At 61.3% G+C, this 47,378-nt stretch carries 38 protein-coding genes; 1 reads left to right on the plus strand and 37 read right to left on the minus strand.

Annotated elements, in window-relative coordinates; genetic code table 11:
- Positions 1-519 precede the first annotated feature (519 nt).
- The 32 genes from fliJ to QMX88_RS17815 form a co-directional block, all read right to left on the minus strand.
- Positions 520-969, minus strand: a complete 450-nt coding sequence (gene fliJ, locus QMX88_RS17660; protein WP_192174142.1) for a flagellar export protein FliJ — start codon at positions 967-969, stop codon at positions 520-522.
- 6 nt (positions 970-975) lie between these two features.
- Positions 976-2,334 carry a flagellar protein export ATPase FliI gene (fliI, locus tag QMX88_RS17665; RefSeq protein WP_192174141.1) on the minus strand — a complete coding sequence of 453 codons (1,359 nt, stop codon included), beginning with the start codon at positions 2,332-2,334 and terminating at the stop codon, positions 976-978.
- A complete protein-coding gene (gene fliH / locus QMX88_RS17670) occupies positions 2,324-3,139 on the minus strand; it encodes a flagellar assembly protein FliH (protein WP_192174140.1) in 816 nt (271 codons plus the stop codon). Before fliH ends, fliI begins: the two co-directional genes overlap by 11 nt.
- Positions 3,140-3,154: 15 nt before the next feature.
- A complete protein-coding gene (fliG, locus tag QMX88_RS17675; RefSeq protein ID WP_065987292.1) occupies positions 3,155-4,171 on the minus strand; it encodes a flagellar motor switch protein FliG in 1,017 nt (338 codons plus the stop codon).
- The gene (gene fliF / locus QMX88_RS17680) at positions 4,164-5,942 is read right to left on the minus strand and encodes a flagellar basal-body MS-ring/collar protein FliF (protein ID WP_192174139.1); all 1,779 of its coding nucleotides are present in this window, start codon (positions 5,940-5,942) and stop codon (positions 4,164-4,166) included. The genes fliG and fliF overlap by 8 nt, the downstream gene beginning before the upstream one ends.
- A gap of 14 nt (positions 5,943-5,956) precedes the next feature.
- The gene (fliE, locus tag QMX88_RS17685; protein ID WP_065987290.1) at positions 5,957-6,286 is read right to left on the minus strand and encodes a flagellar hook-basal body complex protein FliE; all 330 of its coding nucleotides are present in this window, start codon (positions 6,284-6,286) and stop codon (positions 5,957-5,959) included.
- A 317-nt stretch (positions 6,287-6,603) separates the two neighbouring features.
- On the minus strand, positions 6,604-8,010 hold the full coding sequence (locus QMX88_RS17690) for a sigma-54-dependent transcriptional regulator (RefSeq protein WP_282371586.1): 1,407 nt from the start codon (positions 8,008-8,010) through the stop codon (positions 6,604-6,606).
- On the minus strand, positions 8,007-9,248 hold the full coding sequence (locus QMX88_RS17695) for a sensor histidine kinase (RefSeq protein ID WP_282371587.1): 1,242 nt from the start codon (positions 9,246-9,248) through the stop codon (positions 8,007-8,009). The genes QMX88_RS17690 and QMX88_RS17695 overlap by 4 nt, the downstream gene beginning before the upstream one ends.
- A gap of 139 nt (positions 9,249-9,387) precedes the next feature.
- Positions 9,388-10,863 (minus strand): transcriptional regulator FleQ, encoded by a 1,476-nt coding sequence (fleQ, locus tag QMX88_RS17700; protein ID WP_192174136.1) that lies wholly within the window; start codon positions 10,861-10,863, stop codon positions 9,388-9,390.
- Between the two features lie 169 nt (positions 10,864-11,032).
- Positions 11,033-11,329 carry a flagellar protein FliT gene (gene fliT, locus QMX88_RS17705; protein ID WP_133775902.1) on the minus strand — a complete coding sequence of 99 codons (297 nt, stop codon included), beginning with the start codon at positions 11,327-11,329 and terminating at the stop codon, positions 11,033-11,035.
- 11 nt (positions 11,330-11,340) lie between these two features.
- Positions 11,341-11,736, minus strand: coding sequence for a flagellar export chaperone FliS (gene fliS / locus QMX88_RS17710; protein WP_282371591.1), 396 nt, complete (start codon positions 11,734-11,736; stop codon positions 11,341-11,343).
- Between the two features lie 122 nt (positions 11,737-11,858).
- Positions 11,859-13,289: a flagellar filament capping protein FliD gene (fliD, locus tag QMX88_RS17715; RefSeq protein WP_282371593.1), complete on the minus strand. Its 1,431-nt coding sequence runs from the start codon at positions 13,287-13,289 to the stop codon at positions 11,859-11,861.
- Between the two features lie 77 nt (positions 13,290-13,366).
- Complete coding sequence (locus QMX88_RS17720; protein ID WP_282371595.1) at positions 13,367-13,756, minus strand: flagellar protein FlaG; 390 nt, start codon at positions 13,754-13,756, stop codon at positions 13,367-13,369.
- A gap of 73 nt (positions 13,757-13,829) precedes the next feature.
- Positions 13,830-14,681, minus strand: a complete 852-nt coding sequence (locus QMX88_RS17725) for a flagellin domain-containing protein (protein ID WP_282371597.1) — start codon at positions 14,679-14,681, stop codon at positions 13,830-13,832.
- A 299-nt stretch (positions 14,682-14,980) separates the two neighbouring features.
- Positions 14,981-16,228 (minus strand): flagellin N-terminal helical domain-containing protein, encoded by a 1,248-nt coding sequence (locus QMX88_RS17730; protein ID WP_282371599.1) that lies wholly within the window; start codon positions 16,226-16,228, stop codon positions 14,981-14,983.
- A gap of 170 nt (positions 16,229-16,398) precedes the next feature.
- On the minus strand, positions 16,399-16,647 hold the full coding sequence (locus tag QMX88_RS17735; RefSeq protein ID WP_282371601.1) for a hypothetical protein: 249 nt from the start codon (positions 16,645-16,647) through the stop codon (positions 16,399-16,401).
- Positions 16,644-17,939 (minus strand): motility associated factor glycosyltransferase family protein, encoded by a 1,296-nt coding sequence (locus QMX88_RS17740; RefSeq protein ID WP_282371603.1) that lies wholly within the window; start codon positions 17,937-17,939, stop codon positions 16,644-16,646. The genes QMX88_RS17735 and QMX88_RS17740 overlap by 4 nt, the downstream gene beginning before the upstream one ends.
- 101 nt (positions 17,940-18,040) lie before the next feature.
- Complete coding sequence (locus QMX88_RS17745) at positions 18,041-18,973, minus strand: ketoacyl-ACP synthase III (protein WP_282371604.1); 933 nt, start codon at positions 18,971-18,973, stop codon at positions 18,041-18,043.
- Between the two features lie 641 nt (positions 18,974-19,614).
- A complete protein-coding gene (pseI, locus tag QMX88_RS17750; protein WP_282371606.1) occupies positions 19,615-20,667 on the minus strand; it encodes a pseudaminic acid synthase in 1,053 nt (350 codons plus the stop codon).
- Positions 20,668-20,737: 70 nt separating this feature from the next.
- Positions 20,738-21,829, minus strand: a complete 1,092-nt coding sequence (pseG, locus tag QMX88_RS17755) for a UDP-2,4-diacetamido-2,4,6-trideoxy-beta-L-altropyranose hydrolase (protein WP_282371609.1) — start codon at positions 21,827-21,829, stop codon at positions 20,738-20,740.
- Entirely contained in the window at positions 21,826-22,524 is a 699-nt protein-coding gene (gene pseF / locus QMX88_RS17760) for a pseudaminic acid cytidylyltransferase (RefSeq protein WP_282371611.1), read from the minus strand. The genes pseG and pseF overlap by 4 nt, the downstream gene beginning before the upstream one ends.
- Positions 22,525-22,554: 30 nt before the next feature.
- Positions 22,555-23,733, minus strand: coding sequence for a UDP-4-amino-4,6-dideoxy-N-acetyl-beta-L-altrosamine transaminase (gene pseC, locus QMX88_RS17765; protein ID WP_282371613.1), 1,179 nt, complete (start codon positions 23,731-23,733; stop codon positions 22,555-22,557).
- Positions 23,730-24,731, minus strand: a complete 1,002-nt coding sequence (gene pseB, locus QMX88_RS17770; RefSeq protein WP_192174127.1) for a UDP-N-acetylglucosamine 4,6-dehydratase (inverting) — start codon at positions 24,729-24,731, stop codon at positions 23,730-23,732. Before pseB ends, pseC begins: the two co-directional genes overlap by 4 nt.
- A gap of 25 nt (positions 24,732-24,756) precedes the next feature.
- Complete coding sequence (locus QMX88_RS17775) at positions 24,757-27,651, minus strand: glycosyltransferase family 2 protein (protein ID WP_282371619.1); 2,895 nt, start codon at positions 27,649-27,651, stop codon at positions 24,757-24,759.
- A 766-nt stretch (positions 27,652-28,417) separates the two neighbouring features.
- Positions 28,418-31,993, minus strand: a complete 3,576-nt coding sequence (locus QMX88_RS17780) for a glycosyltransferase (protein ID WP_282371621.1) — start codon at positions 31,991-31,993, stop codon at positions 28,418-28,420.
- A 120-nt stretch (positions 31,994-32,113) separates the two neighbouring features.
- Complete coding sequence (locus tag QMX88_RS17785) at positions 32,114-33,703, minus strand: flagellar hook-associated protein 3 (RefSeq protein WP_282371623.1); 1,590 nt, start codon at positions 33,701-33,703, stop codon at positions 32,114-32,116.
- 13 nt (positions 33,704-33,716) lie between these two features.
- Positions 33,717-35,759: a flagellar hook-associated protein FlgK gene (gene flgK, locus QMX88_RS17790; protein ID WP_282371625.1), complete on the minus strand. Its 2,043-nt coding sequence runs from the start codon at positions 35,757-35,759 to the stop codon at positions 33,717-33,719.
- 10 nt (positions 35,760-35,769) lie between these two features.
- Positions 35,770-37,062: a flagellar assembly peptidoglycan hydrolase FlgJ gene (flgJ, locus tag QMX88_RS17795; RefSeq protein ID WP_282371627.1), complete on the minus strand. Its 1,293-nt coding sequence runs from the start codon at positions 37,060-37,062 to the stop codon at positions 35,770-35,772.
- Positions 37,063-37,074: 12 nt separating this feature from the next.
- Complete coding sequence (locus QMX88_RS17800; RefSeq protein WP_074893047.1) at positions 37,075-38,184, minus strand: flagellar basal body P-ring protein FlgI; 1,110 nt, start codon at positions 38,182-38,184, stop codon at positions 37,075-37,077.
- A gap of 13 nt (positions 38,185-38,197) precedes the next feature.
- Positions 38,198-38,911: a flagellar basal body L-ring protein FlgH gene (gene flgH / locus QMX88_RS17805; protein ID WP_282371631.1), complete on the minus strand. Its 714-nt coding sequence runs from the start codon at positions 38,909-38,911 to the stop codon at positions 38,198-38,200.
- A gap of 97 nt (positions 38,912-39,008) precedes the next feature.
- Positions 39,009-39,797: a flagellar basal-body rod protein FlgG gene (gene flgG, locus QMX88_RS17810; RefSeq protein ID WP_065987266.1), complete on the minus strand. Its 789-nt coding sequence runs from the start codon at positions 39,795-39,797 to the stop codon at positions 39,009-39,011.
- Between the two features lie 47 nt (positions 39,798-39,844).
- On the minus strand, positions 39,845-40,585 hold the full coding sequence (locus QMX88_RS17815; protein WP_192172647.1) for a flagellar basal body rod protein FlgF: 741 nt from the start codon (positions 40,583-40,585) through the stop codon (positions 39,845-39,847).
- Between the two features lie 271 nt (positions 40,586-40,856).
- Between QMX88_RS17815 and QMX88_RS17820 the strand changes: the two genes are divergently transcribed.
- A complete protein-coding gene (locus QMX88_RS17820; RefSeq protein WP_192172648.1) occupies positions 40,857-41,036 on the plus strand; it encodes a hypothetical protein in 180 nt (59 codons plus the stop codon).
- A gap of 874 nt (positions 41,037-41,910) precedes the next feature.
- Here QMX88_RS17820 and QMX88_RS17825 read toward each other — a convergent pair.
- The 5 genes from QMX88_RS17825 to flgB form a co-directional block, all read right to left on the minus strand.
- Entirely contained in the window at positions 41,911-43,647 is a 1,737-nt protein-coding gene (locus tag QMX88_RS17825; protein WP_282371637.1) for a flagellar hook protein FlgE, read from the minus strand.
- 256 nt (positions 43,648-43,903) lie between these two features.
- Complete coding sequence (gene flgE / locus QMX88_RS17830) at positions 43,904-45,238, minus strand: flagellar hook protein FlgE (protein ID WP_192172650.1); 1,335 nt, start codon at positions 45,236-45,238, stop codon at positions 43,904-43,906.
- 28 nt (positions 45,239-45,266) lie between these two features.
- Positions 45,267-45,992 carry a flagellar hook assembly protein FlgD gene (locus QMX88_RS17835; protein ID WP_282371640.1) on the minus strand — a complete coding sequence of 242 codons (726 nt, stop codon included), beginning with the start codon at positions 45,990-45,992 and terminating at the stop codon, positions 45,267-45,269.
- Between the two features lie 15 nt (positions 45,993-46,007).
- On the minus strand, positions 46,008-46,451 hold the full coding sequence (gene flgC / locus QMX88_RS17840) for a flagellar basal body rod protein FlgC (RefSeq protein WP_133775926.1): 444 nt from the start codon (positions 46,449-46,451) through the stop codon (positions 46,008-46,010).
- Between the two features lie 3 nt (positions 46,452-46,454).
- Positions 46,455-46,862, minus strand: a complete 408-nt coding sequence (gene flgB, locus QMX88_RS17845) for a flagellar basal body rod protein FlgB (RefSeq protein WP_192172652.1) — start codon at positions 46,860-46,862, stop codon at positions 46,455-46,457.
- Positions 46,863-47,378: the final 516 nt, after the last annotated feature.

Genomic DNA, 47,378 nt, shown 5'->3' on the forward strand with positions numbered 1-47,378 from the left:
CGCCGAACGGACATCCATGTCCTAGCGGCGCTCTCGCGGCATCCATGCCGCTCGGCCCACTCCGCGTCGTCTGCGTTCAGCCTGCACCCAAGTCGCGATTGCGGTGTTTGGGCTTTCTATGTACGAAAATCAAAAACAGATCAAAAACAGATCAAGAGCTTCCCGGCTAAAGCCAGTCCTACAGTGCAACTGCCTTTGATCTTCTCCCACGCCAGTTCAAACACCGCAAAACGCGACTCGGGTGCAGGCCGAGCGCAGGTTTTGCGCAGTGGGCCGAGCCGCATGGATGCGGCGAGAGCGCCGTCAGGACATGGATGTCCGTTCGGCGCGGGCCCACGGAGCAAGACCGGAGCGAGGGAACCCGACGCAGGAGGGCCAAACCAGGAGCAGGCACTTTTGGTTACTTTTAGTGCTTTTTAAAAGTAACTCGCCGAAGGCGAAACAGTCTGCCCCCAGGCAGACGCTCGTGATCTTAAGGGTCTTGATCTTGATCTTGATCTTGATCTTGATCTCAAGCTCCTAAAACTGCTCGGTCCGAGGCAACCTCTGTACCAACTCATCCAGCAGCTTTTGCTCGCGTTTATCTTCCAGCGCACGCGCCTCATCGATATACCGCTGCACCAGCTTGCGCAGCCCCTCCACCCGCGCATACGCTTTTTGCCACTCGCCGCGCGCCTTGTTCAGATTATTCTCATGCCACGCCAGACTCTGACGCTGCTGCGCCACCGCCGTCTCCAACTGATTGAGGAAGCGCTGATAATTCATCAGCCACTGACCCGACACCCCATGGGCGCCCTTGTCGATCCACTGCTGCTGATAATCAGAGCGAAACTTATCCAGCTCACCCAGCTTGGCCTCAGCCAGCCGCACCTGACCCTGAAAATGCCCCAGGCGCTGCACGGCGGCCTTCTCGACCTTCTCGGCCATCTCCACCACCGGCGCCAGACGGGCTGCGCGACTGACTGCCATGACCGGTTAACCCCCAGCCTGAGGATTGAAAATCTTCGCCAACTGCTCCTCACTGCTCTGCATGCTCTCGTTCTCCTGCAAGCCCTGGCGCAAATACTTCACCAACTGAGGCTGCAGCGAAATCGCCAGGTCAGTCTCGCGATCGCCGCCGGCCACGTACGCACCGACGCTGATCAGATCGCGGCTCTGCTGATAACGCGACCACAACTGCTTGAAATACTGCGCCTGAACCATGTGCTGCGGATCGACCACGGACGGCATCACCCGGCTGATCGACGCTTCGATATCGATGGCCGGGTAATGGCCTTCTTCGGCCAGTCGCCGCGACAGCACGATGTGGCCGTCGAGCACGCCTCGGGCCGAGTCGGCGATCGGGTCCTGCTGGTCGTCGCCTTCGGACAAAACGGTATAGAACGCGGTGATCGAACCCCCGCCCGCCTCGGCGTTACCGGCCCGTTCCACCAGCTTGGGCAGCTTGGCAAACACCGACGGCGGATAGCCTTTGGTCGCGGGTGGCTCGCCGATGGCCAGGGCGATCTCCCGCTGGGCCTGGGCGAAACGGGTCAGCGAATCCATCAGCAACAGGACATTCTTGCCCTTGTCGCGAAAATATTCGGCGATGCGCGTGCAATACATTGCCGCGCGCAGACGCATCAACGGCGCGTCATCCGCTGGGGAGGCCACGACGACAGAGCGCTTGAGGCCCTCCTCGCCCAGGCTGTGCTCGATGAATTCCTTCACCTCGCGGCCCCGTTCGCCAATCAGCCCGACGACGATGATGTCGGCCTCGGTGAAGCGGGTCATCATCCCCAGCAGCACGCTCTTGCCCACCCCGGTACCGGCGAACAGACCCAGACGCTGACCGCGGCCGACCGTCAACAAACCGTTGATGCAGCGAATGCCCACGTCCAGCGGCTGGCTGATCGGGTTGCGGTTGAGCGGGTTGATGGTCGGGCCGTCCATCGGCACCCAGTCTTCGGCTTTCATCCCGCCCTTGCCGTCGAGGGGGCGACCGGCGCCGTCGAGGACGCGGCCCAGCATGGTCATGCCCATCGGCAGACGGCCGGTGTCCGGCAGTGGCACGACGCGGGCGCCCGGTGCAATGCCGGAGACGCTGCCGACCGGCATCAGGAACACCTTGCCACCGGAGAAGCCCATGACCTCGGCTTCCACTTCGACCGGGTGATGACTGCCGTCGTTGATTACCATGCAGCGGCTGCCCATGGCCGCGCGCAGGCCCTCGGCTTCGAGGGTCAGGCCGACCATGCGCAGCAGTCGTCCTTCGACGATCGGCTGCGTAGGCAGGGAGATGGCGTCGGGATACGTGCTCAGACGCTTGGCGAAACTGGTGCGTTCAAGGCGCATCGACAGCACCCAGCGGGTAAGTGGTTTTCTCGGCGCTCTGGATCGCCTCTTCCAGTTCGATGGTCACATCGGGCGGCGCCGGATGAAGGGCCTGCTCGTGCAACTGATCGAACATTTTGCCGAGGGCCTGACTGATCCGCGCCTCGACCGTGGCGTCGATGCGGCTGTGCTCGCTCTCGACACGGCAACCGCCGGGCTGGATCGTATCGTCCTCGAGAATGCGCCAGGTTTCTTCGTGACGCTCACGCATGGCTTTGACCAGCGCGAAGTCCTGCGGGTTGACCAGAATGCGCACGTTGGCCGCCCCCATCGGCAACAGTCGCAACGCTTCGCGCAGCACCGTGCCGATCTGGCTGGAGTCAGTTTTCAGTTCGCGCTGGATGACCTGCCGGACCACGTGTTCGACCAGTGACACCATGGCTTTCTCGATCTGTGCGTCCTGGTCGGCGATGGGCTCGAACAGATGCCCCATCAGGGTTTCCATGCTCTCGAGCTTGGCCGCCAGGGCCACTTCTGCTTCCTGACGAACCTTGAGCTGGGTGCTGTGGAAACCCTCTTTTTCGCCGATGGCAAACCCTTCGTTGTAGGCGTCCTGGCGGATGCTTTCCAACTCTTCCAGGGTCATCGGCTGGACTTCCTCCAGCGGCACTTCTTCGCTTTCGGCGAGCTCGGCTTCTTCGATGACCGGTTCCGGCTCGGGCGTTTCCACCTGCGGGTCGAAGCTGGGCAAGGCCCAGACGTCGAGGCCGCGCAAATCCTGGGCGCGGATGAGCTCACTGGGTGCTGCTTTATCGGAGCTGGACATCAACGGCACCTACGCTTAAATCATTTCCTCGCCACCTTTGCCGCCAAGAACGATCTCCCCGGCCTCCGCCATACGACGGGCAATGGTGAGAATTTCTTTCTGGGCGCCTTCCACGTCGCTGACGCGAACCGGGCCTTTGGCTTCCAGGTCGTCGCGCAGCAGTTCGGCGGCACGTTTGGACATGTTCTTGAAAATCTTTTCCTTGATGGCGTCGTCGGAGCCCTTCAGTGCCAGGACCAGCACATCGGAGGAGACTTCGCGCAGCAAGGCCTGAATCCCGCGGTCGTCGACGTCGGACAGGTTGTTGAAGACAAACATGAGGTCTTCGATCTGCGTCGACAGGTCTTCGTCCACTTCGCGGATCGAATCCATGAGCTGGCCTTCGATCGAGCTGTCGAGGAAGTTCATGATATCCGCCGCACGCTTGATACCACCCAAGGTAGTACGGGACGTGTTGGCGTTGCCCGAGAACTGCTTCTCAAGGATCTGGTTCAATTCTTTCAGCGCCGCCGGCTGCACGGTGTTCAACGACGACACGCGCAGAATAATGTCCAGACGCACCTTGTGGTCGAAGTGGCTCAGCACTTCACCGGCCTGATCGGCGTCCAGGTAGGCCACGACGATGGCTTGAATCTGCGGGTGCTCGAAACGGATGACGTCGGCCACCGCGCGCGGTTCCATCCACTTCAGGCTGTCGAGACCGCTGGTGTTGCCGCCCAGCAGAATCCGGTCGATCAGGCCGTTGGCCTTGTCCTCGCCCAGTGCCTGGGTGAGCATCTTGCGGATGTAGCCGTCCGAGCCGATGCCGACACCGGTCTGATCGCCGACCACGTCGACGAACTCGCTCATCACCTGCTCGACCTGCTCGCGGTGCACATTGCGCATCTGCGCCATGGCCACGCCCACACGTTGAACCTCTTTCGGCCCCATGTGGCGCAAGACCTGCGCGGCATCGGTCTCACCCAGGGTAAGGAGCAGAATCGCGGCCTTGTCCACGCGGGTCAATTTAAGCGCAGCAGCTCTATCACTCATCAGCGTTGATCCACTCTTTGACGACCTGCGCTACACGCGCCGGGTCCTCGGCCACAAGGCTCTTGATTGCGTTGAGCTGTGCGTCATAGCCCTCGGTAGGGCTCGGCAACAGAATACTTTGCGGACCGCCCAGACTGACGCGGTCGTTTGCCAGTTCACCGTCCATCCCGATCATGCCGCCCAGCTCGGAGTCACCGTCAAGGCGCTTGCCTTGAGGATTGGTGATGCCCTTGAGCACCGGACGCAGTACACCGAACACCAGCACCAGGATGAACAGCACGCCCATGGCCTGTTTGACGATGTCCCAAAACCACGATTGCGAATAGAACGGAATGTCCGGGATCACTTCGCCGCGATCAGTGGAGAACGGCACGTTGATCACGCTGACGCTGTCACCACGGCTGGCGTCGAAGCCGACGGCGTCCTGCACCAGACGGGTGAAGCGCGCCAATTGATCGGCGGTCCACGGCACCATCGTTGTTTCGCCGTTGGCCGGGTTGACCTTGACCTGATCATCCACCACCACCGCAACCGACAGGCGATTGACCCGGCCCTGCTGCTGCTTGGTGTGGCTGATGGAACGGTCGAGCTCGAAGTTCTTGGTCGACTGGTTACGCTTGTCGGCCGGGTATGGCGCCAGCATCGGCTGACCGGTGGCCGGGTCCATGATCTGTTGACCGTTGGCGTCCAGCAGCGGTTGGCCCGGGGCGATGGCGCCCGCGGCACCTGCAGCACCGGCGGTGGCGTTCTGTGGCGCAGTCGCCGGGCCTGGCGGCTGGTTGCTCAAAGCACCCGGTACGCCACCTGAACCGCTGCCGCTGGAGCGTTGTTCGTTGACGGTCTGCTCGCTGCGCAGAGCAGGCTGGTCCGGGTTGAAGCTTTCGGCGGTGGATTCGACAGCGCTGAAATCAACGTCTGCCGAGACTTCTGCCTTGTAGCGGTCATTGCCCAGCACCGGCTGCAGGATGTTCTGTACACGCTGGGTCAGCATGCTTTCCATGCGACGGGTGTAATCAAATTGCTTGCCGGCCATGGACAGCTCGGAGTTCTCGGCCTGATCGGACAGCAGGTTGCCCTTCTGATCAACGACAGAAATCTGCGACTTGCTCAGTTCCGGCACGCTGGTGGCGACCAGGTTCATGATCGCCAGCACCTGACCCGGCTCCAGCGAACGACCGGCATACAGCTCAACCAGAATGGAAGCACTGGGCTTGCGATCGTCACGCACGAACACCGAGCTCTTCGGAATCGCCAGGTGAACGCGGGCGCCCTTGACGTTATTCAGGCTGGAGATGGTCCGCGCCAGTTCGCCTTCCAGGCCACGACGGTAACGAGTGGCCTCCATGAACTGGCTGGTGCCCAGGCCTTGATCCTTGTCGAGGATTTCGAAACCGACGTTGCCGTCGCTCTGGGCAATGCCGGCGCCGGCCAGCTTGATGCGGGCACGGGACAGGTCATCGGACTTCACCAGCAGCGCGCCGGAATTAGGCTCGACGGTGTAGGGAATGTCGGCCTGGGCCAACGTGTCCATCACCTGCTTGGTGTCGACACCCGACAGGCTGCCATAGAGCGGCTTGTAATCAGGCTGTTGCGACCAAAGCACGACGGCGAAACCAATCGCCACGCTGGCAGCCAGACCGACCATGAGGCCGACCTGACGCAGCATGGTCATCTCGGAGAGATTTTGCAGGAACGCCAGCCCGAACATCGGCGGCTTGCTTCCTGGCGCACCCGTTTTGGCGGGTACGTTATCGACGGCGGCTTCGGCCATGACTTAAATCGTCCTCAAACCGGCATTTGCATGATGTCTTGGTACGCCTGAACCAGCTTGTTGCGTACCTGGGTCAGCGCTTGAAACGACACGCTGGCTTTTTGCGAGGAGATCATCACGTCGGTGAGGTCCACGCCGCTCTTGCCCATCTCGAAAGCGGTCGACAACTGATTCGACGCCTGCTGGGTGTCGTTGACCTTGTTCACCGCCATGCCGAGCATGTCAGCAAAACTGCTCGCACCGGCCTGTTCTGGCGCTGCGATGGCCTTGGGCTGAGCCATGGCGTCCATTTGCATGGAGCGCATGTCCAACATCAAGCGATTAAATTCAACACCTTGGGTCATGACGTTTCTCTCAAAAGGGCCGCAGATTTTTGACACGGATTCAGCGGTTACCTAAGTATTAGCAACAAGGGTGCCAGACCAATAGCGGCGATGTGCCACGTTTGATGAAAGTGTTCGGATGGGTATTTGAACGGACACATAAACGCAGAGGCGCTTCACGCATTGACACCGCGCGATGCCCTATCAGACGCAGTCCCTGTGGGAATGAGCTTGCTCACGAAGACGGCATCACACCCACTGAAAAATCAGCGGGTTGTCGGATATCGGTCGTCAGCTCAAATCAGGCAGGCATCCATTTCACCGACACGCGCGCCTGCTCAGGAGGCAAACAAAAACCCTTCGACATCCATCCCCGCATCACGCATCTGCGCCAGCTTGTAGCGCAACGTACGCGGGCTGATACCGAGGCGTTCGGCGGCCTCTTTGCGACGGCCGCGCTCGGCGCGAAGGGTGTCGATGATCATCTGGAACTCCCGGCGACGCAGGTCTTCACCCAGTGCGCCGGCCCCTTCCCCGCTGCCGATATCGGGCGACACTTCCATGGCGCCGGTCGCGACCGCCGACACCTGAGGGGTTGGCGCGGCGGCGAACGTGACCGGCCCGGCAAGACAGAAGTCCTCTGCCTGAATCACCCCGCCCTGCTGCAGAATCAGCGCCCGCTGTACCGCGTTGTCCAGCTCGCGGACATTGCCCGGCCAGGCGTAGCCGACCAGACACTTCTGCGCCTCGGCCGACAGCCGCACCGGCCCGTGCTTCATTTTATTGACGTGCTTGGCCAGCAGACGCTCGGCCAGCGGCAGAATGTCGGCGGGACGCTGGCGCAAGGATTGCCACGCGAGCGGGAACACCGACAGTCGATAAAACAGGTCTTCGCGGAAACGCCCGGCCGCCACTTCGCCCGCCAGATCGCGGTTAGTCGTCGCCAGCACGCGGATGTCCAGTTCGATAGGCTTGCGCGCACCGACCCGCTCCACTTCCCGCTCCTGCAGCACACGCAACAGCTTGGCCTGCAGGCCCATGGGCATTTCGGAAATCTCGTCGAGCAGCAGAGTGCCGCCCTCGGCCTGCTCGAACTTGCCGGCCTGGGAAGCAATGGCACCGGTGAACGAACCCTTTTCGTGGCCGAACAGGGTAGCTTCGAGCATGTTGTCCGGGATGGCCGCACAGTTGATCGCAATGAACGGCTTGCCGGCGCGCGGCGACTGCTGATGAATGAAACGCGCCAGCACTTCTTTACCCGTGCCCGACTCGCCGGAAATCAACACCGTCGAATCGCTCTTCGCGACACGACTGGCGAGGCTGAGCAACTGCACGCTGGCAGGCTCGACCGCGATCGGACCCTCGCCATCGGCCGGCCCGAGGCGACCCAACGCATGGCGGGCAACCAACGCCACCAACGCCTTGGGCTCGAACGGTTTGACCAGATAATCGGCCGCGCCCTGACGCATCGCCTCCACCGCGCGGTCGACCGTGCCATGGGCGGTCATCAACAGCACCGGCAACTGCGGGTAGCGGCTGCGCAACTGGCCGAGCAATTGGTGCCCGTCCATGCCGGGCATATTGACGTCGCTGACCACCAGGCTGAACGACGAATCGGCAGCGGCGATCAGCGCCTCTTCCGCCGAGCCAACCGCGTGATAATCATGGCCGGCCAGCGCCAGGGTTTCGCCCAGTGCTTCGCGCAGAGACGGGTCATCCTCGACCAGCAGCACCTTGATGGTCATGAGCGCTCACCTGCCGTTATTGCCAACGCGCCAGGGCCTGTCTCCGGAACCAGTGGCAACGACACGATGGCGCAGGTGCCACGGCCCGGACGCGAGCGGAATTCGACACGCCCCTGATGCGCCCGCGCCACGGCGGTGACAACGGCCAGACCGAGACCGGTGCCGGTGGTTTTGGTGGTGAAGAAGGGCTCGCCGATGCGGGCCAGGGCCGCAGGCTCGATGCCGCTGCCACTGTCGCTGACACACAGGCGCAACGTGTTGCCGCGGTTGTACGCATGAATCTTGAGGCGGCGCCGCCCGTCACTCTGGCCGGCACTGGCCTGGACCGCGTTTTCAATGAGGTTGAGCAGCGCGCCGACCAGCGTGTCGCGGTTGCACAGCAACTCACCCGACGGGCTGTCGCACTGCCAGCGCACGGCCACATCACGCACATGGGTCTGGGCGGCGGATTCGAGGGCGGCCACCAGCGCGGCCGGCGTCACTCGGTCAGTCAGCGGCAATTCGCCACGGGCAAACACCAGCATGTCGCGGACCTGATGCTCGAGCTCGTGCAACCGCTCTTTAAGACGTCCGGCAAAGCGCTGTTGGGTTTCGACGTTCAAGGCCTGTTCGGCCAGGTGGCTGGCGTAGATCATGGCGGCGGACAGCGGCGTACGGATCTGATGGGCCAGCGACGCGACCATGCGGCCCAGGGACGACAAACGCTCATGGCGCGCCAGCTGGCTTTGCAGATGACGGGTTTCGGTCAGGTCGTTGAGCAGCACCAATTGGCCCGGCTCGGCGTCCAGCGAACGGGTGGCAATAGACAGCCGACGCCCGTCCTTCAGGGAGATTTCGTGGCCATCGTCCTCGCGCGGCGCAAAGCAGCGGGCGATGACGTGGCGCCAGAGCATGCCGATCAACGGCTCGCCCAGCAGATCCAGTGCGGCAGGATTGGCCTCGCGGACCATGCCAGTGCCGTCGATAACAATGACGCCACCGGGCAGCAGATCGAGCAGATGCTGCAAGCGGTTCGCCAGACGCTCTTTCTCCGCCAATTCCTCCATGCGCTGGGCGCTGACCACGGCCAGCTCGCCCTTGAGCTCGGTGACACGCGCTTCGAGCAGGCCGTAGGAATCGGTCAGTTGAGTCGACATCTGGCTGAACAGCGCGAAGGCCTGTTCAAGGCCTTGCCTGCTGGCCACTTCCGGGGACTGCTGCACTAACGAACCAATGGCTGAACCGGGTTCGGAAGACATCTGAGCGGCCTGGGGCATAGTTGATCTCTCGGGTAGCGAACCGTCAGTAAACGGTATGTTCTCAGAGACTTAGCAATCCCCGTGCCGAAAAAAAACCGCTGAAAAATCAGCGGTTTATTTTTGACGCGTCAAACGACAGTCAGTCTTCGACCTGTTCGTCGCCTTCGCGACGGCTCATGCCGTACTTGCGCATTTTCTCTACCAGCGTGGTGCGGCGGATACGCAAACGCTCGGCGGCGCGTGCCACGATCCCGTTGGCATCGTCCAGCGCCTGCTGAATCAGGCCCTGCTCCAGACCACCGAGGTAGTCCTTCAGGTCCAGGCCTTCAGGCGGCAGCAATGCGCTGCTGGCGAAGTTTGGCGTATGGCCGTTGATGGCCACGCGCTCTTCGAGATCGCTGCGCAGGCTGTCGACGAGTTGCTCGTCTTCGTCGTCGACGTAGCGGAATTTCTTCGGCAGCTCGGAGACGCCAATGACACCATACGGATGCATGATCGCCATGCGCTCGACGAGGTTGGCGAGTTCACGCACGTTGCCCGGCCAACCGTGACGGCACAGGGACATGATGGCAGCGGAATTGAAGCGGATCGACCCGCGCTTCTCATGCTCCATGCGCGAAATCAGCTCGTTCATCAGCAGCGGAATGTCTTCCACACGCTCACGCAACGGGGCCATTTCGATCGGGAACACGTTCAGACGGTAGTACAGATCCTCGCGGAAACTGCCGATGACGATCATGTCTTCAAGATTTTTATGCGTCGCAGCAATGATCCGCACGTCGACGCTCTGGGTCTTGTTGCTGCCCACGCGCTCGAAGGTGCGTTCCTGCAAGACGCGCAGCAGCTTGACCTGCATCGGCAGCGGCATGTCGCCGATCTCATCGAGAAACAGCGTCCCGCCGTTGGCCAGTTCGAAGCGCCCTGCCCGGCTGGTGATGGCGCCGGTGAAGGCGCCCTTCTCGTGGCCGAACAATTCGCTTTCGAGCAGCTCGGCCGGAATCGCGCCGCAGTTGACCGGCACAAACGGCGCATCGCGGCGCTTGGAATGATAATGCAGGTTACGCGCGACGACTTCCTTGCCGGTCCCGGATTCACCGAGGATGAGCACGCTGGCGTCGGTGTCGGCGACCTGCTGCATCATCTGGCGAACGTGCTGAATCGCACGGCTGGTGCCGACGAGGCTGCGGAAAAGATTGGGTTCGCGCTGACGCCCGCGTTCACGGGCCTGGTCGTACATCTCGCGATAGACCTGGGCGCGGTGCAGGGAGTCCAGCAGTTTGCTGTAGCTGGGCGGCATCTCGACGGTGGAGAGGACCCGGCGGCGCAGATCGTCCGCCAGTTCGGCCGAGGAATTCTCGCCCATCAGCAGGACCGGAAGAAACTCGTCCCACGCGGCCACGGTTTTGAGCAGGCCTTGAAGGCTGCCCGGGGCGTTCACGCTGCCGACCAGCACGCAAAGCACTTCTCGGGTGGATGTCAACGAACCCACGACTTGCTGCCAGTCTGTGCTGGAGCAAGACAGGTTCTCATCACCCAGAAAATTCAGGATCACCGCCATGTCACGGCGGCGCTGGCTATCGTCATCGATCAGCAGGATTTTGATTTCACGCCACATGCAATAGCAACTTCCCTAGTCAACTCGATGCCCGATCACGGGCAAGCTTGGCTTTCGTATCGTCCGTTGAGACGTGTCAATCACCGAAATTAGTGAACTTCACTAGTTAAGTCAAAAAACCGTACACAGTCAAATTTATGGCGTACTTATTTTGGCTATGGACCAAGTGTCAACCGAACAGATGGTAAACCTTTGCCGCGCTTTTCGCTCGCTGGATCTGCGACATTTCGTCGACGATCGCTTGACGTTCGCCCACAGCAACGTCAATAAGCTTGCGATAGACGCCTAGCAGCTCTTCCAGATTATTTCGCAGCTCAGGCTCATCGTTGCTTGCCTGGCTGATGACCTCATCGACACAGGCCCGGCAGGCCATATCGAGCTGGCCGATCGCCTCCCAGTCACGCTGCTCGAGGGCATCGACCAAGGCTTCACGGGTTTCTTCGATTCGCTTGAGTGCAGCGCTCATGGGGTTCTCCTTCAGAGCACGGGTTGCTGATCGCCGATCGCATCCCAGCCTTCCTTGACCGTGATCAGCAGGCCGCTGACTTCATCGAGGATCTTCGGATCGGATTTGATGTTCGCTTCCGCCAGACGCTTCATCAGGTAAACGTACAGGTTGTCGACGTGGGCCAGGGCTTGCGCCTGCTTTTCCATGTCCAGACCTTCGCGCAGGCCGCCGATGATTTCAATCGCCTTGCCGATCAACAAGCCTTTGGCGGGGGTGTCTTTGCGCTCGATGGCGCCCTTGGCCTGGGCAATACGGTCCAGGCCGGCTTCCATCAGCATCTGCACCAGACGGTGTGGCGTGGCCACTGCGGTCTGGGCATGTGAGTTGACCTTCTGATACTGCCGAAGGGCTGCCATACGGTTCATTGTCTTACCTCGCACAACTCGAAGTTTCTATATTGAGGGTATCGACACGGGCCGGAAAAACTTTAAGGCCAGATGCCAAAAACCCGGCACTGGCGGCCGGGTCTTGATCAACTCGTCAACGGTCAGCCACTTTTCTGGGCATTGAGCGAGTCGAAGAACGAGGTGATGCTGGTGGAAGAGGCTTTCAGCTGCCCCACCAGCAAGTCCATCGCGTTGTATTTGGCGGTCAGGGTAGCGGTCAGCGTGGTCACCCGCAGGTCGAGGGCGGCCTGTTGGTTTGTCAGATCGGTCTGCTGCTTGTTGAGGCTGGTGGTGCGCGTGTCGAAAATACCGCCGGTCTGGGTGTAAGGCGTGATGGCAGCCTGCATCCGCGAGAGCAAGCCGTTGGTGCTGTCCGTGCCACTGAACAGTTGCTGCACGTCGCCCGCCAGGCCCTGGTCCATCGCCTTGCTAAACTTGGTGGCATCGAGGCTCAGCGTACCGTCGGATTGACCGGTGGTGATGCCCAGCTGCGAAAGCACGGAAAGGCCACCTGGGGCACCGGTCGTCACCAGCTGGTCGCGGATGGCCGAGAGGATCGAGCGCGGCATCGCATCGCCGGTCAACGCCGCAGCCGTCACGGTTGCGCCGGTGGTTTTGTCCGGGGTGTCGCTTACCGTCGCCTTGGTGACACTGGACACGGCTTTGACGACGGTGTTGTAAGCATCGACGAAGGTTTGCAGCGAGGCTTTCAGGCCATCGTTGTTCCCCGACACCGTCACAGTCGAAGTACCCGTTCCCCCCACCAGTGTCATGGAAACGCCACCAAGGCTCTTGTCGATGGTGTTGCTGGCACTGGTGATACTCAGGCCGTTGACGGTCAGACTGGCGTCTACCGCTTGCTTGTCGATGTAGCCCGCGCTGGTGGTACTGGCCGGATCAAGCTTCGCGTTGGCAGCAATGTTGAACTCGGGCGACGTGGTGCTCGACGCCGTGATGTCCGTGCCTTTACCCGTCACCGTCGAGCTGAACACCAGGCGTGAACCATTGTCATCGGTGATGATGTTGGCGCTGATCTTCGAGGTCGCGCTTTGTGCGTTGATCTGCTTGGCGACCGACGCCAGCGTGGCACCGGTCGGGATGGTGATCTTGGTGTCAATGCCATTTTGAGTGAGGGTCAAATCGCCACTCGGAATAGCACTGGCGGACCCGCCGGAGAAAGAAGCGCTCGCGACACTGGAACTGGTGGCAAGGCCTATGACGTTGATGTTGTAAGTACCGGGCACGGCCGAGTTATCGGACGTTACGGTCAGCTTGGTCGCGTCCGAGGCTTTTGCCGCATAGCCGGCGAATGCAGGCGTGTCGGTTTTCCCGAGGTTGGTCAGGGCGGTCTGAAAGGCAGTCATCGCGCTTTGCAGCGTGCCGATGCCGGAAATCTTGGTGGTGACCAGTTTGGTCTGAGTGGTGATCTGGGTCTGCTTGGCCGACTTGTCGGAGTTGACCAGCGCGGTGACGATGTCACCGATTGCCAGGCCCGAGCCGAGGCCGGTTGCAGGTGTAATAGGACTAGCCATGTGAGTCTCCTTTCAGTTGTAGTCGGCATTTTGACGAGCACGCCACACCTAAGTGCCGCGTTCACGTTTCATGCCATTTAAACTTTCGCGTCGAACAACAGGCTGTTGGCGTTCTTCAGACTGTCGGCGAGCTTCAACGCCTCAGCAGACGGCAATTGCCGCACCACTTCACCTGTATCGGCGGCGATCACTTTCACCACCACTTTCCCCGACTTGTCGTCGATGGAAAACTCCAAGTTACGATGAACCGGCTGAAAGAACTTTTCCATTAGCTTGACGGCCGCTTCCAGTTCTTCTGGCTTCCTGTCTGGATCTGAGTCTTTACTTGTCGATGAGTCTGACGACGATGAAGCCGCCGGAGCAGGAACGACTTGAGGCGCCACGGCTGGCTTGTCAGCAACCACAGGCACCGCGGGCAACGACTGGATCATTGGATAAGACACATTCATCCTGTTACTTATGTCCATGTACACTCACCTCTCGAAAGTAAAAAGCGGGAGAGCACGCAAGCATACTCCCCCGCCAAAACTCTAGCCGTTATTACTGAAGCAGTTTCAGAACAGCGGATGGCAGCTGGTTAGCCTGGGCCAGAACAGAGGTGGAAGCTGATTGCAGAGTCTGTTGTTTGGTCAGGTTAGCGGTTTCAGCGGCGAAGTCGGTGTCTTGAATACGACCCAGTGCAGCAGTGGCGTTTTCGTTAACGTTTTGCAGGTTGGAAATGGTGCTGGTCAGACGGTTTTGCGAAGCACCCAGGCTCGAACGGGTGCTGTTGATCGTTGCCAGAGCCGCGTCGATTGCCGAAATAGCGGCGTCAACGTTGGTGTGGGCAGAGGTGTTGTCGCTGCCGCTGATCGAGCTGCTACCGCTCGAAACGCCCAGAGCCGAAGCAGTGAAGCTGCCGGTCAGGACCAGGTCGATGTGGTTCGAAGTACCGGTGTTGGAACCGACTTGCAGAGTCACGGTGCTAGCGGAACCGTCCAGCAGGTTCTTGCCGTTCAGGTTGGTGGACTGAGCGATACGGGTCAGTTCGTCAGACATCTGGCCGTATTCGGCGTTCAGCGAGTTACGGTCAGCAGTGCCGTTGGTGTCGTTTCGGGACTGAACAGCCAGTTCACGCATACGCTGCAGAATGTTGGTCGATTCTTGCAGAGCGCCTTCAGCGGTCTGAGCGATCGAGATACCGTCGTTGGCGTTCTTGATGGCAACAGTCTGGCCGCGGATTTGCGAAGTTTCGCGGGTTGCGATCTGCAGGCCGGCTGCGTCGTCTTTAGCGCTGTTGATTTTCAGACCGGAAGACAGACGAGTCATCGAAGTCGACAGTGCATCGGAAGCTTTGGACAGGTTCTTCTGAACAGCCAGGGAAGCTACGTTGGTGTTTACGCCTAAAGCCATGATGAATTCCTCGTGAGTTGTTTGCTGCGGCTATCCGGCCCTGGCAAGCGCCGGGTGTGGCCTAGAGAACCTACGTAATGTTTATCGTCGCGGTTGCCAGGAGCTTGAGGGCTTTTTCAAATTTATTTGCCACCAGAGCGCCACCCCCGCAGTTTGTTGTCCGGGGATACACAGCGTTTCGGCGCAACCCCCGTAAGCTTTAACCTGACCCGGCGATTTGTTAACCAGTTCTCAAAAAGACGGGCGCCCCCTGCGGCGCGCCCGGGCTTTGGTTGGCCTTATCTATAGAGGCATGGGGGTTATTGCAGCAGCTTGAGGACGGCTGCCGGTAATTGGTTGGCTTGGGCCAGGACTGCCGTTGAGGCTTGCTGGAGGGTTTGTTGTTTCGTCATCTCCGCGGTTTCTGCAGCGAAGTCGACGTCTTCGATCTGGCCTCGGGACGCGGTGGCGTTCTTGGTCATGTTCTGAAGATTTTCCATGGCGCTCATCATGCGATTCTGATTGGCGCCCAGATCGGCTCGGGCAGAGTTGATCTTGCCGATCGCGGCATCAATGGCCTTTATGGTGTATTCGATGTTCTCGGTGCGGGCAGGTTTGTTGAGAGCCTCATCTGCAGACTTGGCATCGCCAAGGATTTTCTCGGCGTCAGTCACCGCCTTTTTGGCGGCGTTAAGGGTGTCGACATCGGCTTGCACAGGCGTCTGGATCCCTGCAAATGTCGCCTCGGCGGCAATGAGCCCGGTCTTCGCCGTCTCAATGTCATTCACCATCTGCGGCGTGACAGTGTTGACGATGTTGCGCGCACCTCTGCCGTCGATTGAGAGCGGCGTGTAATCACCTTTGACGATGGCCGCCGAGCCCGAATGTGTTGCAGTTGCAGCAACAGCCGCCCGATCTTCAGTCGCCACAAAGATTGACTCGGATGAGAAGTCGTCACTCAACGTAAGGCTGATCTTCTCGGTAGCGCCAACATTCGCCCCAATCTGGAAACTCAGTTCCCCCGCACTTCCGTCCAGCAAATTTAACTCAGCGCCGAACGTTGTACCTTTGGCAGTTCTGGACACTTCGGCCGTCAGCTTCAGAAACTCAGCATTCAAAGCGTCCCTTTCTTTCGGACCTTTATCACCGTTGGCAGCCTGCACAGCGAGATCGCGCATCCGCTGCAAGTTATTCAAAGACTGATCCAGCGCGCCTTCGGCCGTTTGAATAATGGATATAGCCGCCCCCGCATTACGCGTCGCGACAGTCATGCCACGTATTTGAGTTGTCAGCCGAGTAGCGAGCTGCAATCCAGCAGCATCATCCTTGGCGGTATTGATCCGCAGCCCTGAAGACAGGCGGGTCATTGCGGTGCTCAATAGATCAGAAGAGCGGTTTAGATTCCGCTGAACAGACAGTGATGCAATATTGGTATTTACGGTTAAAGCCATTTTGAATTCCTCGTTGATAGAAACGGAGGGTTCTCTAATATCGGGGAATTCCATTTCTCCCGGAGAACCTACAGTCCCGGTATCGACGATTTGCATAGTGGCTTTAACAACAAACATGGCGCGCGGGATGCGCCATCACGACACATGAAGGGGAATAAATCAGCTAAGTATTTAAATGGCCTGAAGATTAAAAAAATTCAAAAAAAAGACCCATACGGGCCGCTTAATTCAGATCAAACTGAGACTAATGTAGGAGTTTTCTCTAACTTCCCGACAATGGGAAAGTGTCAGACTTCAAGAAATTCGACTTCAAGCCAATCAGCCACCCCCAACCAGTCCTGCCGCTCCTGGCACGCCAGAATCGCACTCAACACCCTCCCCCATTCAGCCTGTCTCTCAGCAGAAACCCCATCCATCAACGGCAGCGATCGATCAATCAACTCGACCATTTTCAAGGCCCCTTCGATATCCCGGCCAAGACGAAACAGCTTCGCGCAGTCGCGGGCTTCTTCTACAACGTGTTCAGGCAGGGTCATGGCAAAGTCCAGTCCGGGTCGAAGTCGGCGCCGGCGATCAAAGCACCGTCGCGGCTGGTGTTGAGGAACGTGACCTCGGGGTGGCGGGCGATGAAGCGTTCGAGTTCGATGAGGTAGCTGCGGAAATTGAGCTGCGTCTTGACCTTGTTGCCTCGGCCGTCGCGCACCCAGTGTTTGGCGATACTCAGGGCAGGCCCCAGGTCGCCGTCCTGCCAGCCGGTGTGGGTCTTGCCGCCGGGAAAGGCGAAGTCGGCGCCGAAGAGGGTGATCCGCGCGGCGCCCATTTTGACCGCGAGATCGACGGCCGGATGAATGACGCTGCCCCCCACATACAAGGTGGCCTTGGGAATCTGCTCGCGCAGGTGGGCATACAGCGGGCTGGTGGAATAGCCGACGTAGCGCGGGCCTTGCCATGCCTCCAGCATTGCGGCTTCCTGGCCCGGCACATAGACCAGCGCGATGTGCGCCGAATCCTCGGCGGGGAGATGTCGCGGGGTGATGCGGTGGTCGATGCTCACCACAACATCCGGGGTGATGCCCTGGTTGCGCAGCGGCACGTAGGCGGTATCCACACAAATGATCAGGGGCCGGTTGGCGCTGTTCGACGTGCTCAAGAGGCGCGGCAAATGCTGTTGCAGACTGGGTCCCGTGGCGATCACGAACACGTCGCACCCGGATTGAGTGTCAAACAACTCGGCGACATCGGTGTCCTGTTGCAGCAGCGCCCTGCCCTGCTCCAGCAGGCGCGCGTTATCGGGGGTATCGGCGGCGAACGCGTGATTGTTGAAGTCGACATGCACCTCGCTGACCAGCCGATCGCGGATCCGCGCGCTGCTGTCGTCGGCCAGCACCAGTTCGGCCGGCAGCGCGAAGAATGGCAGGAGGATTTCGCTCTGGGCATCAGCGTACGCGAGGTTCACGCGGGGGTCGGACAGCCAGTCATCCTGTTCCAGCAGTTGCAGCACCAGGGCGAACAGCGCGCCATTGAGGATGTGGACGTGCAGCGTTTGCAGGGAAGCGTCGGCCAACAATACCCGCTGCAGATCGCCGAGGGCGGTGCCGTAAAGGTGAACGACGGGGCTGTTGCCGGGGAGGCTTTGTGCCTGGGTGTGCGCTTCGGCGAGGCGATCATGGCGGCTGGTGAGCTGGATCCCGCCAATGCTGAGGGTCGATTGCCGGCCTTCGATCAACTGCGCAGGAATGGAGTCGATGTGTTCGGCGCTCAACCGCTGCGCCACGTCAGGCCAGCGCTGTTGGATCACGGCGAGATTGTGCTGGAAAAACTCGCTCATGACGGCAATCCTTTTCCTATTGGAAGTGCAGAACGCAAAACGGCGACCTGAGAAATCAGCGTCGCCGTTGTGCAGGCTGGGATCAGCCTGGTGACGCGATCTCAGGGACGATAAAGGATCGCCGAGCCCCACGACAAGCCCACGCCGAAACCACTGACCGCGATGCGTTTCCAGGTGGCGTTCATGACGTGTTTTTCCAGCAGCAGCGGAATGCTGGACGACACCGTGTTGCCGGTCTCGAGCATGTCCTTGACGAATTTCTCCGGCGACTTGCCGTCTTCGAACCGACGGGCGACCGCATCGACGATGGCCGCGCTGCCCTGGTGGATGCAGAACGCATCGACGTCGGAGGATTGCAGGCCGGAGTCTTCGAGCAATTCGTTGAGGTGCGCCGGCACTTTGACCAGCGCGAAGTTGAACACCTGACGCCCGTTCATGTAGAACGCGCCGTCGGTGGTCTTGAGGAACTCCGCGCCCGAGCCGTCGGTGCCGAACTTGGATTTGCCCAGCTGCCACGGGGCGTCGTCGCTCATCCAGGTCGCGGTGGCGGCGTCGCCGAAGAGCATGGTGGTGTTGCGGTCTTCCGGGTCGACGATCTTCGAATACGGGTCGGCGGTGACCAGCAGGCCGTTTTTCAACCCGGTCGCTTCCATGAAGCCTTTCAGCGCATAGATACCGTAGACATAACCCGAGCAACCCAGGGAAATGTCGAACGCGGCGACGTGGGTCGGCAGGCCGAGTTTGTGTTGAACGATGGCGGCCGTGTGAGGCAGACCTTCTTCGTCGCCGTTCTGGGTGACGACGATCAATGCGTCGATGGCGTCCCGCGACAGACCGGGGTTGTTGGCGAACAGCTGGTTGACCGCTTCGACGCACAGGTCCGAGGTTTCCTGGGTGTCGTCTTTGCGCGGCAGAAAAGCAGAACCGATCTTGCCAAGGATGAAGTCTTCATCCTTTCCGAATTTGGCACCCTGGGCGTAATTGTCGACGCCGGCTGTGGGCACATAACTCGCTATGCTCTTGATGCCAATCATCATGGCTTCCCAATAAAAAACTGCTGAACATCACCCGGCGCGGTTAGGCGGGGCGTTGAAAATCCGGGGCTTGCGGCCTGAAAAAAGGGCAACGTACAGGTCAGGGCAGTACCAGAATCGCTCTGGAATCAGCCCGACGACGTCACGGCCCGCCAACACGATACAGTGAAGATGCCCGTTATGACCCACAGGTCACCAAAAGTTTTACAAGCTTTTAGCTGACCGACAGGTACGGCGCAACATCAGATCGCCGGTCAGACAGGCAATTGACATGAAGATGTCACGGGATTGTGGCGGGTGGTTCAGTGTCATCGGCATTGCGTCAGACGCTAATTCATCGGACGACACGTGACATCGTGGGAGTGAGCTTGCTCACGAAGGCGGCATTCCAAACCCTGAAAATGCGGCGAATGTTCAGCCCCCTTCGCGAGCAAGCTCGCTCCCACAGGTTTTGCGTACGCTGAAGATTATGGGCATTGCGCAGAACCACTGTGGGAGTGAGCTTGCTCACGAAGGCGGCATTCCAAACGCTGAAAATGCGGCGAATGTACCGGCCCCTTCGCGAGCAAGCTCGCTCCCACAGATTTTGCGTGCGCTGAAGATAATGGTCCCTCTCACAAGCTTAGTCGGTCGCGCGAGTGCTAACCCATCCCATCCCAGCTCAACGCAGTCCCGCGTTTCAGCGCGTGTCGGGCCTTGCGCCCGAGGACGGCGTCGATGTGTTTGGGCGCCAGGCCAAGGCCGGGGCGGATGGCGCGGATGTTGTCCGGGGTGAAAGCCTCGCCCTCGGCGATGTCCCGCACCACATACAACGAGCGGCGGTATTGCAGCGATTTCTGTTCGGCTTCAGTGGCGCCGTATTGCACGTGGCCCATGCCTTGCCAGGCGCGCTCGGTTTCAATGACCAGGCTGGCCATTTCTGCTGGCTCCAGCGAGAAACTGGCGTCGACCCCGCCGTCGGCGCGTTCGAGGGTGAAGTGCTTTTCGATGACCGTCGCGCCCATGGCCACCGCCGCCACCGACACGCCAACGCCCATGGTGTGATCGGACAAGCCGACCTGGCAGCCAAACAGCCCGGCCATATGCGGAATTGTGCGCACGTGGCTGTTGGCCGGTGTCGCCGGGTAAGTGCTGGTGCATTTCAGCAGCACCAGATCCTTGCAGCCCGCCGCCCGCGCAGCGCGCACGCTTTCGTCCAGCTCGGCGATGCTGGCCATGCCGGTGGAGATGATTATCGGCTTGCCAGTGGCCGCCACTTTGCGAATCAGCGGGATGTCAGTGTTCTCAAAGCTGGCGATCTTGTAGGCCGGCACGTCGAGGCTTTCGAGAAAATCCACGGCGGTCTCGTCGAATGGCGTGGAAAACGCCAGCAGCCCCAGTTCTTTCGCACGGGCGAAGATCGGCGCGTGCCAGTCCCACGGCGTGTGCGCCTGCTCGTAGAGCGCATACAGCGAGGTCCCGGCCCACAAGCTGTTGGGGTCTTTGATGAAGAACTCGCCCTCGGCGATGTCCAGGGTCATGGTGTCGGCAGTGTAGGTTTGCAGCTTGAGGGCGTGGGCGCCCGCCTTGGCCGCCGCCTCGACGATGCGCAACGCCTGATCCAGCGACTGATTATGGTTGCCGCTCATCTCGGCAATGATGAACGGTGGCGCGTCGGGGCCGATGGTTCGGGAACCGATCTTGAAAGAATTCATCGTTGCTCACTCGCTGCACTGACATCGGCCGGCACCGGGCCGGACGCTAGAAATAGGAACGGGCAGCGGCTCATGCGCCCTGCCCCTTTGCCGCGTCATCGGCGACCGTCGCCAATGCATCAGCGATGCGCCGGGCACCCCGGCCATCCACCAGCAACCTCGATTGTTCGGCGAACGACCGGCGTAGAACCGCATCACCGCAAAGCCGCTCGATGGCGTCGTGCAAACGCCCGGGCTCAAGCTGTACATGGGGCCCGAGATACTCATGCACACCGGCTTCGGCCAGCAATTGCGCATTGAGCTGCTGATTGTTCGCCACCGAAATACAGATCGTCGGCAAGCCCAGCGCTGCACGCTCCCAAGTGGTGCCGCCGCCGGCGCCGATAAACAGATCGGCCGCCTGCATCAGCGCGAAAAAATTACCGGTCAGCGTGTGCAGACGCCACTCAGGTCGAGAGACCGCCAGCTCGCTCATCGCCTGCCAGTGCGGGTTGTGCAAACCGGCGACGAAATCCACCTGCAGATCGTCGAACCCCTGAAGCGCCTGCATCGTGGCGTACACCTGCCCGGCCGCATCGAAGCCGCCAAAATTGACCAGCACCCGCTCTACCCGAGGCTTGATCGCGATGGGCTCGCAGTGAAACTCCTCGCGCAGCAAAGCAAATCTCGGCCCCAGAAAGGTCTGGCTCTCAGGACCAACCCAAGCGGCATAGGGCTGATCCAGCGCCTGAGCGCTGTAATTCTGATCCAGCAACACCTCGACCGCATGGGGCCGATTGGCCAGATCATCGATCGCCATGACCCGATCGGCGAGACCGCGCGCCGCCGTTTCCCAACGTGCATCCAGCCCGTAATGGTCGACGATCAGCCAGTCAAAGGGCGGCTCATCTTCAATCTCTTCGGCCAAGGCAGACAGGTCCGCCTGCCACGGCAATGCTGCTTCGATGTCCGAGTCTTCTCCAGCACCATAGCGGGCGGGCAGCGCATGGGTGAGATAGCCCTGATCCGCCAGCCGCTGGAGTAAATGGCCCGGCAATTCGCGGCAGGCAAAATGCACATCGGCGCCATCTGCACGTAGCGTGTTCGCCAGCGTCAGGCAGCGGGCAATGTGGCCGCTGCCGATGGTCACCGAGGCGTCGGCGCGGATCAGCACGCGCATCATTGCAGTTCCCCGCCGGCCTTGAGCGCGGCGTACAGGTATTCGGCGCGCAGCCAGTCTTCCGGGCTGTCGATGTCCTGCACCAGATGCCGGGGCAGGATCACCGGCAGGCTCAGTTCGGAAAACACCGTGTCGCCGCGCCGCCAGGCATCGCCGCGGCCCCAGTAGAACTGGGCGGCGTCCTGATAGGCGACGGGCAGATCCTGGGAACGCACGCTGCGAAATTCCGGGTGCATCGCGCCCAGGCAGCCGTCGCTGTCGATCAACAGCGCACGCTGCACCGGGAAGCCGAAGCTGCACACCGAGAACGCATAGGATTTTTCGGCTGCTGCTTCGAGCGCTTCCAGGCCCTGACGCAGATAACGCGCCTGCAACAGCGGCGCGGTGGCGTAGATGCAGCAGGCGTAATCAAAGGAACAACTGAGGGCGCCGAGGGCATGCTGGATTACCGCCGCCGTGCCGGTGAAGGCATCGGCCAGATCCGCTGGGCGCATGAACGGCACCTCGGCACCGTAATGGCGGGCGACGTCGGCGATCTCTTCATCGTCGGTGCTGACCACGACCTGATCGAACACCCCGCTCGCCAGCGCGGCGCGAATGGAATGGGCGATCATCGGCTCGCCGTTGAACAGCTTGATGTTCTTGCGCGGGATGCGCTGGCTGCCGCCCCGTGCGGGAATGATGGCGACGGCGTTCATGCTCGTGGGCCTGTCATGGGTTCGCTCGCATCAGTCGCTGGCCCGCGCCGTTTCGCCAAGCAGCCGGCCAAGCTGCTCAACCACGTAATCCTGTTGCGCGTCGGTCATCGCCGGGTACAGCGGCAGGCTGATGGCCTGGGCGTAATAAGCCTCGGCTTCAGGGAAATCACCCGGTTTGAAGCCCAGGTCGCGGTAATAGGGCTGAAGATGAACCGGGATGTAGTGCACGTTCACGCCAATGCCCGCCGCGCGCAGCCCTTCAAACACCTGACGATGGCTCACCGAAAGCATGTCGGTCTGCACGCGGACGACATACAGGTGCCACGCCGACTCGGCCTCGGCCTGAAGGGCCGGCAAGGTCAGCGGCAGGTCGGCGAGCAGCGTCTGATAGCGCGCCACCAGCTCTCGCCGACGGGCCAGAAAACCGTCCAGTTTGTTCAGCTGCGAAAGCCCGAGCGCGGCCTGCATGTCGGTCATGCGGTAATTGAAACCGAGTTCGACTTGCTGGTAATACCAGTGGCCGTGACTCGGCTCGTCCATCTGCGCCGGGTCACGGGTCATGCCGTGGCTGCGCAGGCGGCGCAGATGTTCAGCCAGTTCAGGGCGATTGGTCAGCACCATGCCACCTTCGCCAGTGGTCACGATCTTCACCGGATGAAAGCTGAACACCGTCATGTCAGCGAACTCGCCGCAACCCACCGGACGCCCGGCATAGTGCGCGCCGACCGCGTGGGAGGCGTCTTCGATCACCACAAACCCATAACGCCGAGCCAGTTCGCCGATGGCGCGCATGTGGCAGCTCTGGCCGGAAAACGCCACCGCCACCAACACTTTGGGCAGCGTGCCGGTTGATTCGGCGGCTTCAAGTTTTCGCGCCAGAGCATCGGTGTCGAGGTTCCAGGTCAGCGGGTCGATGTCGACAAAATCCACGTTGGCGCCGCAATAGCGCCCGCAGTTGGCCGAGGCCAGAAAGGTATTCGGGCTGGTCCACAGCCAGTCGCCCTGCCCCAGTCCGGCCGCCAGACAGGCAATGTGCAGCGCCGCCGTGGCGTTGCACACCGCCACCGCGAAACCCGCTTCACAGCGCTCGGCCATCGCGGCTTCGAAGCGCTCAAGGGTCGGGCCCTGGGTCAGCCAGTCCGACTTGAGCACCTCGACGACGGCATCGATATCAGCCTGATCGACGCTCTGCCTGCCGTACGGAATCATGGCTTTACGTCAGCGTGCAGCTCGCCGATCTGGCGGATCGACAGAAAGTCCGGGTTGGTGTCGGAGCGGTATTCGAACTCGTCGTGGACCGCTTTGCCCTGTGCGCCGGTGGCGTCAACGGCAAAATCGGTGTCGACATTGTTGAAGCGGATCGACGGCACGATGGTGTAGTGATCGTCGAATTCCAGGGTCATGCGCGCGTCGTCCTGGGGCACCATCAGCTCGTGCAGTTTCTCGCCGGGACGAATGCCGACGATCTTGTGCGGCAGGTCGGGGGCCATGGCCTGGGCCAGATCGACGATGCGCACCGACGGAATCTTCGGCACGAACACTTCGCCGCCGTGCATGCGCTCGAAGCTCTGCATGACGAAATCCACACCGTGGTCGAGGGTGATCCAGAACCGCGTCATGCGCGGGTCGGTGATCGGCAATTCAGCCGCGCCGCCGGCCAGCAGCTTGTTGAAGAACGGCACGATGGAGCCGCGGGAGCCGGCGACGTTGCCGTAGCGCACCACGGAAAACCGCGTCTGCTCTTCGCCACCGATGTTGTTGGCGGCGACGAACAGTTTGTCCGACAGCAACTTGGTGGCGCCGTACAGGTTGATCGGGCTGGCGGCCTTGTCGGTCGACAGCGCGACGACCTTTTTCACGCCGTTGGCGATGGCCGCCGAAATGATGTTTTCCGCGCCATTGACGTTGGTGCGGATGAATTCGGTCGGGTTGTATTCCGCCGCCGGCACGTGTTTGAGCGCCGCTGCGTGGACCACGTAATCGATGCCGCGCATGCCCTGCTGCAAGCGGTCGGCATCGCGCACGTCACCGAGGAAATAGCGCATGCACGGGGCGTTGAATTCCTGCTGCATTTCGTATTGCTTGAGTTCATCGCGGGAGAACACCACCACGCGCCGAGGCTGATAACGCGCCAGCAGCGAGCGGATGAACATGCGACCGAACGAGCCGGTCGCGCCTGAGATGAACACTGATTTGCCGTTGAACATGACGTAGTCCTTTAACCCGGAGGCCTTAAGCGAGCAGCTCGGCCCAACTGGAACCGTCGGCCTGAGCGAGGGTGAAGCCCTTGCCGGTCAGTTGCAGATTCTTGTTGTACGCCAGGTCGTGGGCGAACGCACCGGACCATTTGTCCTGCAGCGCCGCGAGTGTCTGTGGCGCGTCGGGCAACGAGCCCGAATGGACGAACTGCACGTGAGGCGTCCACACCGTCAGGTAGCCGGCCTGGGCCACTTTCAGGCAAAGATCCACGTCGGCAAAGGCGTCGGCAAAATGACCTTGATCCAGGCCGCCGACGTCGTCGAACAGCGCCTTGCGCACCATCAGGCAAGCGTCGGACACCGCCGAGTAATTCTGGTCCAGCAGCAAACGGCTCATGTAACCGGCAGCGTCTTTTGCTTCGCCGACGAACGCTGAACCGACGCCGCCGTTCATGCCGAGGATCAACCCTGCCTGACTGACCGTGCCGTTGCGTTCAATCAGCTTGGCGCCGACCACACCGACTTCCGGACGCATCGCCTGATTGAGCAAGGCGTCGATCCAGTTCGGGCTGATGACTTCACCGTGGGCCGAGAGCAGCGCCAGGTATTCGCCCGTGGCCTGTTCGCCCAAGGCGTTGATCAGCGCGGCGTGGTTCAGCGGTTGATCGAAACGAATCACCCGCACGCGGCCTTTTTCCTGGCGACCCAGCCATTCGCTCAGCTCCGCCGACACGCTGTGATCGTCCGCAATCAGCACTTCGTAATTCGCGTAGCGCGTGCGCAGCAGCACACTGGCCAGGCAGCGCTGCAGCACTGGCAGGTCGTCGATGTCATGCAGGATGATCGACACCAGCGGGCGCTGGATGTGGCGGTAATCGATGCGCCAGGCGCCGGTCGCCGCCGGACTGATCTGGGCCTTGAAGCCGCGATTGTTCAGGTGCCGGGTCAGGGCCAGACGCTGCTGGGGGTTTTCTTCCAGCGGTTGCGCGTCGGTGACCAGCAGCGGCTCGTCCAGATGGGCCAGCCAGCCCATGCCGCCCTGCTCGATGATGCGCAGCAGCAGTTCGAATTCGGCAGCCTGGGCGAAGTCGGCGGAGTAACCGCCGGCCTCGACCAGCACGTCGCGGCGGACCAGCCAGTGGCGGGACATCAGCGTCGGGTTGCTCAGCAGCAGGTCGAGGTTGAAGCCCGGGCGCATGACATGGGTCAGCGCACCGCTGGCCTCACGTTGAACTTCATCGGCGAACACCGCGCGGCACTCAGGGGCGGCCTGCAGCTCCAGCGAGGCGCGCAACAGGCCGCCGGCGGTGAAGGCATCACCGACTTCCGCCAGCATCAGCCAGTGGCAGGTGGATTGGCGGGCGATCTGGTTGACCTTGTCGACCCAGTTGCTCTTGCTGACCTTGACGAAATGCAGGGTGTTTTGCGCACTGGTCGCTGCCGGCGGCTCGCCGCTGGTGAACACCACGACCTTGAAGGTCTTGCAGTGGCCTTCGACCAGGCTGTCCAGGGTGACCTGGAGTTTGGTCATGTCATCTTCAAGGTCCAGCAACAGAATGCCGAACTGCGGCCCGCCGCCGAGGCTTTCGATGCGGCTGAGGATGGCCTGCGCTTCGCCCGGGCTCGGCTGGCGTGCGTCCAGCCACTGCAACAACTGGCCCGACGGCATGTCGGCCAAGCGTTCACGATGGTCCTCGCGATGGACCGAGTTCAGGCGCTCGAGCCAGCGCGACATTTGCGCGGCTTCTTCGGGGTCGCCCTGCCGCGCCATCAGACCGGCCAGCGGCTCGACGATGTGCGGGTTGAAGATGTTCAGGGCCATCGCTTCCCACATCCGGTTGGCGATGGTTTCGGGGTTGTCGTTGGCGTGGGTGCGCAGCAGCACTTCCTGCTGAACCCAAGTGCCTTCGAGCTGTTCCATTTGCAGCTTGCCAGCGGGCAGCGCGTGGATCAGGAATTCGATCTCGGTCAGCACATCGAAAAAGGCCTGGTTGTAAAACGGCATCTCAACGAACTGCCGGGGCCCGAACTGACGGTCCACGGGTCTGAAGACATCGTTCCAGCGGGACAACACGATGCTGGTCAGGCCCAGGGAATGTTGATCTTCGAGACAAACCTGCAGGGCGGTGTAGGCCTTTTTGACCTGCTCGATACCGTCGGCTGCATTCAGGTCGCGGTCGGCCGTGGTCAGGGCTGCCAGAAAACCGGCGAATTCGTGGCGTTCGAGGACAGCTGACGGATCGCTGTCACTCAGCTTTTTCAGCATGTGGGTCGGGCGGTCGGAGAGCCGGTGGTGGAGTTCGCGGACCACGTAGGGGATCGGCAGGATTCGCGCCTTGGCGGCCCAGAGCAGGAAGTAGGCGTGGCCGAACTCTTGCAGTTCGCCGCTGATGCTCTGGGGCAACGCGGCAAACCACTGCTGCAGCAGCGCCGTGCGGGTGACAGCGTAGAACGGCGGAATGTAGTGATCCATGAAGCTCAGAACGCGCTCGCCGCTGGTGTCGGCGGCGAAGTCTTCCTGGCCCTTCTTGTCGCGGCGGAAGTATTCGACCTTGTCGCCGTGGGCCTGGTACATCAGGCAATAGCCGTGGCACAGGCCGTAGGCCGGGTTGGCGGCGAGGAATTCCACCGACTGGGCCAGGGCGTCATGCATCAGAAAATCTTCGTCGCCCACGAACGCCATGAACGGCGTAGACACCTGGGTCACGCCGTGGGCGATCCTGCTCTGGACCCCGGTCTCGGCGAACTGAGGCACGTGGCGGTAATCCACCTGCGGGAACAGCGCGGCGATGTCTGCGGCTGACTGCTGCGAAGCATCGAGCACCAACACCCGAGCCGACGAAGAACTGTAGTACTGCAATGTCCGGAGCAGGAGTGCGGGCCGGTCATGGGTGAGGACCACAAGCGTCAGTTGGGCATCGAGCGGCATGGTGTTTCCCGGAGATGAATGAGGGTGCATTACGTTTTCCCTGTGATGCGGCCAGGCGTCAAAAAGATGATCAATGGCGATATCGGGGAGACGAAGCAGGAAGCACGCCAACTCTGGATGGCGGGACTGCGCGCAATGGGCTGGAGGGGCTTTGGCCGGGAAGGTGGCTGGCAACGATGCGGCGGACACCGGTCATGTGGGAGTCAGCTTGCTCACGAAGGCGGCATCTCTACCGATGGATATTCGGCGGATGTGCCGGCTTATTCGCGAGCAAGCTCGCTCCCACACGTTCTTCACCTGCCGGAAGATCGGCGACGTCAGCAGGACCGGTTTTAGCCGGGAAGGCGTCATGCGTCACACCACAAAATTGAGGGTGCACATGCAGGCCTCTTCCCGGCTAAAGCCGGTCCTACATTCACACCGCGTACCGTCAGTAGGACCGGCTTTAGCCGGGAAGGCGGCAATGCGTCACACCACAAAATTGAGGGTGCAGGTGCGGGCCTCTTCCCGGCTGAAGCCGGTCCTACATTCACACCGCGTACCGTCAGTGGGACCGGCTTTAGCCGGGAAGGCGGCATGCGTCACACCGCATAATTGAGGGTGCACATTCAGGCCCCTTCCCGGCTGAAGCCGGTCCTACATTCACACCGCGTACCGTCAGTAGGACCGGCTTTAGCCGGGAAAGCGTCATGCGTAACACCACAAAATTGAGGGTGCACATTCAGGCCTCTTTCCGGCTGAAGCCGGTCCTACTGAAACACCGTGCTTAATCCGCCAACCACCCGTTGACCCAGTGCTGGAGGTTGTCGCCGCGCAGGACGTAGTCGCGCATGACCACTTCTTTCAGCTCATCGCCCATGCGGTAGCTGGCGTCCGGGTCGGCCAGGTGCATGCGGATCGCTTCGAGCCATTCGGCGGTGCTGTTGGTCATCACGCGGGTGCACGGCAGGTAGCCGTCGTACGCCCGGGTGTCGGTGCAGATCACCGGGTAACCGCAGGCACCGTATTCCAGCAGGCGCAGGTTGCTTTTGCAGTCGTTGAAGATATGGTGTTCCAGCGGCGCCAGCGCGAGGTCCAGATTCAGCGCCGCCAGTTTGGCCGGATAGGCCAGCAAGCCCACTGACGGATAAAACTCGTGCACGTACGGGCGCAGCGCCTCGGGGCACATGCCGAAGAACACCCAGTCGACCTGATCGGCCAGCTCGCGCACGACCTCGGCGATGATCTCCAGATCGCCGGCATGGCTGGTCCCACCACCCCAGCCGACACGGGGCTTCTTCGAGGTACGGCGCTGGCTGCGCAGACCGGTCCAGAGCTGTGAAGCCAGCATGTTCGGCACCACGCGGATGTCGTGGTGCATCCCCGACAGCGCATCGGCCAGCGTCACCGTCGACACCACCACCCGATCACACAGGCTGGTGCCCAGACGCACCATCGCTTCCATGTTCGACGGCATGCTGCGCAGATGGCCGTTCTTTTTCGGCACGCTGATCACGTAGTCGTCCAGCTCGTAAATGCGCCGGGCGTTGGAGTACGCCTTGAGGCTGGCGACCTGATCGATGGAATTCTGGCTGTAACGGCACTGCACGACGATCACGTCCGGCGACTGACGCTCCAGCTCGATGATCGACGGCAGGTCGTAACTCATCCGCCCTTCGATTCGGCCATCGGCTTCCAGCTCCAGAAACGGCTGGGACACGCGGTAATGACCCACGGCCGTGCTGTTGACCGGGATCGCCAGCACATTGGGCAAACGCCGCGATGAATAAGGGTTCCAGCCTTTTTTAAGGCCCGGTTCCAGGCTATAGAACGAACCGGTCAGGCGCAGGTTCGGGTTGTAGGCCGGGTCGCGGGCGAGGATCGGCAGCCAGCGTTTGTAGAAGGCGTGTTGATCGTCGACTTGGGATTGTTTTTCGCGCACCTGTTCCGCTGGCGTCGAGGCGCCGATCGCCAGCACGGCACGGGGTGCCCAGACCACCAAATGGCCGGATTCGCGCACGCGCAGGCAGAAATCCACTTCACTCAGGCTGCCGGTGAATTCATTGCTGTTCAGGCCACCGAGCTGCTCGAACAAGGCCCGGCGCACCAACAGGCAGTGGCCGCCCACCGCGCTCAGATCCTGGGCCGCCTGCAGCCGCAGCAGATGACCGGGCGCGTGCAGTGGCTCGCCAAAAAACGCAGGGCCGGCCGGGCCGTGGTAACCCAGAATCAGCCCGGCCTGCAGGATGTAGCCTTCGGGGGTGAACAGCTTGGCGCCGACCACGCCGACTTCTTCCCGCCGGCCGTGATTGACCAGTTCGCCCAGCCACGCGGAATCGGCCACCACCGCGTAGATGCTGAGCATCAGCAGGTGCTCGCCGCGGGCGTGGGCAGCGGCGAAGTTACGCACGTCGGCGCCGTTGCCCTGCCCTTCGTAATGCAGCACGCGCAGGGTATCGCCGCCGATCTGCTGCATGTCCGCCAGCCAGGATCGCGCTTCCGGGTTTTGACTGGCGCAGTCGACGATCAGCACTTCGAACGGCGCGTAAGCGGTCTTCGACAGCAGCGATTCGATGCAGCGCTGCAACGCCGCCAACTGGTCCTGATGGACGATGATGATCGACACCAGCGGACGCGCGTCGCTCAAATAATCAATGTGATTGACCCACTGCCCTTCCACCTCGCGCAGCTGATGGGCGATGCCCATGCGGTGCAGATGCGCATCGAGCACCGGAGCGTTTTGCGCCATGACCTCATCCAGCGCGAGCCACGCCTGGAACGGAAACTGCGACTCGACGAGGATTTCCGAAACGTGCTGAACCACCACGCCACGGGCTTCGGTCAGGCGCCAGATGGCGTCGTGGGGCGCCAGTTCGCCGTAGGCGGAATCGAAACCGCCTAGCCTGACCAGCGCGTCGATCTGAAACGCCAGCACCCGGCCAACGTAGGGGTAACTGCGCAGCAGGTCGAGGTTGAAGTCAGGCCGGAACACCGGCTCGGCCGACTCGCCTTCGTGCAGCGCGCCTTCGTCGCCGTACAGGCACAGCACGTCCGGCGAGTGGGCAACGCGTTCGGCGAGGATCAGCAGCGCGCAATCGGTGAGCCGATCCCCCGCCCGCAGCAGGTAGCACCAGTCGCCGCGCTCAAGCTGAGGCAACAGGTCATTGAGTTGCGCCAGCCAGTCGGGCTGCAGCGGCAAGGTGAACACACGGCCGTCGAGCACCGGCGCGTCACAAGCGCTGGACAGCACCAGAGTCAGTTCGGCGGCGTACAACTGCGCATCGAGACTGGCCAGGGTCAGCGCCACGCCAGCGGCACTGGCGTGTTCGTCGAGCACCACCGCCACCATCTTCGGCTGCGACGGCCATGTCGCGACGTTATCCGCCACGCGCAGGCGATCGGCGCCAAACAGGGTGCGGAAGCTCAACCATTGCTGGTACAGCTCGGCAAAACTTTCGCTGTCGGTGCCGACCCGCCACGGCAAGGCGGCCTGTCGGTCACCGAGCATGCGGCTGAGGGGCAGTTCTTGCCAGACACGGGGCTGCTCCAGCGCCTGAGTCAGCGGCACGAAGCGCACCCAGCCGTATTCGGGAGCGTCTTCGCCGGTGCGCGCCTTGAGCATCTTGCCCAGCCATTGACGCTCGTCGGTGATCAGATCCCTGACCCACTGCTGACGGCTGAAGCGCTCCGGGTGCAAGCGCTCGGCGCTGAGCACGTCGTTGAGCATGACCATGTTGCCGCGCTTGAGCAGACAGACGTAGAGCACGAAATCCACCAGCGCGGTGAAGCCGTCGCCCACTTCACGGAGCGCCGGCAGAATCACCTGCACATCGCTGCGGCGCATCAACGAGCTGCTGAAGCCGCCGAGGAAGTTGGTCGGCGAAATATCGAATACGGAGAGCAGATCGGCGCCGTAGAACACCGAGCTGGATTCGGCCAGCGGCGCGTTCTCGATGCGCACCGGCAGCTGAATGTCCTGGGGGTCGCAGAAATAACGCTGGGCCAGCACCAGGCTGACGTCGTCATGCTCGACAAGCACGCTGGCCTGACGCGCGACAGCCGCTGGAAACAGCCGGTCGTCGTCGCAGAAAAACTTGATGAACTCGCCCTGCGCTTCGTGCAGGCACACCAGCAGATTGCCGACGAAACCCTGACGCGTAGGGTTGCGCACGTAACGCAGGGTGACCGGGCTGGAGTCCAGGTACTTTTCAACGATGCCCTGGATCTCGTCGGTCTGGCTGTCGTCGCAGACCACCACTTCAAGGGGCCTATAGGTCTGGGCCAGGGCGTCCTGAAGCGCTCGCTGAAAGAAGCGCGGGTTGTAGGCGGGAATGACGAGGCTGACGAGAGGAGCTGAATTCACGGGCGGGACTCACGAGCGGTGCCGCGCCCCGGGGAGAGGATCGGCATAACCGCTGACAATACGGTTGACGCTCAACGGTGGCGACACCTGTGGATCAGGTGCCTCCCTCCGCTGGGCCGATTACAACTTGCTGAACAGGTTCAGCGCCGACAGTTGGGTGAACACCAGCTGCGAGGCTTGCAGCATGGTTTTCTGCAGGGTCAGACGGGCGATGGCATCGACCGGGTCGGACGCGGTGATCGTGCCCGATTCGGTGGTGCCGTTGTCGATCATGTTCTGGTTGGTCACGCCCTGATCGGTCGCCGTCCTGGCCCGGGCACCGCCGTCGCTGGTGGCATTGATGATCTGCTCGGCCGCACTTTTCAGGTTACCGATGGTGGACGTCATGGTCGCCTGGAGTTTCTGCTGGGCAACCGGATCGCCATCGACCTTGCCGTTGAGCGCCGTAATCACCTTGGACAAGGTGTTGAGCACGTTCTGGCTCTGCTGGGTCGACGACTGCGCGGTGAACTGGTCACCTGCCGCCATCGCAGGTGGCGAGCCGCTGAAGGTGAAGGTCACACCGGAGGCCGTTGCCGTATTGCCGCTCAGCGTACCGGTGGACACCGGTTTGCTGGTCGCTGCGTCATAGGGCGCCGCGTACAGATTGAAGGTGGTGGCATCGGTGAAACGCACGACAGCGCCGCCCGACGGGAAGGTTTTGTCGAACGCGGCCTGGTCGGTCACCACCGAGCTGGTGATCACGTCGGTGGAGGTGTTGGCCGGCAGCCGCGAGGTGCTCACGGTACTGGGGGAAACAGCCAGCTGGAAAGTGTGGTCTTTCACGGCTGCGTCTGCAGCCGCGGTGTCTGCGTACTGATCCTTGGTCAGGTTGATGTTCAGGTTCAGTTCCAGACCCCGGAAGGTGATGGCCTGATTCGCCGAACTGGTGGACGCAAACTTGCCGGTGGCCGTCGCATCGCCCGTCACATCCTGATTGTTCTTGTCGAGGATCGTGTACGCCGTGCTGCTGGTGAAGGAAATCTTGTACGGCTGGCCGGCGGTGAAGCTGGTGTCGTAGGTGGCGGCGTTGCTGACGCTGCCCCCGGACAACGAAATCACGCCGTCATCAGCGCCCGCGACCAAGGTCGTCGAGGTCCGCGTGGTGTTGGTCGCTTGTTCGAATGCGTCCCAGCCGGTGGTGTTGCTGGCCATGGAAATGCCGCTGCCGACGGCCAGCAGGTTACGCGTCTGGTCGCCCTGATAGCTGTAGGTGCCGTCGGAACTGACGGTGTATGGCGGGGTGGTGCCCTTGGACCCGGAGAACAGATAGCTGCCGTCGGCGTCCTGACTGTTCATCAGGCCGAGAATCTGCCCCTGCAATTCCTTGAGCTCGGCAGCGTTGGCCTGGCGGTCCTTGTCGGTGAACGAGGTGTTCGCCGCGCCCAGTACCAGCTCTTGTGCGCGCTGAATCGCCGAGGTGATCGACGTCAAGGCCGTCTCGGTCTGCACGACGGTGGTATTGATCGTATCGATGTTGGATTTGTACTGATTGAGTATCGTGCCCTGCTGCTGCAACTGCAGCACGCGGCCAGCGCCGACCGGGTCGTCGCCGGCGGTGTTGAGCTTGACCTGACTGGCCACTTCGTCACCGGTCTTGGTGACGTTGGCGTAGGTGCGCGAGTAGTTTGCCGCGCTGGTTTCGTAAAACTGGGTCGTTGAGATACGCATGGATTACGATTCCTTAAAGACTGTTGATCAGCGTGCTGAAGATGGCTTGGGCCGCTTTGATGATCTGCGACGAAGCGGTGTAGTACTGCTGATACTTGACCAGGTTGGCGGCTTCTTCATCCAGCGACACACCGGAAACGCTGTCGCGCGCAGTCTTGGCCTGAGTCAGCACCGCGGTGGTCGCCGTCGAATCATTCTTGCCCTGCGCCGCCTTACTGCCCACCGTGGTGATCATGTTGGCGTTGGCACCGCTCAGGCTCATGCCCGTGCCGTTGCCCGCTGCGGTGTCGAGGGTCTGTTTGGTCTGCAGGGTACCGACCGAGGTCGCGTTGCGGTTGTCCGAAGACCCGGCGCCGGTCATGGCAATGCTGTAGGTGTCGCCGCTGGTGGGCTCTCCAGCGAGGGTCATGCCGAACTTGAACGACTGCGCGGCGCCCGACGAGTCGGTGTAGCCCACTTCCAGACTGATGTCGTTGGACTGGTTTGGAACAACTGAACCGGTGATCGCATTACCGGATTTGTCTTTGACCGCCGCGCCCTGTGCATCGACCAGCGTATAGCTCTGAGCACCATTGGTGACATCGCCCATGAGCAGGCGCATCGGCGTCGCCGCCGTGAGTGCGTTACGCAGGTCGGCGGTGGCGGTCGGGTTGTAGATGTCGGCCTGGGTCGACAACACCGGCTGGGTAAACGTCCCCGAGCCTTTGCTCACGATGGAGCTGCCGGTCAGCGGACTGGCCGAGGCGATGTCTTTCGGGTCGGTCATCACGACCTTGATGCCGTCGGCACCGGTTTTGGTCGGGCTGATCTTGAAGCTGTCACCCTCGGTGGAGGTGCCATTGAATTTCAGCGAGAAACCGTCGATGACCGGCGCAGTGGTGTCACTGGTGTTGTAAGAACCCATGTCCTTGCCGTCCGGCAGACGCTTGACGCTGTACTGGCCGCTGGCATCGGTGAAGGTCACCTGATAATCGTTGGTCTGCAGCGCGCCGCTGTTGGCAATGGACACCGCGAAGTTGCCCGAAGACTGGTCGTTGGTCTTGTTGGCAATGCTGCGCTGGCTGGTCAGGCTCGGATCATTGACGCTGGCGAACAGGTTGCTGCCAAAATCGCCGTTGGCGTCCATGCCCTGGTTGAGCTGGCTGTTGATCTGGTCGGAAGCGACCACCGCCAGACGGCCCAGCTCGCTGGCGGCCGGCTGCAGCACGTCGCTGCGATAGCGCAGCAGGCCGCCCAGGGAGCCACCGGTCACCACGCTCGAGACATCGACTTCGTTGTTCTGATATTTCAGCTTCAGCGCATAGACGCTGGGGTCGCTGTCGCTTGGCACTGCGCTCAATGTGTTGGCGGTGGTGCCAGTGACCAGCGGCTGGCCGGTGCCGATGTAAACGTCATAGCTGCCGTTGGTTTCAACGACCTTGGCGCCCACCAGTTCATTCAACTGGCGCACCGCTTCGGTACGCGAATCGAGCAGCGTGTTGGGCTGACCGCCGGAGGACTGGGATTCGGTGATTTGCTTGTTGAGGACGGCAATGGACGACGCCAGGGCGTTCACCTGCCCTGTGGCCGTGGTCAGCTGGGTATTGATGCTGGCGTTCTGGTCCTTCATCTGCGCCGAGATGGTGTTGAACTGACCGGCCAGCGCCCCTGCACTGGTCAGGAACGTCGTGCGGGCAGCCGTGTCGGTAGGCTGTTTGGCCAGGGCGCTCAGGTCCGTGAAAAACTTCGCCAGCACGGTGCTCACACCGGTCGAGCTGTCCGACAGGATGGAGTCGAGCTTGCTCGCCTGGCTGAGGTACGCGGTGGCATCGGCGTTGAGCGATGTGCTGGTCTGCAATTGGTTATCGAGGTAGCCGTTATAGATGCGGCGCACGTCGGACAACGTCGTACCGGTGCCGATGAAACCGACGCCGATATTCTGCTGAGCCCCGGCGGCGGTCATCACTTGCTGACGCGAGTAGCCCTGGGTGTCGACGTTGGCAGTGTTGTTGCCGATCGTCGTCATCGCTGCGCTGCTGGCGGTGAGTCCCGAAAGCCCGATTGAGATCAGTGACATGGTTCAAACCTTATAAAGTCGTGGAAGAGCCCGAGGCGGATGCGTAGGTCTGGTAACTCTTCATCTGTTTCGCTATCTGAGAAATCTTGCTGGCATAGGACGGATCGGTTGCGTAGCCGGCCTTCTGCAGCTCTTTCACAAACTGTTCCGGGTTATCGGCGGATTTCAGGGTTTCTTGATAGCGATTGTTGTTCTGCAGGAAGCTCACCAGGTCGTGGAAGCTGCTGGCGTACGAGTCGTAGGCGCGGAAGTCCGCGGTCTCCTTGACCATCTGGCCGTCACGGAACTCGCTGGTGATCGCGCGGGCTTCCGGCCCTTTCCAGCCGCCCTGGGCCTTGATGCCGAACAGGTTGTGGCTGCTGCCGCCGTCGGACTGACGCATGATCGATTTGCCCCAGCCGGTTTCCAGCGCGGCTTGTGCGACGAGCACGCTCGGATCGACGCCAATACGCGCGGCAGCGTCCTTGGCCAGCGGCATCATCGTGGCGACGAAGTCATCCCGGTTGGCGAATGCACTCTTGCCCGGCGCCAGCGGTGTCTGCACGCGACTGCGCACATAAGCGTCAGCGTCGGCGGCGTACTGCGGCCCGACGGTCCAGTCGCCATTGCTCTGAGACCCTGCGCTTTTCGCGGCGGCCACGGCATTGGAAACGGCGATGCGGTTCTTCAGTGTGGTAGCGCTGGTGCTCGCGTCCTGGCCGGCGGCGGTGGCGGTGTTCGGGACGATGCCGGCCATGATGCGGTCGCTGAGTTTGCTCGGCAGCGACAGGCGACGGGAATTCAGCGCTGCCACGTCGCTGTGCGCGGTGCCGTCGGTTGCGGCGGGCGCAGTCACCGAACGGGTGGCCCACAGCGGACGCTGAGCGATGTGCGTGGCCAGACCGGTCTGGGCAGGCGCGTCGGCTTTGCCGTCGACCTTTGCCGTGGTCTTGTTGTTGCCGGACACAAGCCCGGTGGCCGGCGCGACTTCAGCGCCCTTGTTTTTCGACAGCTGACGCATGAGCACGTCCTGCAGACCAATGCCGCCCCCCTCGCGCGACATGCTCACCGACAGCTGCTGGTCATACATGTCCTGATACTGCCGCGTCGCCGCGGTGTTCATCGGGTTGTCCTTGGCCAGCACTTCGTTGGCTGAACGCATGGCCTTGAGCATCTGGCTGACGAACAGCGACTCGAATTCCTGCGCGACTTTTTTGAGGTTGCCCTCGCTGTCGCGATCACCGGTTTTCATGGCCGTCAGACGATTGAGGTCGGTGTACGCCCCTGAATCACCTGAAGAAACGCCGCCGCTTGGAATGCTCATTCAGTTTGCCTCTTAAATCACGATCAGGTCGGCTTGCAACGCGCCGGCCTGTTTCAGTGCTTCGAGAATCGCCATCAAGTCGCCTGGCGCTGCGCCCACCTGGTTAACCGCGCGGACAATCTCATCCAGCGTGGTGCCCGGACCGAACTTGAACATCGGGTGCATTTCCTGCTGGGCGTTGATCTTCGAACGCGGGACCACGGCGGTCTGGCCGTTGGAGAACGCGCCCGGCTGGCTGACGATCGGGTCTTCGGTGATGGTCACGGTCAGGCTGCCGTGGGTCACGGCTGCCGGCGAGACCTTGACGTTCTGGCCGATGACGATGGTGCCGGTCCGCGAGTTGATGATGACTTTGGCGGACGTCTGGCCCGGATCGATTTCCAGGTTTTCCAGCACCGACAGGTAATCAACACGCTGGTTGGGGTCCAGCGGCGCGGTGACCCGCACAGAGCCGCCGTCCAGCGCCTGAGCGACGCCAGGGCCGAGCATGTCGTTGATCTTGTCGACGATGCGCTTGGCGGTGGTGAAGTCGTTGCGATTGAGATTCAGGGTCAGGGAGTTGCCCTGGTTGAAGCCACTCGGCACGGCACGTTCAACCGATGCACCACCTGGAATGCGCCCGGAAGACGGCACGTTGACGGTGATCTTCGAACCGTCGCGGCCTTCGGCATCAAAGCCGCCGACCACCAGGTTGCCCTGGGCCACGGCATAGACGTTGCCGTCGATACCCTTCATCGGGGTCATCAGCAGGGCACCGCCGCGCAGGCTTTTCGAGTTACCGATGGACGACACGGTGATGTCGATCTGCTGACCCGGTTTGGCGAACGGCGGCAGGTCGGCGTACACGGCCACGGCCGCGACGTTTTTCAGCTGCACGGTGCCGGAGCCCGCCGGCACCTTGATGCCGAACTGCGAGAGCATGTTGTTGAAGGTCTGCAGGGTGAACGGCGTCTGGGTGGTCTGGTCACCCGTGCCGTTGAGCCCCACCACCAGACCGTAACCGATCAACTGGTTGGTCCGTACGCCGGAAATGCTGGCGATGTCCTTCAGGCGCTCGGCGTGCGCGCCCAGTGCGGTGGTGAACAGCAGCGCTGCCGCTATCAGTTGCTTGAACGTGATCATGGCTATCCCGCTATCAGAAAGGGAACAACGGGCTGAGGAAGAATCGGTCGAACCAGCCTGGCTGACTGGAATCGGCAAACGCGCCTGTACCGGAATAAGTGATGCGTGCGTCGGCGATGCGAGTCGACGACACGGTGTTGTCAGTGGCAATGTCGTCGGCGCGAATCAGGCCGGCGATGCGCACCAGTTCGTCACCGGTGTTCAGGGTCATCCACTTCTCGCCGCGCACCAACAGAATGCCGTTGGGCATGACGTCAGCGACGGTCACGGTGATCGAGCCGGTCAGGCTGTTGCTCTGCGCCGCCTTGCCGTCACCCTTGGTGGCGCGGTCGCCGGTGTATCCGGCGTCCAGGCTGAGGTTGCCGCCGCCGACCGGGTTGTTGGTGCTGACGCCTGCGCCAAACAGCGAGGTCAGGCCAAGGCTGGTTTTGCTGGTCTTGCTGATCCCGGAGCTGGCGGCCTTGCTGGCAGCCATCTTCTCGGAAAGCGTAATGGTGATGATGTCGCCGACCCGATAGGCCTTGCGGTCGCCGTACATGTTCTGCTCGAAACCGGCCTGATAAATCGAACCGTTGCTGGCCGCCGAAGGCAGCGGCGTGCGCGGCAACACCGGCGCATAATAAGGGTCATTGGGTTTGGCCGCAGGCGCAACGCAGCCGGTCAGCAGCGCGATACCGCACACAGGAGCTGCCAACAGGGAAAGCCGCAATACAGAGAGCCGTTTCATGACACTTAAAACCTCGCGGTGTAGCAGGCGTTTTTCAGGCGCCCCTTGGAATTGATCAGGTGTTTCGCAGCAGGACATCAGGCGTTTCAAACAGGGCTTACAGGTTCTGGGTTACGTACTGGAGCATCGAGTCAGCGGTCGAGATCACTTTGGAGTTCATCTCGTAGGCGCGCTGGGTGGTGATCATGTTCACCAGCTCTTCAACGGTGCTGACGTTGGAGTTTTCCAGGGTGTTCTGCTTGACCACGCCCAGACCGTTGAGGCCCGGCGTACCGACCTGCGGTGCGCCGCTGGAAGCGGTTTCCAGGTACAGGTTGCCGCCCTGGGATTGCAGGCCGGCCGGGTTGATGAAGTCCGCGGTCTGCACGTTACCGATGATCTGTGGCGTGGCGGTGTTGGCCGAGGTGGTGATCGACACGGTCCCGTCTTCGCCGACGGTGAAGGTCTGCGAGTCTTGCGGAACGACGATCGCAGGCTCCAGCGCGTAACCGTTGGCGGTCACGATCTGGCCGTTGCTGTCCAGGTGGAACGTGCCGTCGCGGGTGTAGGCCAGGGTGCCGTCAGGCTGACGGATCTGGAAGAAACCGCGACCGTTGACCGCCATGTCCAGCGGCTGGTTGGTGGTCTGCAGGCTGCCGGCGGTGAAGTTTTTCTGGGTGCCGACGATGCGCACACCGGTACCCAGTTGCAGGCCCGATGGCAACTCGCTGTCCTGAGTGGACTGGGCGCCTGGCTGACGCTTGATCTGGTAAAGCAGGTCCTGGAATTCCGCACGGTCGCTTTTGAAACCGGTGGTCGAAACGTTGGCCAGGTTGTTGGAAATGGTCGTCAGGTTGGTGTCCTGGGCGGCCAGACCGGTTTTAGCAACATAGAGTGCCGGAAGCATGTTTGAATCTCCTCGAGCGCCTGTTTATCGGCGCAAGCTGTCAGTCATTAGCCCATTTGCAAGACGCGAGCCATCGACTCGTCATCCTGCTCGGCGGTCTTCATCATCTTGATGTGCAGTTCGAATTGGCGGGACAGCGCCAGCACCGAGGTCATCTCGTCGACGGCGTTGACGTTGCTGGCCTGCAGAAACCCGGATTCGACCTGCACGTCAGCATCGGCCTGGGCCGGTCTGCCGCTTTTGGTGTGCATCAGACCGTCGGGGCCTTTTTCCATGGTGGTCTGGTCGCCCTTGACCAGCTTGATGCGGTCGATCTGCGCCATCACCTGAGGGCTCTCGCCCAGCGAGCGAACGCTGATGGTGCCGTCGGCGCCGATCTCGATCTGCTGCTGCGGAGGCACGGCAATCGGCCCGCTGTTGCCCATGACCGGCAAACCATTGCCATCACGCAACACGCCGAGGGCGTCGATGTTCATGCTGGAGGTGCGGGTGTAGGCTTCGCCGCCGTCGGGCGTCTGCACCGCCATCCAGCCGTTGCCTTTGACGGCGACGTCCAGATCACGACCGGTGTCGACCATCGCGCCCTGGCTGAAGTCAGTGCCGGGACGTTCGCTCATGGCGTACGCCCGGGACGGGTTGACCTCGCCGAACACGGGCATTGAGCGCGCCTGTTCGAGGTCGCGCTGAAACCCGTTGGTCGAAACGTTCGCCAGGTTGTTGGCATGGGCCTTTTGGGCGATGGCGTTTTCCGACGCTCCGCTCATGGCCACGTATAGCAACTTGTCCACAGTCTTCCTCCTCCGACAGACGCTTGCCGCCTGTAGCTGTACTGAACAGGTCATAGCAATAATCGAACCAGTTTTTCAGCGGTGATACAAAGCGTTGATTCTTCAATGATTCCGGCGGCATTTGGCGGACCGGGATCCGGTTTGGGCCGCCGCGCGACAGCGGACTGCCGGTTTCCTGCACATCGACGGCAGCGAGCGCCAGAAAACTCTCCATGGGGTGCGAAACTTGCAGCGTTTTATGAATTCGCTTGAGTCGCTACGGAAAACTGTCATGGGTCTGCGCATCGCCCTGCTCTTTACATTGATTGCCTGCTCGTTTGCCGTGTGGGCGGCGCCGGCGCCCTACTTCCTCTGGCAAGGCGCCCACCGCACCGTCTGCGCCCAGACCAGCCCGGGCAAAGGCTGGACCCGGATCAGCGCCGCGTATGTGAAGTCGGATTGTTCGATTTGACGGGTTTTGATCTGCTGCAGCTTGATTGCCTGACACGCCGCCTTCCCGGCTGAAGCCGGTCCTACAATGATCTCGGCACAACCGGATATCCCTGCTCGACGCAAGACCTGTAGGAGTGAGCTTGCTCGCGAAGGCGGTTTAGCTGTGATGAATCAACTGTCTGACACGCCGCCTTCCCGGCTGAAGCCGGTCCTGCAATGATCTCGGCACAACCGGATATCCCTGCTCGACGCAAGACCTGCGGGAGTGAGCCTGCTCGCGAAGGCGGTTTGTCTGTGCCATCCCTCTCGTCTGACCCACCGCATTCGTCAGCAAGCTGACTCCCACAGGTTATGCGCATGACGCTGAAATCCCGGCGAACGCCGATCCTGTAGGAGTGAGCTTGCTCGCGAAGGCGGTTTGTCTGTGATGAATCAACCGTCTAATACGCCGCCTTCCCGGCTGAAGCCGGTCCCACAATGATCTCGGCACAACCGGATATCCCGGCTCGACGCAAGACCTGCGGGAGTGAGCTTGCTCGCGAAGGCGGTTTGTCTGTGCCATCCCTCTCGTCTGACCCACCGCATTCGTCAGCAAGCTGACTCCCACAGGTTATGCGCATGACGCTGAAATCCCGGCGAACGCCGATCCTGTAGGAGTGAGCTTGCTCGCGAAGGCGGTTTGTCTGTGATGAATCAACCGTCTGACACGCCGCCTTCCCGGCTAAAGCCGGTCCTACAATGATCTCGGCACAACCGGATATCCCTGCTCGACGCAAGACCTGCAGGAGCGAGCTTGCTCGCGAAGGCGGTTTGCCTGTGATGAATCAACCGTCTGACACGCTGCCTTCGCGGCTGAAGCCGGTCCCACCTTCGCGTTCACGCTAAATCCCGCATCAAGTCGCGCGTATCAGGGTCTGCATCAGTTCCGCCTCCGTCGAGAGGGTTTTCGAGTTGGCTTGATAGGCCGTCTGCGCCTGGATCAGCTCCACCAGTTCATTGGTCAACGTGACGTTGGAGCCTTCCAGCGAATGGCCGATGACACTGCCCAACGTGCCCACGCCCGGCGTGTCGTAATTGGCGACGCCGGAGGCCAGGGTTTCGACCCAGCGGGTGTCGCTGACCGGCTGCAGCCCCTGATTGTTGGCGAAACTGGCGAGCATGACCTGGCCGACGTTGCGGTGCAGACCATTGCTGAACCCGATCATCAGCATGCCGCTCTTGTCGATCGTCAGCTGGGTGGCCTGCCCCGCTGCGTGGCCGTCGATGACGGGGTTGATGCTGCCCGTGGCGGCGTTGTGCTGACTGATCTTGTTGAAGTCCATGACAATCCCGTCGGCATTTCCCACCGCGCCGTTCGCGCCCCAACGCCCGCCCGGTTTGTTGCCGTCCAGCGGTTTGGCCGGCACCCAGCCTTCGAGGGTCAGGGTGTTGTTGGCGGCGGTCAGCCACTGGCTGCCGATCAGCGATTGCAGCGAGCCGCCGGAGTCAAACAGCATGCTTGCCGTCGACGGCGCCGTACTGGTCGGGTCCTGCGGGTTACGCCCGTCGATCAGCGTATGCATCTTCCAGCTGTTGCTGCCGTCTTTGACAAAGTACTGGGTCATCTCGTGGCGCATGCCGAGGCTGTCGAACACGCCGTAGGTGGACGCCTTGGTGTAAGTGGTGATGTCTGCCGGATTGAAGGTCGGGACGGGCCGGGGCATGAGCGGATCGGCCGGGTCGAGCACGGGCAGGCCACCGTCCAGCAGCGGCAGTGAGATAGGGCCCGGCGCAGGCGCGGGGCTGGCGGTCCAGGTGCCGTTGACGTTGATCGCCGGACGCCACTTCTGCAGGGACAACTCGGTGTCGGAAATCATCTTCACCGCCGCCGTCGAACCCGTGACCGAGAGCCTCCCCGCCGCAGAGATTTGCAAACCGATTTCCAGCGGCGCGGTGTTGGTGGGGTCCAGCGGATTGACGCCGTCGACGAGAATGTACGACGTCCAGTTGTCGTCTTCAGTCTTGACGAAGTACTGCTTGAGTTCGTGATCCTGTGGCGGAACGCCGGCGTCCTGAATCATCCGCCCCGTTACCCGCGTGTAGGTGGTCGGGTCGCCAGGGTCGAAGCGCGGGATGGCGCCGAGTGACGGCGACGCCGCATTCAGGTTGAGGGTCTGCTCCATCTTGCCGGTGGCCTTGGGCGACATGTCGGCAGCGTCAATCTTCAGGTCCGTGCGAACGCCGCTGATCACCTCCCCCGCGTCTGTCACCCCATAGCCCTGCAAGCGGCTGCCGTGGGAGTCCACGACAAAATTCTGTGCATCCTTGATGAAGGCCCCTGACCGGCCGTAACTGATGGAACCGGCGTCACTCATGACAAAAAAACCGTTGCCCTGAATGCGCATATCAAGCGCCCTGCCCTCGCTGGTGATGACGCCGCCGGGCGCAAAGTTCTGCGAAACGTTGGCCACCTGCACCCCATCACCCGAGGCCGTCCGGCTGCCCCCGAGCATGGATGAGGAATAGACCGCCGAGAACTCGGCGCGTGAGGATTTGAAACCGGACGTGTGGACGTTGGCAATGTTGTTGCCGGCCACTTCCATGCGCTTGTGCGCCGCGTGCAACCCTGAAACCGCTGTGTTGAATGACATGAACACTCCCTGCGCCGTTGTTCAACGACACGCTCGTCAATGCATCGAGATCGCGGGCAAAGGAATGCAATCGAACGGACCGCGTAAACGACGCCGCTCAATGGCATTTATTTGTCAGCGATCTCGATTCTCGCAAAGACGAAAGTAGGAAGTTTCCAGTTGTAGAGTGGGACGGCTCTCGATATTTCAGTCAAAAAAAAGGCATAAAAAAAGCCCCTCAGAGAGGGGCTTCAGCGAACGTATCCAGGGACCGCTATCAGGTCATCTGAATGATCGTCTGCATGATGGTGCTTTGCGTCGAAATGGTCTTGGCGTTCGCCTGGTAGTTGCTTTGCGCCTTGATCAGGTTGACCAGTTCACCGGTCAGGTCGACGTTGGATTCTTCCAGCGCCTGCCCGGTCAAGTAACCCAGCGTACCCGACTGTGGAGCGCCCGTGACCGGGATGCCCGACGAGGCCGATTCGCGCCAGTTGGTGCCGCCCGCGGGTGCCAGCCCCTGAACGTTGGCGAAGTTGGTCAACGACACCTGACCGATCACCTTGGACTGACCGTTGGTGTAAGTCGCGAACATGTTGCCGGTGGCGTCGATGTTCATCGCTGTGATCTGGCCGGTGGCGTAACCGTCCTGGGTCTTGGTGATTGCACCCGAGACCGCGTTGGTCTGGGTGGTCGCCAGCATATTGAGCTTGATCCCGCCCGCGTTGGCGGACGCGCCGTTGCTTGACCAGGTGGTGGTGCTGCCGACGGTGGTCTTGGCGGCCGGTACCCAGTTGTTGATCGAGAAGACGCCGTCAGTACCTACGCTCACGTTTGGCGAATTGGTGGTATCAGGGGCGCCGGTGCCGCTGGTGATCAAGCCACCCGACGAGTCGAAGGTCACTGCGGTCGCGTCAGCAGTAGTGGAGTTTGGATCGCTGATGCTGCGGCCATCGACCAGGCTGTACATCGTCCAGGTATTGGTGCCCGTCTTCGAAAAATACTGGTCGAGGGTGTGTTCGTTACCCTGACTGTCGTACAGCGGCGTGCTGTAGGTGGTGGTGTAGCTGTTGGTGTCGGACGGCGAGAACGTCGCAACCGTCGGAACCGTCGACGAGGAGTTCAGGTTGGAAGCGACAGTGATCAAGCTGGTGCTTTTCGGCGCCAGGTTCGACGAATCGACACGCAGGTTGCTCAGCACGCCGGTGGAGACATTGCCCTGACCGTCAACGCTGTAGCCCTGCAGGTTATTGCCCGCTTCGTTGATGATGTAGCCGGCGGAGTCGGTGTGAAATGCGCCGGCACGGGTGTACAGCTTTTCGCCGTTGTTGCTCAGCATGAAGAAGCCGTTGCCGTTGATCGCCAGGTCCAGGCTGCGGCCGGTACCGGTGTTCAGCGTGCCTTGGGTGAACTGCTGCGAAACCGCGGCGGTGGTGACGCCGCTGCCGGTGTTGGTGCCGCCGGAGGTGCCGCGAATCGATTGGGCGTACTGGTCAGCAAATTCCGCACGGGAAGATTTGAAACCGGTGGTCGCGACGTTGGCAATGTTGTTGCCGGTAACGTCGAGACTTTTGTTTGCGGCGTAGAGCCCACTAAGACCAACATTGAAAGACATGATTAACTCCTGCGCCGTCTAGTCGGCTCTAAATTCCGATTTGCTTGATTTTTGACAGTGCCACCTGGGTGCCGCCGGCAAGGTTCAACGTCATGTCAGAGCCCGTTGTGCCCATGGTCACGCTGCTCACTGTCGCCGGCAGATAGGTGCTCAGATTAGTAGCGGTGCCGTCCAGATTGCCGTTGGCGACGAAGCTGTAATTGCCCGCTGCCACCGCTGCGCCGCTGTCGTCCAGGCCATCCCAGCTGAAGGACGTGGTGCCAGCCTTCTGAGTGCCCAGATCGATGGTGCGCACGACGTTGGTACCGGTGCTGTCGTAGATCTTCACCGTGGTGTCGGCGCTGGACGATGGCAGCACCACCGAACCGGTCATGGCCTTGCTGGTGTCGACGTAGGTGGAACCTGCGTCCACGGTTACCGAGCGGCCAACCAGCGACGAGGCCTGCAACGCCTGGGACGACTGATACATGGTGCTGATCGAGTCGACCGAGGTGCTCAGGTTCTGCATGGTTTCCAGGCTGCTGAACTGAGCCAGCTGGGCCACGAACTCGCTGTTGTCCTGAGGATCGAGCGGGTTCTGGTTCTGCATTTGCGTGACCAGCAATTGCAGGAATGAATCCTTACCCAGCGAACTTGAGCCGGTGAGGCTGCTGGTGTCGGTGCTGGATTTGGTGCTGGTGCCTGTAGTTCCGGGGGTCGTGCTTTGCAGCCCTTTGAGGAACGTCGAGGTAGCGTCTGTGCTTGAGACCGTCATGGATTTCGCCCTTTATCACTGACCCAAGGTCAGGACCTTCTGCATCATTGTTTTCGCGGTGTTCATGATTTCCGCGTTGGTCTGGAACGAACGGCTGGCCGAGATCATGTCGGCCATCTCGTTGACGACGTTGACGTTCGGGTAATACACGTAGCCGTTCTTGTCGGCTGACGGGTGATTTGGCTCGTAACGTGCTTCGAGGTTGGAGGCGTCTTCGACGATGCCGGAAACCTGTACGCCGGTGCCGGCCTGGCCCTGGTCTTCGAACAGCGAGGCGCTGCCGCCGGATTCCTGGCCCTGGAAGACCGTGGCGAACACCGGATGGCGGGCGCGGTAGGTCTTGTCCATGCTGGAGGACACGGTTTCGGCGTTGGCGATGTTGCTGGCCACGGTGTTGAGTCGGGTGTTCTGGGCACTCATGCCGCTACCGGCAATATTGAAAACACTGGATAGGGACATGGATTACTCTCCGCGCAGGGCTGCAACCAGCCCTTTGAATTTGCTGTTGAGCAAGGTGAAGCTGGCCTGAAAACCGATGGCGTTTTCGGCGTAGTTGGCGTTTTCGACCTGGGAGTCGACGGTGTTCTGATCGAGCGACGGCTGCGACGGGGTGCGGTAGAGCAGGCTGGCTTCGCCATCGCTCATGCCTTCGGCTTCGATGTGACGGCTGTTGGTCATGTCGAGGGCGAAGTGGCCGTTGTTGCTTTTGTCGCTTTGGGCGGCCAGGACTTTGGAGAAGTCTAGGTCACGCGCCTTGTAGTTGGGGGTGTCGGCGTTGGTGATGTTGTTGGCCAGCACTTCAGCACGCTGGGCGCGGAAGTTGAGCGCTTTTTCGTGGATGCCGAGGGCGTTTTCAAAACTGATGCTCATGTCGGGACCTTTGAGGGCTGACCAGATGTACGTGCAGGAGTTATAGCAAGGTGCGTGCCACTTGCTGGAAGTGCCGTTTTTCGCGGGCTTCAGGGATGTTGGTGCAAGGGGATGACAGAAAAGCGGCAAGGGATTTCCGCTCGATGGGAGGAAAGCGGCAAGAGCAGTGCCGTTTTTTTGCCGTTGCCGACGCTGCCGCTTTCAAAAGCCGGAGTCGGCTCTTGCATTGTGTACATCCCTCGCTACTCGGCGGCGCTGATGTTTTGGGCTCGGCCTAACGGCCTCGGTTTCGCCTTCGGCGAGTTACTTGGAAAAGCACCCCAAGTAACCAAGGGTGCTTGCTCCTGGTTGGGTTCCTCCTTCGTCGGAATACCCTCACTCCGACGACGCTCCGTGGGCCCGCGCCGAACGGACATCCATGTCCTGACGGCGCTCTCGCGGCATCCATGCCGCTCGGCCCACTCCGCGTCGTCTGCGTTCGGCCTGCACCCAAGTCGCGTTCTGCGGTGTTTGAGC

This window comes from Pseudomonas sp. PS02290, from assembly GCF_029960075.1.
Classification (GTDB): Bacteria; Pseudomonadota; Gammaproteobacteria; order Pseudomonadales; family Pseudomonadaceae; genus Aquipseudomonas.

Bases quoted from the DNA above. Each gene is read 5' to 3' on its own strand.
- fliJ (WP_192174142.1), bottom strand. From the start codon at position 969: ATGGCAGTCAGTCGCGCAGCCCGTCTGGCGCCGGTGGTGGAGATGGCC.
- fliI (WP_192174141.1), bottom strand. From the start codon at position 2,334: ATGCGCCTTGAACGCACCAGTTTCGCCAAGCGTCTGAGCACGTATCCC.
- fliH (WP_192174140.1), bottom strand. From the start codon at position 3,139: ATGTCCAGCTCCGATAAAGCAGCACCCAGTGAGCTCATCCGCGCCCAG.
- fliG (WP_065987292.1), bottom strand. From the start codon at position 4,171: ATGAGTGATAGAGCTGCTGCGCTTAAATTGACCCGCGTGGACAAGGCC.
- fliF (WP_192174139.1), bottom strand. From the start codon at position 5,942: ATGGCCGAAGCCGCCGTCGATAACGTACCCGCCAAAACGGGTGCGCCA.
- fliE (WP_065987290.1), bottom strand. From the start codon at position 6,286: ATGACCCAAGGTGTTGAATTTAATCGCTTGATGTTGGACATGCGCTCC.
- QMX88_RS17690 (WP_282371586.1), bottom strand. From the start codon at position 8,010: ATGACCATCAAGGTGCTGCTGGTCGAGGATGACCCGTCTCTGCGCGAA.
- QMX88_RS17695 (WP_282371587.1), bottom strand. From the start codon at position 9,248: ATGTCTTCCGAACCCGGTTCAGCCATTGGTTCGTTAGTGCAGCAGTCC.
- fleQ (WP_192174136.1), bottom strand. From the start codon at position 10,863: ATGTGGCGTGAAATCAAAATCCTGCTGATCGATGACGATAGCCAGCGC.
- fliT (WP_133775902.1), bottom strand. From the start codon at position 11,329: ATGAGCGCTGCACTCAAGCGAATCGAAGAAACCCGTGAAGCCTTGGTC.
- fliS (WP_282371591.1), bottom strand. From the start codon at position 11,736: ATGAACCGTATGGCAGCCCTTCGGCAGTATCAGAAGGTCAACTCACAT.
- fliD (WP_282371593.1), bottom strand. From the start codon at position 13,289: ATGGCTAGTCCTATTACACCTGCAACCGGCCTCGGCTCGGGCCTGGCA.
- QMX88_RS17720 (WP_282371595.1), bottom strand. From the start codon at position 13,756: ATGGACATAAGTAACAGGATGAATGTGTCTTATCCAATGATCCAGTCG.
- QMX88_RS17725 (WP_282371597.1), bottom strand. From the start codon at position 14,681: ATGGCTTTAGGCGTAAACACCAACGTAGCTTCCCTGGCTGTTCAGAAG.
- QMX88_RS17730 (WP_282371599.1), bottom strand. From the start codon at position 16,228: ATGTTTGTTGTTAAAGCCACTATGCAAATCGTCGATACCGGGACTGTA.
- QMX88_RS17735 (WP_282371601.1), bottom strand. From the start codon at position 16,647: ATGACCCTGCCTGAACACGTTGTAGAAGAAGCCCGCGACTGCGCGAAG.
- QMX88_RS17740 (WP_282371603.1), bottom strand. From the start codon at position 17,939: ATGAGCGAGTTTTTCCAGCACAATCTCGCCGTGATCCAACAGCGCTGG.
- QMX88_RS17745 (WP_282371604.1), bottom strand. From the start codon at position 18,973: ATGATTGGCATCAAGAGCATAGCGAGTTATGTGCCCACAGCCGGCGTC.
- pseI (WP_282371606.1), bottom strand. From the start codon at position 20,667: ATGAATTCTTTCAAGATCGGTTCCCGAACCATCGGCCCCGACGCGCCA.
- pseG (WP_282371609.1), bottom strand. From the start codon at position 21,829: ATGATGCGCGTGCTGATCCGCGCCGACGCCTCGGTGACCATCGGCAGC.
- pseF (WP_282371611.1), bottom strand. From the start codon at position 22,524: ATGAACGCCGTCGCCATCATTCCCGCACGGGGCGGCAGCCAGCGCATC.
- pseC (WP_282371613.1), bottom strand. From the start codon at position 23,733: ATGATTCCGTACGGCAGGCAGAGCGTCGATCAGGCTGATATCGATGCC.
- pseB (WP_192174127.1), bottom strand. From the start codon at position 24,731: ATGTTCAACGGCAAATCAGTGTTCATCTCAGGCGCGACCGGCTCGTTC.
- QMX88_RS17775 (WP_282371619.1), bottom strand. From the start codon at position 27,651: ATGCCGCTCGATGCCCAACTGACGCTTGTGGTCCTCACCCATGACCGG.
- QMX88_RS17785 (WP_282371623.1), bottom strand. From the start codon at position 33,703: ATGCGTATCTCAACGACCCAGTTTTACGAAACCAGCGCGGCAAACTAC.
- flgK (WP_282371625.1), bottom strand. From the start codon at position 35,759: ATGTCACTGATCTCAATCGGGCTTTCGGGACTCACCGCCAGCAGCGCA.
- flgJ (WP_282371627.1), bottom strand. From the start codon at position 37,062: ATGAGCATTCCAAGCGGCGGCGTTTCTTCAGGTGATTCAGGGGCGTAC.
- QMX88_RS17800 (WP_074893047.1), bottom strand. From the start codon at position 38,184: ATGATCACGTTCAAGCAACTGATAGCGGCAGCGCTGCTGTTCACCACC.
- flgH (WP_282371631.1), bottom strand. From the start codon at position 38,911: ATGAAACGGCTCTCTGTATTGCGGCTTTCCCTGTTGGCAGCTCCTGTG.
- flgG (WP_065987266.1), bottom strand. From the start codon at position 39,797: ATGCTTCCGGCACTCTATGTTGCTAAAACCGGTCTGGCCGCCCAGGAC.
- QMX88_RS17820 (WP_192172648.1), top strand. From the start codon at position 40,857: ATGGGTCTGCGCATCGCCCTGCTCTTTACATTGATTGCCTGCTCGTTT.
- QMX88_RS17825 (WP_282371637.1), bottom strand. From the start codon at position 43,647: ATGTCATTCAACACAGCGGTTTCAGGGTTGCACGCGGCGCACAAGCGC.
- flgE (WP_192172650.1), bottom strand. From the start codon at position 45,238: ATGTCTTTCAATGTTGGTCTTAGTGGGCTCTACGCCGCAAACAAAAGT.
- QMX88_RS17835 (WP_282371640.1), bottom strand. From the start codon at position 45,992: ATGACGGTCTCAAGCACAGACGCTACCTCGACGTTCCTCAAAGGGCTG.
- flgC (WP_133775926.1), bottom strand. From the start codon at position 46,451: ATGTCCCTATCCAGTGTTTTCAATATTGCCGGTAGCGGCATGAGTGCC.
- flgB (WP_192172652.1), bottom strand. From the start codon at position 46,862: ATGAGCATCAGTTTTGAAAACGCCCTCGGCATCCACGAAAAAGCGCTC.